39 protein-coding genes and 1 pseudogene (1 of these 40 running past the window's edge) are annotated in these 44,526 nt (G+C 66.3%); 9 read left to right on the top strand and 31 right to left on the bottom strand.

Annotation, left to right across the window (positions count from 1 at the left end; translation table 11 throughout):
* Positions 1-329: 329 nt before the first annotated feature.
* The 4 genes from ACQ5SA_RS15960 to rodA (ACQ5SA_RS15945) form a co-directional block, all read right to left on the bottom strand.
* The gene (locus ACQ5SA_RS15960; RefSeq protein WP_499314914.1) at positions 330-1,547 is read right to left on the bottom strand and encodes a D-alanyl-D-alanine carboxypeptidase family protein; all 1,218 of its coding nucleotides are present in this window, start codon (positions 1,545-1,547) and stop codon (positions 330-332) included.
* A 102-nt stretch (positions 1,548-1,649) separates the two neighbouring features.
* The gene (locus tag ACQ5SA_RS15955; RefSeq protein WP_499314913.1) at positions 1,650-2,894 is read right to left on the bottom strand and encodes a septal ring lytic transglycosylase RlpA family protein; all 1,245 of its coding nucleotides are present in this window, start codon (positions 2,892-2,894) and stop codon (positions 1,650-1,652) included.
* A complete protein-coding gene (gene mltB, locus ACQ5SA_RS15950) occupies positions 2,891-4,036 on the bottom strand; it encodes a lytic murein transglycosylase B (RefSeq protein WP_230113386.1) in 1,146 nt (381 codons plus the stop codon). The genes ACQ5SA_RS15955 and mltB overlap by 4 nt, the downstream gene beginning before the upstream one ends.
* A gap of 969 nt (positions 4,037-5,005) precedes the next feature.
* The gene (rodA, locus tag ACQ5SA_RS15945) at positions 5,006-6,082 is read right to left on the bottom strand and encodes a rod shape-determining protein RodA (RefSeq protein WP_230113391.1); all 1,077 of its coding nucleotides are present in this window, start codon (positions 6,080-6,082) and stop codon (positions 5,006-5,008) included.
* Positions 6,083-6,500: 418 nt separating this feature from the next.
* On the opposite strand from rodA (ACQ5SA_RS15945), the gene ACQ5SA_RS15940 reads away from it, so the two are divergent.
* Entirely contained in the window at positions 6,501-6,911 is a 411-nt protein-coding gene (locus ACQ5SA_RS15940) for a hypothetical protein (RefSeq protein WP_499314912.1), read from the top strand.
* A 250-nt stretch (positions 6,912-7,161) separates the two neighbouring features.
* Here ACQ5SA_RS15940 and rodA (ACQ5SA_RS15935) read toward each other — a convergent pair whose 3' ends face one another.
* The 5 genes from rodA (ACQ5SA_RS15935) to ACQ5SA_RS15915 all read right to left on the bottom strand — a co-directional run bounded on the left by rodA (ACQ5SA_RS15935) (position 7,162) and on the right by ACQ5SA_RS15915 (position 13,094).
* Positions 7,162-8,274, bottom strand: a complete 1,113-nt coding sequence (gene rodA, locus ACQ5SA_RS15935) for a rod shape-determining protein RodA (protein WP_230112572.1) — start codon at positions 8,272-8,274, stop codon at positions 7,162-7,164.
* A complete protein-coding gene (gene mrdA / locus ACQ5SA_RS15930; protein ID WP_499314911.1) occupies positions 8,271-10,349 on the bottom strand; it encodes a penicillin-binding protein 2 in 2,079 nt (692 codons plus the stop codon). The genes rodA (ACQ5SA_RS15935) and mrdA overlap by 4 nt, the downstream gene beginning before the upstream one ends.
* Positions 10,350-10,352: 3 nt before the next feature.
* Positions 10,353-10,838: a rod shape-determining protein MreD gene (mreD, locus tag ACQ5SA_RS15925; RefSeq protein WP_089236951.1), complete on the bottom strand. Its 486-nt coding sequence runs from the start codon at positions 10,836-10,838 to the stop codon at positions 10,353-10,355.
* A complete protein-coding gene (gene mreC, locus ACQ5SA_RS15920) occupies positions 10,835-11,926 on the bottom strand; it encodes a rod shape-determining protein MreC (protein WP_230112570.1) in 1,092 nt (363 codons plus the stop codon). Before mreC ends, mreD begins: the two co-directional genes overlap by 4 nt.
* A gap of 121 nt (positions 11,927-12,047) precedes the next feature.
* Positions 12,048-13,094 carry a rod shape-determining protein gene (locus tag ACQ5SA_RS15915; protein WP_025877255.1) on the bottom strand — a complete coding sequence of 349 codons (1,047 nt, stop codon included), beginning with the start codon at positions 13,092-13,094 and terminating at the stop codon, positions 12,048-12,050.
* A 282-nt stretch (positions 13,095-13,376) separates the two neighbouring features.
* Between ACQ5SA_RS15915 and ACQ5SA_RS15910 the strand changes: the two genes are divergently transcribed.
* A complete protein-coding gene (locus ACQ5SA_RS15910; RefSeq protein ID WP_499314909.1) occupies positions 13,377-14,315 on the top strand; it encodes a carbohydrate kinase family protein in 939 nt (312 codons plus the stop codon).
* Positions 14,316-14,442: 127 nt separating this feature from the next.
* Here the strand turns inward: ACQ5SA_RS15910 and ACQ5SA_RS15905 are convergent, their stop codons facing one another.
* From ACQ5SA_RS15905 to ubiE, 5 genes are all read right to left on the bottom strand, one after another.
* Positions 14,443-16,416, bottom strand: a complete 1,974-nt coding sequence (locus ACQ5SA_RS15905; protein ID WP_499314907.1) for an LTA synthase family protein — start codon at positions 16,414-16,416, stop codon at positions 14,443-14,445.
* Between the two features lie 306 nt (positions 16,417-16,722).
* Positions 16,723-17,337, bottom strand: a complete 615-nt coding sequence (locus ACQ5SA_RS15900) for an HAD family hydrolase (protein WP_353099473.1) — start codon at positions 17,335-17,337, stop codon at positions 16,723-16,725.
* 2 nt (positions 17,338-17,339) lie between these two features.
* Positions 17,340-18,071: a hypothetical protein gene (locus ACQ5SA_RS15895; RefSeq protein WP_499314905.1), complete on the bottom strand. Its 732-nt coding sequence runs from the start codon at positions 18,069-18,071 to the stop codon at positions 17,340-17,342.
* A 127-nt stretch (positions 18,072-18,198) separates the two neighbouring features.
* A complete protein-coding gene (locus tag ACQ5SA_RS15890; protein ID WP_353099470.1) occupies positions 18,199-20,127 on the bottom strand; it encodes a M1 family metallopeptidase in 1,929 nt (642 codons plus the stop codon).
* 184 nt (positions 20,128-20,311) lie between these two features.
* On the bottom strand, positions 20,312-21,073 hold the full coding sequence (ubiE, locus tag ACQ5SA_RS15885; protein ID WP_025877269.1) for a bifunctional demethylmenaquinone methyltransferase/2-methoxy-6-polyprenyl-1,4-benzoquinol methylase UbiE: 762 nt from the start codon (positions 21,071-21,073) through the stop codon (positions 20,312-20,314).
* Between the two features lie 80 nt (positions 21,074-21,153).
* Here ubiE and ACQ5SA_RS15880 point away from each other — a divergent pair, with 80 nt between their 5' ends.
* The 4 genes from ACQ5SA_RS15880 to ACQ5SA_RS15865 all read left to right on the top strand — a co-directional run bounded on the left by ACQ5SA_RS15880 (position 21,154) and on the right by ACQ5SA_RS15865 (position 22,962).
* Positions 21,154-21,606, top strand: a complete 453-nt coding sequence (locus ACQ5SA_RS15880; RefSeq protein ID WP_005411083.1) for a nucleoside deaminase — start codon at positions 21,154-21,156, stop codon at positions 21,604-21,606.
* A gap of 198 nt (positions 21,607-21,804) precedes the next feature.
* Positions 21,805-22,065: a hypothetical protein gene (locus ACQ5SA_RS15875; RefSeq protein ID WP_499314903.1), complete on the top strand. Its 261-nt coding sequence runs from the start codon at positions 21,805-21,807 to the stop codon at positions 22,063-22,065.
* Between the two features lie 75 nt (positions 22,066-22,140).
* Positions 22,141-22,467 carry a hypothetical protein gene (locus ACQ5SA_RS15870; RefSeq protein WP_089236961.1) on the top strand — a complete coding sequence of 109 codons (327 nt, stop codon included), beginning with the start codon at positions 22,141-22,143 and terminating at the stop codon, positions 22,465-22,467.
* A gap of 72 nt (positions 22,468-22,539) precedes the next feature.
* Entirely contained in the window at positions 22,540-22,962 is a 423-nt protein-coding gene (locus tag ACQ5SA_RS15865; protein ID WP_230112566.1) for a low affinity iron permease family protein, read from the top strand.
* Positions 22,963-22,971: 9 nt separating this feature from the next.
* Here the strand turns inward: ACQ5SA_RS15865 and smeF are convergent.
* From smeF to smeD, 3 genes and pseudogenes are all read right to left on the bottom strand, one after another.
* A pseudogene (gene smeF, locus ACQ5SA_RS15860) lies at positions 22,972-24,366 on the bottom strand (multidrug efflux RND transporter outer membrane subunit SmeF); the annotation flags it as partial.
* Between the two features lie 110 nt (positions 24,367-24,476).
* Positions 24,477-27,602, bottom strand: coding sequence for a multidrug efflux RND transporter permease subunit SmeE (smeE, locus tag ACQ5SA_RS15855; protein WP_499314901.1), 3,126 nt, complete (start codon positions 27,600-27,602; stop codon positions 24,477-24,479).
* Positions 27,603-27,614: 12 nt separating this feature from the next.
* Complete coding sequence (gene smeD, locus ACQ5SA_RS15850) at positions 27,615-28,796, bottom strand: multidrug efflux RND transporter periplasmic adaptor subunit SmeD (protein ID WP_099820612.1); 1,182 nt, start codon at positions 28,794-28,796, stop codon at positions 27,615-27,617.
* Between the two features lie 227 nt (positions 28,797-29,023).
* Here smeD and smeT point away from each other — a divergent pair, with 227 nt between their 5' ends.
* Positions 29,024-29,683 (top strand): efflux transporter SmeDEF transcriptional repressor SmeT, encoded by a 660-nt coding sequence (gene smeT, locus ACQ5SA_RS15845; protein WP_499314899.1) that lies wholly within the window; start codon positions 29,024-29,026, stop codon positions 29,681-29,683.
* Positions 29,684-29,793: 110 nt separating this feature from the next.
* Here the strand turns inward: smeT and hslU are convergent, their stop codons facing one another.
* The 9 genes from hslU to ACQ5SA_RS15800 form a co-directional block, all read right to left on the bottom strand.
* The gene (gene hslU / locus ACQ5SA_RS15840; RefSeq protein ID WP_100553593.1) at positions 29,794-31,173 is read right to left on the bottom strand and encodes an ATP-dependent protease ATPase subunit HslU; all 1,380 of its coding nucleotides are present in this window, start codon (positions 31,171-31,173) and stop codon (positions 29,794-29,796) included.
* A 76-nt stretch (positions 31,174-31,249) separates the two neighbouring features.
* The gene (gene hslV / locus ACQ5SA_RS15835; RefSeq protein ID WP_025877284.1) at positions 31,250-31,801 is read right to left on the bottom strand and encodes an ATP-dependent protease subunit HslV; all 552 of its coding nucleotides are present in this window, start codon (positions 31,799-31,801) and stop codon (positions 31,250-31,252) included.
* A gap of 74 nt (positions 31,802-31,875) precedes the next feature.
* The gene (locus ACQ5SA_RS15830; protein ID WP_032976581.1) at positions 31,876-32,076 is read right to left on the bottom strand and encodes a DUF3079 domain-containing protein; all 201 of its coding nucleotides are present in this window, start codon (positions 32,074-32,076) and stop codon (positions 31,876-31,878) included.
* Between the two features lie 77 nt (positions 32,077-32,153).
* Positions 32,154-33,047: a tyrosine recombinase XerC gene (gene xerC / locus ACQ5SA_RS15825; protein WP_353100876.1), complete on the bottom strand. Its 894-nt coding sequence runs from the start codon at positions 33,045-33,047 to the stop codon at positions 32,154-32,156.
* Between the two features lie 16 nt (positions 33,048-33,063).
* Complete coding sequence (locus ACQ5SA_RS15820; protein ID WP_100462415.1) at positions 33,064-33,738, bottom strand: DUF484 family protein; 675 nt, start codon at positions 33,736-33,738, stop codon at positions 33,064-33,066.
* Positions 33,735-34,586: a diaminopimelate epimerase gene (gene dapF, locus ACQ5SA_RS15815; protein ID WP_499314896.1), complete on the bottom strand. Its 852-nt coding sequence runs from the start codon at positions 34,584-34,586 to the stop codon at positions 33,735-33,737. Before dapF ends, ACQ5SA_RS15820 begins: the two co-directional genes overlap by 4 nt.
* Complete coding sequence (gene lptM, locus ACQ5SA_RS15810) at positions 34,579-34,818, bottom strand: LPS translocon maturation chaperone LptM (protein ID WP_499314895.1); 240 nt, start codon at positions 34,816-34,818, stop codon at positions 34,579-34,581. Before lptM ends, dapF begins: the two co-directional genes overlap by 8 nt.
* Before the next feature lie 68 nt (positions 34,819-34,886).
* Positions 34,887-35,309 (bottom strand): YbaN family protein, encoded by a 423-nt coding sequence (locus ACQ5SA_RS15805; RefSeq protein ID WP_499314893.1) that lies wholly within the window; start codon positions 35,307-35,309, stop codon positions 34,887-34,889.
* 56 nt (positions 35,310-35,365) lie between these two features.
* Positions 35,366-37,498, bottom strand: coding sequence for a S9 family peptidase (locus tag ACQ5SA_RS15800; RefSeq protein ID WP_499314891.1), 2,133 nt, complete (start codon positions 37,496-37,498; stop codon positions 35,366-35,368).
* Between the two features lie 223 nt (positions 37,499-37,721).
* On the opposite strand from ACQ5SA_RS15800, the gene ACQ5SA_RS15795 reads away from it, so the two are divergent.
* The gene (locus ACQ5SA_RS15795; RefSeq protein WP_499314890.1) at positions 37,722-38,915 is read left to right on the top strand and encodes a pyridoxal phosphate-dependent aminotransferase; all 1,194 of its coding nucleotides are present in this window, start codon (positions 37,722-37,724) and stop codon (positions 38,913-38,915) included.
* 72 nt (positions 38,916-38,987) lie between these two features.
* Here ACQ5SA_RS15795 and ACQ5SA_RS15790 read toward each other — a convergent pair whose 3' ends face one another.
* On the bottom strand, positions 38,988-41,084 hold the full coding sequence (locus ACQ5SA_RS15790) for a prolyl oligopeptidase family serine peptidase (RefSeq protein WP_499314888.1): 2,097 nt from the start codon (positions 41,082-41,084) through the stop codon (positions 38,988-38,990).
* Between the two features lie 69 nt (positions 41,085-41,153).
* Positions 41,154-41,471: a hypothetical protein gene (locus tag ACQ5SA_RS15785; RefSeq protein ID WP_230112554.1), complete on the bottom strand. Its 318-nt coding sequence runs from the start codon at positions 41,469-41,471 to the stop codon at positions 41,154-41,156.
* Positions 41,472-41,597: 126 nt separating this feature from the next.
* On the opposite strand from ACQ5SA_RS15785, the gene ACQ5SA_RS15780 reads away from it, so the two are divergent.
* Positions 41,598-42,197, top strand: a complete 600-nt coding sequence (locus tag ACQ5SA_RS15780; RefSeq protein WP_499314887.1) for a lipocalin family protein — start codon at positions 41,598-41,600, stop codon at positions 42,195-42,197.
* A 148-nt stretch (positions 42,198-42,345) separates the two neighbouring features.
* Here the strand turns inward: ACQ5SA_RS15780 and ACQ5SA_RS15775 are convergent, their stop codons facing one another.
* The 3 genes from ACQ5SA_RS15775 to ACQ5SA_RS15765 form a co-directional block, all read right to left on the bottom strand.
* Positions 42,346-43,035 (bottom strand): methionine ABC transporter permease, encoded by a 690-nt coding sequence (locus ACQ5SA_RS15775; RefSeq protein WP_230112553.1) that lies wholly within the window; start codon positions 43,033-43,035, stop codon positions 42,346-42,348.
* On the bottom strand, positions 43,032-44,039 hold the full coding sequence (locus ACQ5SA_RS15770; protein WP_230112552.1) for a methionine ABC transporter ATP-binding protein: 1,008 nt from the start codon (positions 44,037-44,039) through the stop codon (positions 43,032-43,034). Before ACQ5SA_RS15770 ends, ACQ5SA_RS15775 begins: the two co-directional genes overlap by 4 nt.
* Positions 44,040-44,237: 198 nt before the next feature.
* A protein-coding gene (locus ACQ5SA_RS15765; protein ID WP_499314884.1) for a DMT family transporter crosses the window boundary here: on the bottom strand, positions 44,238-44,526 show its 3' end. Its footprint extends 608 nt past the window's final position; the window shows 289 of its 897 coding nt (coding positions 609-897); its start codon lies beyond the right edge, outside the window; its stop codon occupies positions 44,238-44,240.

The raw sequence follows: 44,526 nt of genomic DNA, 5'->3' as shown, positions 1-44,526 counted from the left end.
GTTCATGAGGAGCCGGCCAGCGGCCGGCACTACCCACATCGGATGGGTTCATGAGGAGCCGGCCAGCGGCCGGCACTACCCACATCGGATGGGTTCATGAGGAGCCGGCCAGCGGCCGGCACTACCCACATCGGATGGGTTCATGAGGAGCCGGCCAGCGGCCGGCACTACCCGCATCGGGCGGAGTCGTGAGGAGCCGGCCAGCGGCCAGCACTACCCGCATCCGGTCGGGGTCATGAGGAGCCGGCAGGATTCATGCGGAGTCGGCTCCCGAAACAGAAAAGGCCGGCATTCGCCGGCCTTTTCCGTTCACCGCAGCACGCTGCGGATCATTCCGATTCCCACCACATCCAGAAGCTGTCCCACAGGCGCTTGAAGAAGCCGGCCTGCTCGACGGCAGCCACCGCCACCAGCGGCGCTTCGGCCACCAGCTTGCCATCCAGGGTGACCTTGACGGTGCCGATCTGCTGGCCGGCGGTGAACGGTGCTTCCAGGGTCTTGGGCACGTCGATGCTCGGCTTCAGGTCGTTGTAGCGACCGCGCGGCACGCTGACCAGCATCGGCTGGGCCACGCCCAGCTGCACCTTGTCGGTGGTGCCCTTCCAGACCTTGTGCTCGGCCACGGCCTTGCCCGGCTCGTACAGGCGGTGGGTTTCGAAGAAGCGGAAGCCCCAGTTCAACAGGGCCAGGCTGTCATCGGCGCGCTGCTTTTCCGACTCGCCGCCCAGCACCACCGCGACCAGACGCTGGTCACCGCGCTGGGCCGAGCTCATCAGGCAGTAGCCGGCCTCGGACGTGTGGCCGGTCTTGATGCCGTCCACGCTGCCATCGCGCCACAGCAGCAGGTTGCGGTTCGGCTGCTTGATGGTGCCGACCTGGAATTCCTTGATCTTGTTGTACGCGTAGGTTTCCGGGTAATCGCGCACCATCGCGCGGCCCAGCAGGGCCAGGTCGTAGGCGCTGCTGTGATGGCCCGGGGCGGTCAGGCCGTGGGCGTTCACGAAGTGCGAGTTCTTCATGCCGATCTTGGCGGCGTAGCTGTTCATCAGCGAAGCGAAGGCTTCTTCGCTGCCGGCCACGTGCTCGGCCAGGGCGATCGCGGCGTCATTGCCGGACTGGATCGCCATGCCCTTTTCCATGTCTTCCAGGCGTGCAGTCTGGTTGACCGGGAAGCCGCTGTAGCTGCCGTCGGTGCCGGCGCCACCTTCGCGCCAGGCGCGCTCGCTCATCATCACCTGGTCGTCGGGACGGACCTTGCCGTTCTTGACCTCGGCGGCGATCACGTAGGACGTCATCACCTTGGTGATGCTGGCCGGGGCCAGCTGTTCATTGACGTTCTCACCTGCCAGTACCTGGCCGGTGGCGTAGTCCATCAGCACCCAGGCCTTGGACACGCGGGGTGCGGGCGCCGGCGGCGTGGCCACGGTGGCGGGGGCAGCAGCAGCGGCAGGCGTCGGGGTGGCCGGGGTCGGCAGCGGCGTCTGGGCGGAGGCCAGGCCCACCACCAGGGTGGCGGCCAGGGCAGTGGCGGCGGAACGGAAATTCATGGGACAGCAGGCTCCAGGGGACGGCCGGAAAATGAAGGATGGGACAAGGTGGCCATTGTAAGGCCGGGGTGGCAAGGGCCGGCAGCACCGGCCCGGGCGGAATCAGTCCTTGACGATCTGTGGCGAGCCAAAGCCCAGACCCGAGATGCGCCCGGCAAGTTCCGCAGCGCTGGCATGGTCGCTGGCGGGTACACGCAGGCGCCACAGGGTACGACCACCGGCAGCGATGTCGCTGATGGTGGCACCGACGATGCCGGCGGCGTTGAGCTGGCCCATCGCCCGGTTGGCGTTGTCGCGGTTGGAGAAGCTGGCGACCTGCAGCATCACCGCGCCCACCACCTTCTGCGACAGGCTGGGGCTGCTGGTCGGGGCTGGGCTGCGTGGCACGGCGGCGGCCACGACCGGCGCGGCGGGACGCGGCGCGGGCGCACTGGGCGGCAGGCTGCTGACCGCCACCTCCGGCATCGTGCTGACGGCGGCCTGGGTGGTGGCAGGTTGGCCTCGCGTCGGCGCTCCATCGGCAGGCAAGCGGTTGACCAGGCGATCGATGTCACTGTCGGCGACCGCACGTGCGGCGGGTACCGGGCGCGCGCTGGCGACGGCAGCGGTGGCCGCAGCCGCTTCAGCAGCACGGCGCTCGCGGCGCGACGGCTTCTGCGCCATCAGGTTGGTTTCACCCGGTTGCACCGCGCGCACTTCCACGTTGCCGGTGCCGCGCTGGGTGATGCCCAGGCGCACAGCGGCGGCATAGCTGAGATCGACCACGCGACCATCGTGGAACGGACCACGATCATTGACGCGCACGATCACCGATTCGCCGTTGTCCAGGTTGGTCACGCGGGCGAAGCTGGGCAGCGGCAAGGTCTTGTGTGCAGCGGTGAACTGATACATGTCGTAGACCTCGCGGTTCGAGGTCAGGCGGCCATGGAACTTGGCGCCGTAGTACGAAGCAGTGCCACGCTCGACGTAGTTGCGGGTGTCGTCGAGCACCTTGTACTGCTTGCCCAGCACCACATAGGGCGATTTGTTGCCGATCGCCGAGCGGTCTTCATTGGTGACCAGCGGCTCGGGAATGCAGGCTACGTTGGGCACGTAACTGGGCGTGGTGTCTTTCACGCCGGGCTTGTACAGGCCGCCGGCGGTGTAGTTGCCACGGGTCGACATGTCCTCGGTGGCGGCCGCGTACGGCGAGCCCTCCGGACAATGCGCCGGACGCCCGCCCTTGCCCTGCACCACCGTGCCGGACGGCTTGCCGCCATGGCCGGCAGTCGCCGGCTTCTTCGGCGCGCTGCTGCAGGCGGCCAGCGCGAGGATGATCAATCCAGGGACCAGCCATCTGATGTTCATGCCGGGGGCAGCTCCTGTCCGGCAATGGCCTGCGACAACTGGAACACGGCCATCGCGTACATCTTCGAGAGGTTGTAACGGGTGATCGCGTAATAGTTCTGGAAGCCCAGCCAGTACTGCTTGCCGGCGCTGCCTTCAAGGGTGATGGGGGTGGCGGTGGCACCCGGCTGCACCGGTGCGCTCGGCTGGTAGCCGCGCTGGGCCAGATCGGCCAGCGACCAGGTGGGCATCCACTCGGTCGGATTGAATTCTTCGCGGCCAGCGGCCAGCGTGGCAGGCACGGCGACCTGACCGCCACGTACCCAACCGCCCTTCTTTACGAAGTAATTGGCGATGGAGGAGAACACGTCGTCGTAGCTGGTGAAGAGGTCACGGCGACCATCGCCATTGCCATCCACCGCGTAATCCAGATAGCTGGACGGCATGAACTGGCCCATGCCCATCGCGCCGGCATAGCTGCCTTTGAGCGTGGTGATGTCCAGCTTTTCCTCGCGGCCGAGCTCGAACAGCTTGGCCAGTTCATCGCGGAAGAACAGCTCGCGGCGCACTTCGCGTTCCAGCTTGGCCGGGTCGCCACTGCGCGGGTAATAGAAGGCCAGCGTATACAGCGCGTCGAGCACGCGATGGCTGCCGGCATTCTTTCCGTAGCTGGTTTCCACGCCGATGATCGCCACGATCACTTCAGCCGGTACACCGGTGCGCTGCTGCACACGGTCCAGTTCAGCGCGATGCTGGGCAAGAAACGCCTTGCCGCCATCGATACGCGCCTTGCTGATGAACATCGGCCGGTATTCGTTCCACGGCTTGACCCGCTCGGCCGGCCGCGACATGGCGGCGATGATCGGCTGGCGCACCTGCGCCTGGTCGAGCACGTTGCGGATCTCGTCAGGCTTCAGGCCGTAACGCTTGGCGGTGTCGGCAATGAATCTGGCGCGCGCGGTTTCGAACGGCACCGGGGTGAGATCGACCGGCGCAGCCGTAGCGGCTGCCGCTTCCGGCGCGGCTTCGGCCGGGCCCTGAGGCTTGGCCGCCGGGTGGCGCGGCGTACTGCTGGCCTGGGGCGAAGTCGGTGGGGACGTCGGCTGGGTCGCGCAGGCGACCAGGCCGAGGGTGAGCATGCAGGCCAGAGAACGTCGAATCATCACCGCAGGTTAGCAGGTCATGGATGAATTAAAACCCCTAACACCATGAATCACAACGATTTGCTCGCGTTCAGCGCGAAATGTGAAGGCGTTGTGATTGACCTGCCCCATTCAGGCAGAGGTTGCCGGTTGCGTCCCCATCCCCGCAGACGCAACCGGCCGCCGGACCCGGTCGGTACCTGCGCGGCTGCCGCTCCCCAGTGGCAGTGCTCCGCGCTCCTTGTACCTGTTGGATCAGTACTGCTTTCCCATCCGACGCCCCTCGCGCTGCATCAAAGACGGCGCGCCATGCCGAACGGGCCGCCATTGTGCAGGCCGATTGCGACAAGTCCATTGATCAGGATCAACGCGGCGTCAAAATGTGAATTGGCGCCCACTTTTTATGGAACTTCGTCGGCGGCCATGCTGCTATGCGGGGGTGTGGGAACGATTACAGAAACGTGCTTGCGCAGATTCATGCGCGCATCGGTGGCGAAGGTCGGCGAACGGCGCAGCCCCTCGTGGGTTTGGGTTGGTCGCGTAAAGCGCTGGCTTCCGGAGGGCTGGCCGGGCGGGGTAGGACGGGCGGGGACGCCGTGAACCCATCCCTGGGGGCTTAGCCACGCCATCCATGGCGCGGATACCCCGCCCGCCCCACCCCGCCCGGCCGCTGACAGATTTCCGCGCGGCCCACCCACGGAAAAGAAAAAAGAAGAGCAACAGCGGGTCGCTTCGCTCTGAGCCGAGCGCGGGCAACCGGCCATGCGGCTTTTGCTTTTGATCTTCTCTTTCTTCTTGCGTGGGTGGACGTACTCGGGAACTGTCAGGGGCCGGGCGGGTGGGCTGCGCAGGGGTGTCTGCGGCATGGATGCCGCGGACAAGCCCCCATGGATGGGTTCACGGCGCCCCCTGCACAGCCCACCCGCCCGGCCCAATCGATGAATCGCATTGAGCGGCCACCCACGAGGGGCTGCGCCGTTGGCTGGAAACCTACGCGTGTACCGGCCGATGCCCGCGCACCGCCATCACCAGGCCGATGCCAGCCAGCAACGACACCGCCGAGGTGCCGCCGTAGCTGATCAGCGGCATCGGAATGCCCACCACCGGCAGCAGGCCGGAAATCATCCCGCCGTTGACCAGCACGTACACGAAGAACGCCAGGCCCAGACTGCCGGCCAACAACCGCGCGTGCGTATCGCGTGCCTGCACCGCGATCGACAGGCAGCGCCCGACCACGAACAGATACAAGGCAAACACCGTCACCACGCCAATCCAACCGAATTCCTCGGCCAATACCGAGAACGCGAAATCGGTGGTGTACTCGGGCAGGAAATCCAACGTGGCCTGTGTGCCGTGGCCCCAGCCACGCCCCTGCATGCCACCGGAGCCGATGGCGATGCGCGATTGCAGGATGTTCCAACCGGTGCCCAAGGGATCGGCGGCCGGATCCAGGAAGGTCAGCACACGATTCTTCTGGTACTGCCGCAGCAGCCCGAACCACGCCAGCGGCGCAGCCACCGATACCGCAGTCAAGCCGGCCACCACCCAGCGCCACTGTAGCCCAGCCAGCAGCAACGCAAACACGCCGCTGGCCGTCACCAGAGTGGCAGTACCGAGGTTGGGCTGCATCAGGATCAGCACCGCTGGCACCCCGATCAGCACCGCTGCCGTCAGCACCGTGCGCGGCGATGGCGGCAGCGGCTGACGGTGCAGATACCAGGCCATCATCAACGGCAGGCTGAGTTTGAGCAGCTCCGAAGGTTGCAGATAGAACACGCCCAGGTTGAGCCAGCGTTGCCCGTATTTGCCGGTGCCGATCACATACACCGCCATCAGCGGCAGCATCGACAACGCATAGATGGCAGGCGTCCACGCGCGCAGGCGCAGCAGCGAGACCCGCGACAACAGCCACATCGCTACCAGGCCCATCGCAAAGCGCATCGCCTGCCCCGCCACCGGGCCGTTCACGCTGTGCAGCACCGCCAGGCCCACGCCCATCAGGATCAACAACGCGACCAGCAACGGCAGATCGATCGTGCGCACCGCCTCGCGGCAGCCGCCAAGCATTCGTTTCCATTTCACCCGTGGCACGGTAGCAACCGCCGCTTTCGCGAAGCTGTCAGCGCTGTTTGTCGCTATCGACACCTAGCGTGATGAGTGCCTTTGGCATCTGCATTTTCCGGGTTTCAAACAATTCTGATTGGAACGGCGAGGGTTCCCGTGCACATCATGTAGCGCCACCGACAACAGGTGGCACGGGACTCCAATCCCGAAGGACAGACAGTTGTTTACGCTTGCCGGCCGGCGTCGCCCTTTCCTTGTTGGGTGGCGTCGGCTGGCAATCCGTCCGTGCGTCTTTGGCGGGCGGTGCGTGGAGGGCCATGTGCCCGCCGGAACTGTCTGTCCCCGGTATTGGAGCCACGCATCGTCCGCCACCCTCGCATCCACGCGGGGTGGCCCTTGCCTACCGCACAAGGATGCCGCCATGTCTGCTTCCACCTACCCATACCTGTTCGCCACGCTGGGCGAAGCCGCCCACCAGCTGCCGGACGACATCGCCCGCGCGCTGGAAACCACGCTCACCGCAACGCAGGCCGCCAACGCGCCCGACGGCCCTACCCTGCTGGACTGCCTGCAGCGCATCCGCCAAGTGGAAGCAGCAGATGGTCAGCCGTGGCCACACAAGGGACGAACGCAGGCGCAGTGCATGGCGATGGCACGCATCGACCGCGCCAATTCCGGGCTGACCTTTCTGCTGGAACTGCTGCACGCCAGCGAACGCGTACGCGTGGACGGCGACGACGCGCAGCAACTGGGTGACGACGCCCGCGAAGGTCTGCTGCTGGCCTGCCGAGGCCTGTCGGAATACGTGGACGTGCAGCTACAGGCCGCGTAATGCGCACGCGCCTGTCAAAGAGCGAAGCGACCCGCTTCTGCTCTGTTTTTCTCTTTGCGTGGGTGGCCACCGCAGGAAACTGTCAGAGGCCGGGCGGGGTGGACTGCGCAGGGGCGTGAGCCGCATGGATGCGGCGACCGAGCTTACATGGACGTACTTGCAGCGCCCCCTGCGCAGTCCACCCCGCCCGGCCAACCACGGCTGCTGCTTTCAGCGCCCACCCACGAGGGGCTGCGCCGATGGCTGGAAACTACCCGTAACCGCCATGCACCGGATTGTGCCGCCGCACCGCCATCACCAACCCGAACCCCGCCAGCAACGACACCGCCGACGTACCGCCGTAACTGATCAGCGGCATCGGCACACCCACCACCGGCAGCAGGCCCGAGATCATCCCGCCGTTCACCAGCACATAGACGAAGAACGCCAGACCCGTGGCACCGGCCAGCAGGCGCGAGTACGAATCGCGCGACTGGCTGGCGATCCACAGGCAGCGCCCGATCACCACCAGATACAGCGTCAGCACCAGCGCCACGCCGATCCAGCCGAACTCCTCGCTCAGCACCGAGAACGCGAAGTCCGTGGTCTGCTCGGGAATGAAATTCAGGTGCGACTGCGAGCCTTCGCCCCAGCCCTTGCCATCGAAACCGCCTGAACCAATGGCGATCTTCGACTGGATGATGTTCCAGCCCGCGCCCAGCGCGTCCATCTCCGGGTCCAGGAACATCATGATGCGGTCCTTCTGGTACGGCCGCAGCAACCAGAACCAGGCGACGGGTGCCACCGCGGCCACACCGCCCACGCCCAGCCCCACCCACCACCACGGCAGGCCGGCCAGCAGCAGCACGAACACACCACTGGCGGCGATCAGCACCCCGGTGCCGAAGTCCGGCTGCAGCATCACCAGCCCGGTCGGCACGCCGATGATCACCATCGCCACCAGCACCGTGTTGAAGCGCGGTGGCAACGGCATTTTGTGCAGGTACCAGGCCACCATCATCGGCAGGCTGACCTTGAGCAGTTCGGCCGGCTGCAGGTAGAAGAACTTCAGGTCCAGCCACTGCCGGCCGTACTTGCCCGTGCCCAGCGCGAACACTGCCAGCAGCGGAATCATCGAGATGGCGTAGATCAGTGGCGTGGCCGAGCGGATGCGCAGGATCGGCACCCGCGAAATGCCCCACATCGCCGCCAGGCCCACGGCAAAACGCACGCCCTGCGCCATCACCAGGCCATCGCCGCCAGCACTCTTCAACGTCGCCAGGCCGATCACCATCAGCGCGCCCAGCGCCAGGCACAACACCCAGTCCAGGCTGCTGAAGAACCGCTGCAGCATTTCGGCGGCCCAGCGCAGGAACTCCTTCATCGCGCAGCCTCCGCACCGGGGGTCGGGCGCGTGCCGGCCGGCAGGGTTGCCGCAGAAGGCGCACCGGGTGCAGGTGCCGGCAGAGGCTCCGGCGCAGGAACACCGATCAGCACCGGATGCTCGGCCAACTGTGCGGCAGCGATATCGCCGGCCTGGCGTGCGCCCACGTCTTCGTTGTCGAAGGCAGTGGCGCCGATGGCGGTGGTACCGCGCTCGCTGTCCAGCGGCTGCATGCCTTCAGGCATCTTGCCCAACAACCAGGCATCGAAGATCTTGCGCGCGATCGGTGCGGCCGCCGCGCCGCCGTAACCGCCACCTTCCACGGCGATGGCCAGCGCGATCACCGGCTGCTCGGCCGGCGCGAAGCCGACGAACAGCGCACGGTGGCGCAGGTGCATCGGCAGGCTTCTTGGATTGACCGCGGCCGTGCCCTTGCGGCTGACGACCTGCGCGGTACCGGTCTTGCCGGCCATCGTGTACGGCGCACCGGCGGCCATGCGTGCTGCGCTGCCGCCGGGAAGCATGGTGGCCATCATGCCTTCGCGCACCGCCTGCAGGTTGTTCGGGTTGGGGCTGACCGGCTTGCTCTGGCCGGGCTCCGTCTGCACCCAGTCACTGTCGAAACCTGCACGCTGCTGCATCACCAGATGCGGCGTGCGCAGCTGGCCATTGGCCAGGCCGCTGACACCACGGGCCAGCTGCAGGGGCGTGACCTTCCAATCGCCCTGGCCGATACTGATGTTCACCGTGTCGCCGGGATACCAGGCTTCCTTGCGGCTTTTCCGCTTGTAGGCCGGCGACGGCAGGATGCCGGAAATCTCGCCGGTCAGATCGATGCCGGTCGGCTGGCCGAAGCCGTAGTACTCCATGTAATGGTCGAACCGCTCGATGCCCAGGTCCAATGCCAGCCGGTAGTAGTACGTATTGACCGACTGCGCGATGGACTTGCGCAGATCGGTCCAGCCGTGACCACCGCGGTGCGAGTCACCCCAGCCACGCGAGGTGCCCGGCAGATAGAACATGCCGGTCGACAGCACCTTGTCTTCCGGGCGGCGAACGCCCGAATCGAGACCGGCCAGGCCGATCAACGGCTTCAGGGTCGAACCGGGAGCGACGCCACCGAGCACCAGGCGATTGAACTGCGGGCGCGACGGGTTGTCGTTCAGCGCCTTGAAATCCGCATGCGAGATGCCGTTGACGAACAGGTTCGGGTCGTAGGACGGCAGGCTGACCATCGCCAGCACTTCACCGGTACGCGGATCCATCGCCACCGCCGAGCCTTCCTGCTCACCGAAGGCAGCCACCATCGCCCGCTGCAGGTCGGCGTCGATCGACAGCCTCAGGTCGGCGCCGGATTGTGCGGCGACACGGCCGATGGTGCGGATCGCGCGGCCCTGCACGTTGGTCTCGACCTGCTCGTAGCCGACCTTGCCGCGCAGCTCCTGCTCGTAATAACGCTCCAGGCCGGACTTGCCGATATGGGTCAGCGCGGCATTGCCTTCGCCGAGGATCTCCAGATCCTTGTCGTCGACCCGGCCGACGTAGCCGATGATGTGCGCGAACAGGTCGCCATAGGGATAGCGACGGGTCAGGTACGGTTCCAGCTCGACGCCGGGAAAGCGCCAGCGGTCCACGGCGAAGCGCGCCATTTCCTCATCGCTCATGCGCAGCTTCAGCGTGACCGGCAGGAACTTGCGGCGCGCCTTGCGCGACTTGTTGAACGCCTCCAGCTCTTCCGGGCTGATCTGGATGATCTTCGCCAGCCCTTCCAGGGTGGCATCCATGTCCTTGACCTTGTCCGGGGTGACATCCAGGCGGAACGCCGGCACGTTCTCGGCCAGCAACCGACCGTTGCGGTCATAGATCATGCCGCGCCCGGGCACTACCGGCCGCGGCTTGATGCGGTTGGCTTCGGATCGGGTGGCGTAGATGTCGTGGTCCAACACCTGCAGCTTGAAGTACCAGCCGCCCAGGCCCAGCAGGCAGACCAGCACGCCGAAGAAGCCCAACGCCGCGCGGCGCCGGAACTGTTCGGCTTCGGCGTGCGGATTCTTGACCTGGCGGCGCGGCAGCATGGCTCAGCGCCCGCGCTTGCCGAAGCGCACGGCGTCCAGCAGCACGAACACCAGCGGCCACAGGCCCATGCCGAGCAGCGGTGCCCACCAGTACGACCATGGCAGGGTCGGCTCGCCTACCAGGATGTGTACCAGCGCGCTGACGATGCGGTCGTTGAACAGCAGGCCGCCGATGGCCAGCATCTGCTGCGACATCGGGAAGAAGCGGATGCGCGCGCGGAAGCGCTGCAGGATGAAGGCCAGCATCACCAGCCGCAGCGCCTGCTCGCCCAGCACACCGCCATACAGGAGGTCGGCGACGACGCCACTGGCGAAGGCGATACCGAGACCGACGCGCTCGGGCGCTTCGATCACCCAGTACGCCAGCACCAGTGCCAGCCAATACGGACGCAGCGGCTGCAGCAGCGCCGGCAACGGCAGCAGGCCCAGCAGCAGGGCCACCACCACGCTTGCCGGCAGCACCCAGCGGTTGTCGCGAAGGCGGCTCATGGTTGCGCCTCCGGTGTGGCCGGCTGAGGTTGCCGGCCAGCGGCCGGCACTACCGGAGAGGTTTGCGTCGCCGAAGGTGTGGGGGCAGCCGGCCTCGTCGCAGACGCGGACGGCTGCCGGCCAGCGGCCGGCACTACCGGGGTGGGCTGCGTCGCTGCAGGCGCGGTGCCGGTCGGCAGCGCGGTGGCATCGGCCGGTCCACCGGGAGCGCCCTGCTCCATCTGCAGGCGCAGGTTCGGCGGGATGCGGATCGCTGCGCCGGGGCGCAGCAGAAGCACGTCGCGGCCGCGATCAAGCTGCGCGGCCGGTTTCAATTCGCCCACCAGGAAGGCATGGGTGTCGTCCGGGCGCAGCCCGGTGATGGTGCCGACCGGGAATCCCGCCGGGAAGCGACCGCCAAGACCGGAGGTGACGATCTCATCGCCCACCTCCACGCCGGCACTGAGCGGGATGTCGCGCAGTTCCAGCTTGTCGCCGCGGCCGTAGACGATCAGGCGCACGCCGTTGCGGGCCACGGTCACCGGCACCGCGTGGTCGGGGTCGGTCAGCAACAGCACGGTGGAGCTGCCCGCGGTCACGTTGATCACCTGGCCCATCAGGCCGCCGGAATCGATCACCGCCTGGCCGACGTGCACGCCTTCGCGGCTGCCGGCGTCCAGCACCAGGCGCTGTTTGACCGGGTCGAGGTCGATGTCCAGGATCGGCGCCAGCTGTACGTCCAGGCCACTGCGCTCGGCCACATTCAACAGTTCGCGCAGCTGGGCGTTGTCCAGCGCGGCGGTCTGCAGACGGGTCAGGCGCGCGTTGGCCAGCAGCAGCTGGTTGCGCAGCTCGCGATTCTCGGTCACCAGCTGGCCGTGGCTGGCGGCGGTGTCGCGCACCTGACCACCGAGTTTGCCGGGCAGACCAGCCAGAGCCCACACCGGCTGCACCAGGCTGTTGGCCTGCTCGCGCAGACGCGCCAGCCAGCCGGCCTGGTCGTCGAGGACGATCAAGGTGATTGCCAGTGCGAGATAGGCCAGCAGCCGCAGCGGGCTGGCGGCATCACCGGATCGGGAAGCGACGGGAGGTCCGGCGTAGGGCGGCACGGCAGCGATTCAACTGGCAGAAGGCGGAAGGGAAACACGCGGGCGCCCCGCCGGTGCCGACCCGCCGATGTGGCGGGCCGCACCCCGGAGGGGCGCTGCGGGCGCAGGCAGCCGGGACGGCTTATTCCGGCGCAAAGAACTCGTTGCCGTGCATGTCGACCAGTTCCAGCGCACGACCGCCACCGCGGGCCACGCAGGTCAGCGGGTCGTCAGCTACCTGCACGTGCAGACCGGTCTCCTCGGAAATCAGGCGGTCCATGTCGCGCAGCAGGGCACCACCACCGGTCAGCACGATGCCGCGCTCGGCGACGTCGGCGCACAGTTCCGGCGGGGTCTGTTCCAGTGCCAGCTTGACCGCACTGACAATGCCCGACAGCGGCTCGTGCAGCGCTTCAAGCACTTCGTTGGAGCTGATCTTGATCATCTTCGGCACGCCCTCGGCGAGGTTGCGGCCGGAGATTTCCATCTCGATCGCTTCCGCCTGCGGGTAGGCACAGCCCAGTTCGACCTTGATGCGCTCAGCGGTGGCTTCACCGATCAGCATGCCGTGGTTGCGGCGCACGTAGTTGGTGATCGATTCGTCGAAGCGGTCGCCGCCGATGCGTACCGAGGCGGAATAGACGATGCCGTTGAGCGAGATCACCGCCACTTCCGTGGTGCCGCCGCCGATGTCGATGACCATCGAGCCACGGGCCTCGGTGACCGGCATGCCGGCGCCGATCGCGGCGGCCATCGGCTCTTCGATCAGGAACACGTCACGGGCGCCGGCTTCCTCGGCCGATTCCTTGATGGCGCGGCGCTCGACCTGGGTCGAGCCGGCCGGAACGCAGACCAGCACGCGCGGGCTCGGGCGCAGGAAGCGCGACTTGTGCACCTTCTTGATGAAGTGCTTGAGCATCGCTTCGGTGTAGGTGAAATCGGCGATGACGCCGTCTTTCATCGGGCGGATGGTGGTGATGTGGCCCGGGGTACGGCCGAGCATCTGCTTGGCCTCGGCGCCAACGGCTGCCACCGACCGGGTACCACCAATGGCGCGATCCTGGCGCACAGCGACCACGGACGGCTCGTTCAGCACGATTCCCTGCCCACGCACATAGATGAGGGTGTTGGCCGTGCCCAGGTCGATGGACAGGTCATTGGAGAACATGCCGCGCAGTTTCTTGAACATCTGGGAGTTGATCCTGAGGGGTGTCGCGCCCAACGCGGGATGGCGAAAAAATGGGCAGAAATCGAGGTCGACAAGCCTAGCAACCTGCCTGCCGCCGAGCAAGGAGAAAACTAGCTGAACCCGCGCCTTCACAGGCTTTCGGCCTGATCGGGCATCACCCGGTTCTGGCCCTGAGCGGCACCAGCGGGTAACCTTTGCGCCGTCGGGCGCCCAAGGGCGCCGTTTGCTTGCCTGCCGAAGTGGGCCGGCCCATCCCAAAATTCACCGCATAGGCTTACATCGATGTCCGCTCTGATCTGTGGTTCTCTTGCCTTCGACACCATCATGGTGTTCCCGGACCAGTTCAAGAATCACATCCTGCCGGACAAGGTGCACATCCTGAACGTGTCGTTCCTGGTGCCGCGCATGCGCCGCGAGTTCGGCGGCTGCGCCGGCAACATCGCCTACAACCTGCACCTGCTGGGTGGCGACCCGATCCCGATGGGCACGGTGGGTTCGGACTTCGGCCCGTACCGCGAGCACTTCGATGCCCTGGGCATCGACCTCACCCGCGTGCGCGTGATCGATGAGCTGTTCACCCCGCAGGCGTTCATCACCACCGACCACGACAACAACCAGATCACCGCCTTCCACCCGGGCGCGATGATGCGTTCCTATGAGAACCACGTGCGCGACGTGCCGGACGTCAGCCTGGGCCTGGTCGGCCCGGACGGCCGCGAAGGCATGATCCAGAACGCACTGGAATTCCACGAAGACGGCGTGCCGTTCATCTTCGATCCGGGCCAGGCGATGCCGCTGTTCAACGGCCCGGAACTGCGCGAGTTCATCGAGCAGGCCGATTACGTGGTGGTCAACGACTATGAGTCGAACCTGCTGCAGGAACGCACCGGCTGGAACGAAAAAGAGATCGTCAGCCGGGTCAAGGCCTACATCACCACCCGCGGCCCGAAGGGCGCGGTGATCCACACCCCGGAAAAGACCTACGACATCCCGCCGGCGCACGAGCGCCGCGTGGTCGACCCGACCGGCTGTGGCGACGCCTTCCGCGCCGGCCTGATCTACGGCATCCAGAAGGGCTTCGACTGGCTGACCATCGGCCGCATGGGCAACCTGATGGGCGCACTGAAGGTCGAGCACCCGGGCACCCAGAACCAGCGCTTCACCTTCGATGAGTTCAACGAGCAGTTCAAGCAGCAGTTTGGTTACGCGCTGAGCGTGTAACCAAACTGCCCGCGCAACTGACGGGAGCTTTTCGCCCGATGCGTTGTGGGGAACGCCTCTGGTAGGTGTCGACCTTGGTCGACACTGCCGGCCAGCGGCCGGCACCGCACCGCCCTGCCCTTCCAGCTCAGGGCTTGGCCTTCTCCGGCAAGCGGTACAGCTCTTTTTCATAGGCCAGCGTGCCCCACATCGCGTAGGCATGTGCGCGCCGTGCCAGTTCCGGCCGCAGCGGCTGCGGCTGCAACTGGTCGCTGGCCGGGTCGTAGCGGAAGCCCTGCGCGGGCTTGTCCGGCTGCAGGATGGCCACATCGTTGCCCTCCATCCACGCCAGATTGCGGTCGTACTGCATCAGCGCGCGTCCCGGCTGCAGCCGCTGCAGGTCGGTCAGGTCCTGTCCCACCGTCGGGGTCGGATCGGCAATGCCCAGCAGCGACAGCAGGGTCGGCGGCAGATCGATCTGACTGACGATGCGGGTATCGCGGCGCGCCTCGATGCCGCCGCCGAGGATCAACCCGGGAATATGGAAGTTGCCGATCGGCACCATGTTCTTGCCGAACACCCGCGAATCATGGTCAGCCACCACCAGGAACACGGTGTCCTCCCAGTACGGTGAGGCCATCACCTTGCGGAAGAACTCGCCCAGCGCGTAGTCGGCGTACTTGGCAGCGTTGTCGCGGGTCTGTTTCGGCTGCTCGTACAGGTCGATGCGGCCGTCCGGGAACTCGAACGGATCGTGGTTGCTGGAGGTGAACACCAGGCCGAAGAACGGCTTGCCCTGCGCTTTCAGCTGCCGGAACTGCTGGTCGGCCTGGCCGAACAGGTCTTCATCCGACGCACCCCAGGAGCCGACAAATGCCGGCTTGCGGTAATCCTTGCGGTCCACGATGCGGTTGAAGCCGTTGGCGAGGAAGAACTCGCGCATGTTGTCGAAGTGGCTTTCGCCGCCGTAATAGAAGCCGGTGTCGTAGCCATGCCGCCCCAGCACATCGGCCAGGGTGAAAAAGCGCTGGCGGCTGGCGGGCAGCTTGACCACCGATTCGGCCGGCGTCGGCGGGAACCCGGTCAGTACCGCCTCGATGCCGCGTACCGAACGCGTGCCGGTCGCATACAGACGCTCGAACGCCCAGCCCTGTCTGCTCAGCCGGTCGTAGTTGGGCGACAACGGCCGCCCGCCGAGACTGCCGATGAACTGCGCGCCCAGGCTTTCTTCCAGCACGATCACCAGATTGCGCGGCTTGCCCTGGTACTGCGGCGGACGCAGCGCCAGGCTCGGCAACGCGTCGGAGACATACGCCGATGCCGGCAGGCCGCTGCTGGCGCGCAGCTCGCTGACCACCTCGGCCAGCGGCAGGTCACCATAGACGCGCGAGGTTTCGCTGCGGGTCGCCAGCTGCCGCGCGGCATAGCCGACGGTGTACAGCGAGTTCAGCGGCAAGGCGTTGATGGTCGGGTCGGTGGAGAACGCCACCAGTGCCGGGTTCAAGGGCCGATGACCCAGGCTGGAACGCACGCCCAGCGCCGCCAGCAGCAGCACCAGGAACGCCAACGGCAGCCGCCACAGCCATCCGGCTTCGACTGCGACCGTTGGGCTGCTCCCGACCCAGCGCCGCGACCCACGCAGCAGCGCCCAGAACAGCACGATCACCGCGGTGACTTCAATCACCACGGCCAACAGATGGCCGCGCAGCAGCGTCATCCCGACTTCTTCGGGATAGATCAGATATTCCAGGAACAGGCGATTGGGGCGCAGGCCGTACTCGGCCATGAAGCTTGGTGTGGCCAGCTCCATGAACACCAGCAGCACGCTGGCCAGGATCAGCCACCACCGCAGCACCTGCCGCCAGGCACGGCCCAGGCGTCCGTCGACCGGCAACAGCAGCGCCAGCACCGCCGGGATGCCGTACAGCAGGCACAGGGTCGACACATCCACCCGCAGCCCCTGCAGGAACACCGTGGCCCAGCCCTCAGCGGCACTGACGCGCGCGGCATGCCACAGCGCCAACCCCAGTCGCGACAACGACAGGGCGACCAGGCCAAACAGGAAGAAGGCGGCAATCGGACACAGACGCCGGTACAGCGACACCCACACAGCTCGGAGCATGAAAGGAATCCAGAAATGGAGCCAAGGACACCCATGCCCCATCCTTGGCAGCGGGCCACACCGGACAACGTGTTACCCGACACAACCACCAGCGCAGCGAAACCACCCGCCGGCACCTTCAACGCCCACCGCGGCTTCGATCAGGCCGCGGCCTTGAGCGGCGACGGTTCCCCAACCGCCCCCGCTTCACCCCCGGCCGGACAGTCGAAGAACGTCCAGCCGGCCTCGCACAATACACTGTGATGACAGTCGGCAGTTGGCCGTGGGCGCCCCCCTGGCCCCTGCCACAGCGCAGAGGGCGCCACGCTAGCCTCGCCAGCGCTCCAGCACCGCCCCGCAATCGGCCAGGTGCCAACAGGCCATGCCTGGCCACGGGTTGTCCGGCGCATTGACCAGCAGCGTGCGGCTGCCTGCCGCGCGGCCGCATTCCAGATCGAAGCGGTAGTCGCCCACCATCACTACCTGCGAAGGCTCCACCTGCCAACGCCGCAGGAAGTACTGCAACCCGGCGGGGGACGGCTTCGGTTCGGCCTCGTCGCGGCCGATGATGTCGTCTTCGGCAAATACGTCGCCCAGCCCGATCGCCTGCAGGGTGACCTGCGCCAGGCTGCGCACGTTGCGGGTCAGGATGCCCAGCCGGCAGCCGGTGCCTTGCAGCGCGCGCACCAGCGCCACCGCCCCCGTCGCTGGCTGGGACGCAGCGGCCAAATCACGCTCGTGCGCCAGCAGCCAGGCATGCTTGGCGCTGGCCTCGGCGGCCGGCAACCCGGCCAGGTGGGTGAGGATGTCATCCTCCTGCGGAATCGCCAGTTCGCGCTTGATCCGCGCGAAATCATGCACCGCCACGGTCAGCGTGCCATCCATGTCGAACACCCAGTGGCGGATCGTCGACAGTGCCGGCGCAGCCACCCGTGCATCCATGGTCAATGCCACCACGCCGGCATGCGGCTGGCATCCACGCCACCGGTCTCGAACACGGCCGTGCGCGTGCCACCGGCCTTGACCGGGAATTCGATGCTGATCGACTTGCCTTTGGCCGCCAGCTTCCACAGCGCCTTCTGGTCGGTGATGAACATGGCGATCGCCTCGTCGGTCTTCGGCCGCCATGCCGCCATGGAGATCGGCTTGCCATCGTCCACCGTGACCTTCACTGTGCACTGCGGGCAGCGGAAATCGCCGGCCTGCAGCACCAGGTAGGCATGACGCTTCCATTCGGGATGGTCGCGGAACACCAGCTGCACCGGCTTGGCGCCGCTGCCATCCACATCCACCCGCTCCTTGCTGAAGATCTGTGCCGACACCTGGTTGCCCTTGCTGCCGACCGGAATCTGGTTGTACTGCCACAGCCCCTGCATGCGGCGCAGGTCGCGCGCGGCGTCGCCCTTGGCCTTGACCTCATCGAAGCCGGCAGCGATGCGCTCGGCGGCGGCGGTGTCCTTGTACTGGTCCAGCAGCGAGGCGCCATGCAGGCGCGCGCGTTCCCAGTCCTGCGCGGCCACGGCCATGTCGTACTGTTTGGCAACGTCTTCGGCCTTGGCTTCCTTCTGCGCCTGCACGGCGGCAGCGGCGGCCTCCTGCGCCTTGCGTTCTTCCTCGGGGTTGCTGCAGGCGGCCAGGGCCAGGGTGCAGGCGGTGAGCAGGATCAGTCGTTTCATGGCGGAGTCCTTTACGGGTGCATCCCGATTCTATCGGCAGCGAAAAGCGGATACAGCAACGGCGGGTTTCCCCGCCGTTGCTGGTGAAGCAGTGTCTGGGTTGCCGGCCAGCGGTCGGCACTCCCGTTTACTTGGCTTCAGCCTTGGCCAGCATGTCCTGCACCGAGGCGGTGGTGATCGGGTGGTAGCCCGGCTTGGCCTTCTCGAACGCCTGCTTGGCCAGCTCCAGCCCCTTCGGGGTCTTCACCAGTTCGGCGTAGATCGGCAGGATCAGCTTGCGACGACCGACACGCTCGATGAACGCAGCCGCCGCTTCATTGGCCTGCTCGTAACCGCTGCGGATGGTCAGCGGATACCAGCGCATGGCGATTTCGCCATTCGGGGTACCGGTGAAGTGGAAGGCCTTGTCCAGCGTGGCCAGCTTGTCCAGCGGCTGGGTGGCGCCCAGGCCGTCGATGAAGCGGACCCACTCCTGGGTGCTCCACTCGGCAATCACCTGGCTGCTCGGCACGGTGCCGGCGCTGGCGAAGGCGATGCGCGCGGTGTCCACGCTGCTGAAGTTGCGCGACTGCGCCTTGGCCGCGAACGTCGGAATGCCCGGCTCGTCCAGCCACGCCTTCAGTTCGGCCTCGGTGACCGCCGACGGATTCTTCGGCAGCAGGTTCTTCTTCAGGTATTCGACAAACTGGTCCGTATTCGCGCTCTGGAAGGCATGGTCATCGAACCAGCCGCGCAGGAACGGATCGAAGGTTTCACGGCCGAAGCGCTGTTCCAGGAATTCCAGGAACCACGAACCCTTGACGTAGGCCACCTGGCTCAGGGCTTCGTCCGGGTCACGCTCGTTCAGCGGCGGCAGCGCCAGTGCCTGGTCGGCCGGGCTCATGTCCTTCACTTCCGCCAGCAGATCGGTCTGGTCGATCTGCTTTTCCATCTCGGCCATCTCCTTGCCGTACAGGGCTTCGGTGATGCGGCCCTGGACGTAGGTGGTGAAGCCTTCGTTGAGCCAGATGTCCTTCCAGCTGGCGTTGGTCACCAGGTTGCCCGACCAGCTGTGCGCCAGTTCATGGGCGACCAGCGAGACCAGCGACTTGTCGCCGACGATCACGGTCGGAGTGGCGAAGGTCAGGCGCGGGTTTTCCATGCCGCCGAACGGGAACGACGGCGGCAGCACCAGCATGTCGTAGCGGCCCCAGCGGTATTCGCCGTACAGCTTTTCGGCAGCACCGATCATCTTCTCGGTGTCTTCGAATTCCTTGGCGGCCTTATTGACCATGGTCGGCTCGGCCCAGACGCCGGAGCGGCCGGAGATCGGCTCGAACACCAGGTCGCCGGCTGCGATGGCCAGCAGGTAGGACGGAATCGGCTGCGGCATCTTGAAGGTGTAATCACCGTCACGCGCGGCCTTGGGATCGTTGTCGGCGCTCATCAGCACCATCACGTCCGGGCGCGAGACCACGTGCGCGCTGTAGGTGAAGCGCACGCTCGGGGTGTCCTGCAGCGGCACCCAGGAACGGGCGTGGATCGCCTGCGACTGGCTGAACATGAAGGGCAGCTTCTTGCCCTCGGTCATCGACGGCGCCAGCCACTGCAGGCCCGACGCGGTCGGTGCGGTGTGGTAGGTCACCTCGACCTTGGCCGGCTGCTCCGGGGTTTCGATGGTCAGCTTGCTGCCGAACACCTTGTCCACCGGGGCCAGCACGAACTGCAGCGGGCTGCGCGCGCCGTCGGCGGCGATTGCTTCAACCTTGGCGATGCTCAGCTCGCGGGTGTCCAGCACCAGCTGCTTGGCATCCTTCTGCTTCCATTCCAGGGTGTAGGTGGCGGTACCGCCGATCTGCTTCTGGTCGAAGTCCAGCTTCAGATCCAGTGCGATGTCCTTGACGACGACCTTGTCCGGCTCGGCGTACGAGCTTTCATCGTGGCTGCGGTTTTCGGCGTTCACGGGGGCGGCGGGAGCCTTCTGGGCAGTCGGAGCGGCGGCGGGTGCGGCCGCCTCCTGGGAGCAGCCGGCGGCCAGGGCCACGGCCAGCGGAAGGAGCATCAGCGGATTGCGCATGAATCGGGACCGTTACGGGGATCAAACCCCAATGGTACCTCTCCCCCGCCCGGGAAGCGTTGCGCGGTGCGGGGTAATGGCCGGCCACAGCACTGGTAGTGCCGGCCGCTGGCCGGCAACCCCGTCGCCCGGTGATGGTCCGTGCGGATGCCGGCCAGCGGCCGGCACTACCGGAGACCCGGACTTACAGCTTGTAGCCGGAGTGGATCGAGACGATGCCGCCGGTCAGGTTCTTGTAGTGGCAGCGCTCGAAGCCCGCCTGCCCCATCATCGCCTTCAGCTCTTCCTGCGGCGGATGCTTGCGGATGCTCTCGGCCAGATACTGGTAGCTGTCCGAATCGTTGGCGAACAGCTTGCCCAGCTTCGGCAGGATCTTGAACGAGTGGAAGTCGTAGATCGGCTTGAACCAGTCCGCAGTGACTTCGGAGAACTCCAGCACACGGGCCTGGCCGCCCACCTTCAGCACGCGGAACATCTCGCGCAGGCCGGCATCCTTGTCGGTCACGTTGCGCAGACCGAAGGCGATGGTCACCAGATCGAAGCTGTTGTCCGGGAACGGCAGGGCTTCGGCGTTGCACTGCACGTAGTCCAGGCCGAGCACCAGGCCGCGGTTGGTCAGGCGGTCACGGCCGACCGACAGCATGCCGGCGTTGATGTCGCCCAGCACCACTGAACCTTCGGCGCCAACCCGCTCCTTCAGCAGCGCGGCGATATCGCCGGTGCCACCGGCCAGGTCGAGCACGCGGTCACCCGGCTTCACCTGCGCGGTGGCTACGTAGTAGCGCTTCCATGCCCGGTGCACGCCCATGCTCATCAGGTCGTTCATCAGGTCGTAGTTGCGCGCGACCGACGTGAACACCTGACCGACCAGCTTCTGCTTGTCCTTGGCGTCAACGTCGCGGAACCCGAAATGGGTGGTACCGGATTTGTAGGGGGATTCGCTCATGCCCCTGATTATCGCACCGCCGGGCCCCTGCGGGGAACGCTGGCCGTATCATGGCGCCCCACGACCTACCGGAGCCCCGCATGATCACCACGCCCGACTACCAGGCCCTGCTGCAGACCGCTATTGCCGAAGCCCGCCAGGGGCTGGCCGAAGGCGGCGTACCGATCGGCGCGGCGCTGTACCACAACGACGGCCGCCTGCTCGGCTGCGGCCACAACCGCCGCGTGCAGGAAGGCGACCCGTCCGTGCATGGCGAGACCGACGCCTTCCGCAAGGCCGGCCGCCAGCGCCGCTATCAGGACACCATCATGGTCACCACTCTGGCCCCGTGCTGGTACTGCTCGGGCCTGGTGCGGCAGTTCAACATCGGCACGGTGGTGGTCGGCGAGTCGCGCACCTTCCAGGGCGGCATCGACTGGCTGCGCGAAAACGGCGTCAACGTGATCGACCTGGACAGCCAGGAATGCGTGGACCTGTTGGGCGGTTTCATTGCGCAACATCCGGAAATCTGGAACGAAGACATCGGCGAATGAGCATCCGCCACGCCTGATGAGTTCGCCTTGATGAACGCTTCAGTGCCGGCACAGCCTTGTGCCGGCAGCATCTGCCTGCTTCAACGTGAACTGCTGCGCAGTCAGCTGCATGCAGTCAACACGCGCCACTAACATCCTGCTGCGCAGCCACGTCTAGGGTGGAATGCAACCGGGCCCCCGCCCGGGTTGGAGCCGACCATGCAAGCGCATGCCGTACGTCCTCCCAGCGACCCGGCCCTGGCCGCGATCTGGAACCGACTGCAGCAGCAATACGCACTGCACAAGCGCAGTGCCTCGTTCTGGAGCGCCTACCAGGACATGCAGCAGGATCTGCTGCACGACCATCCCCGCGATCTGGTTCGCCTGTGCAATGCCATGGCCGGTATGGCCGAACGCCTGGGCGCGGTTGAACAGGCACAACTGCTGCGCCATCGCCACGCTGGCTGCACATCGCGCTGACGCGGCATGCACCACCGTTCGGGCCAGACTGTAACGGGCCCCCACTCCCTTTCACCTTCAACCGATTGGATCGTCATGCACGCTGAAGTTCCCGCCATTCCCCCTGTCATCAATGTCGATGCGGAGCTGGATTACTGGCGCCGCCAGCACGCCGATGGCGCACTCGCGCACACATCGTTCGGCACCTATGTGCCGTGGATCAAGTTCGCCTGTGATTCGCTGATCACCCAACCGCGCGCCAGCAATGCCCAGCGCGATGAGCTGTTCCAGACCCAGTACGCCCTGCAGATCATGCCGCGCCTGACCGAAGCGCAGGCCCGCGAATTCGTCGAACGCTGCTGGCAGCATGTGTACCTGGCCAGCCCAGTGCGCAGCCAGGAAGCACCGCGCCTGCGCGCCTGAGTCCACGCCTGCTGCACGGCACCTGCACGGCCATGTGCCGATGATCATCGCCATTCCCGTGGAACGATGACGATGAGCGCAAGGAACCTGTTCAATACGATCGCCAAGAAGGCCGCGGCCGCCACCGGCTCGCCGTGGACCTTCCTGGCCGCGGTGGCGATCGTCGTGCTGTGGGGCATCAGTGGCCCGATATTCAAGTTCAACGACACCTGGCAGCTGGTGATCAACACCGGCACTACCATCATCACCTTCCTGATGGTGTTCCTGATCCAGCACACGCAGAACTCGGACACCGCGGCGATGCAGATCAAGCTGGATGAACTGATCCGCGCCACCGCCGAGGCCAACAACGAGCTGCTGGACCTGGAAGAGCTGGACGAAGAGCGTCTGGAAGAGATCCGCGCTGAGTACGAGAAGATGGCGCGCGAAGCTGGCGACGCGCTCTCGCGTGTACGCGCCTGCCGCACCGAGCGGCGGGATGACGAAGCGGTGTGACCGCACTGACCGGTAGTGCCGGCCGCCGCCCAGCACCTTGTACAGTGTGATGCGGTTGGACTGCTGCGCCAGCTGCGTCTGCAGCTGTGTCTGCTGCGCGTTGTAGGCGGTACGACGTGCATCCAGCAGGGTGACGAAACTGTCCAGGCCGGCGTCATAGCGCGCCTGCGACAGGCGATTGGCCTGCTCGGCCGCTTCCACCAGACGCTGCTGCGAGGCGGCCTGCTCATCCAGGCTGACATTCAATGCCAGCGCATCGGCGGTTTCACGGAAACCGCTCTGGATCGATTTTTCGTACTGCGCCAGCGCGATATCGCGATCGGCGTTGGCCACTGCCAGGTTCGCGCGCAGCTTGCCGCCCTGGAAGATCGGCAAAGTGATCTTCGGCAGGAAGCTCCACACCCGCGTACCGCTGTCGAACAGGCCCGACAGCTCACCCGAGCCACTGCCGATGCTGCCGGTCAGCGAGATGCTGGGAAAGAAGGCGGCGCGTGCGGCACCGATATTGGCATTGGCGGCCAGCAGCTGGTGTTCCGCCGCCATGATGTCCGGGCGCTGCAGCAGCACGTCGCTGGGCAGACCGGCCGGCGGGGGTGCCAGCGCAAGCACCTGCGGCGCGATGCTGTCCGGCAGCAGCACCGGATCCAACTGGCCACCGGCCAGCAGCGCCAGCGCGTTGCGGTCCTGGGCCAGCTGCCCACGCAAGCGCGCGGCATCGGTGCGCGCGGTCTCGACCAGGGTGCGGGTCTGGGTCAGTTCCAGCGCCGAACTGCCGCCACGCTCATGGCGTGCTTCGGCCAGACGCAGCGAATCCTCATAGGTTTTCACCGTTGCTTCGGCGATCGCCAGGCGCTGCTGGTCGGCGCCGTAGGTCAACCAGGCGGTGGCCGTCTCGGCCACCAGGCTCAGCTGCGCGTTGCGGCGGTTGGCGGCTACAGCGAAGTACTGCTGCAGCGCGGCTTCGCTCAGGTTGCGCACGCGGCCGAACAGGTCCAGTTCGAACTCGGCCACGCCGATGCCCGCGCTGAACTGCTCGGTCACCGGTACGTCGCCACCGCGGCGGTCCATCTGCCCGGTCACGGCGACGCCCGGTACGCGGTCAGCGCGCTGCACGCGGTACTGGCCGCGCGCCTTCTCGACGTTGAGCACGGCCACGCGCAGGTCACGGTTGTTGTCCAGCGCCTGGCCGATCACCTGCTGCAGACGCTCATCGGTGAAGAAGTCGCGCCAGCCGACCGCGGCCGCGTCGGCCACTTCGCCCTGTGCGGCTTCCGCCGGCCACTGCGACGGAATGGCCGGGGCCACTGCGGTGTTCTTCGGTGCCAGAGTGCCGCAGCCGGCAAGCGCCAGTGCCGCAGCGATGGAGAGGAACAGAGATGCACTTTTCATGGGGATGACTTCCATCGGTACTGCCGGATGGCAGGAGGTAGTGCCGGCCGCTGGCCGGCAACCTCGTTGGATTCACATCAAGCGATCAGCAGTTGCCGGCCAGCGGCCGGCACTACCGTTTCGAATCAGCCGGTGGTGTTGCGCTTCTTGAACACGCGCTGCACCACCACGAAGAACAGCGGTACGAAGAACACGCCGAGCACGGTGCCGACCACCATGCCGCCGAGCACGCCGGTGCCGATCGCCCGCTTGGCGCCGGAGCCGGCACCGCTGGAGATCGCCAGCGGCAGCACGCCCATGCCGAAGGCCAGCGAGGTCATGATGATCGGGCGCAGACGGTCGCGGACCGCGTGCATCGTCGCTTCGATCAGCCCCGCGCCCTTCTCCAGATGCTCCTTGGCGAACTCGACGATCAGGATCGCGTTCTTGCTGGTCAGTCCCACCGTGGTCAGCATCGCCACCTGGAAATAGATGTCGCGCTCCATGCCACGGAAGGTATTGGCCAGCACCGCACCGAGGATGCCCAGCGGCGCCACCAGCAGCACCGAGGTCGGCACGCTCCAGCTTTCGTACAACGCGGCAAGGCACAGGAACACGATCATCAGCGACAGCGTGTACAGCAGCGGCGTCTGCGAGCCCGCCTGGCGCTCCTGGTAGGACATCGCCGTCCACTCGACGCCGAAGCCCGCCGGCAACTGCTTGGCCAGCTGTTCGATCTCGGCCATGGCATCACCGGACGCCACGCCCGGGGCCGGTTCGCCCTGGATTTCGGTGGCCGACACGCCGTTGTAGCGTTCCAGGCGCGGCGAACCGTAGTCCCACTGCTTGCTGGCGAAGGCGCTGAACGGAACCATCTCACCCTTGTCGTTCTTCACCGACCAGAGATCGAAGTCCTCCGGCACCATGCGGAACGGCTGGTCAGCCTGCACGAACACGCGCTTGACGCGGCCGCGATCGATGAAGTCATCGATGTACGAACTGCCCCACGCGGTGGCCAGGGTGGTGTTGATCTGGTCGATCGACAGGCCCAGCGAGCTGGCCTTGGCCACATCGATATCGATGCGGAACTGCGGAGTGTCTTCCTGGCCGTTCGGACGCACGTTGGCCAGCTTCTTGCTGCCGGCCGCCAGGCCGAGCAGCTGGTTGCGGGCCGCCAGCAATGCCTCATGGCCCTGGCCGCTGTTGTCCTTCAGGAAGAAGGTGTAGCCCGAAGCCGTACCCAGCTCCGGAATGGCCGGCGGCGGGAAGGCAAAGATGAAGGCATCCTTGATCTGCCCCAGTGCAGCCATCGCACGTCCGGTGATCGGCATCACGCCATTGTCGGCGTCACGATCCTTCCAGTCCTTCAGCTTGACGAAGGCCATGCCCGCGTTCTGGCCCATGCCGGCGAAGCTGAAGCCCTGCACCGAGAACACCGATTCGACGGCACCCTTCTCGTTTTCCATGAAGTGCTTTTCGAGCGCGGCGATCGATTCCAGCGTGCGCTCCTGGGTAGCACCCACCGGCGCCTGCACCAGCGCCATCAGCACGCCCTGGTCTTCATTGGGCAGGAACGAGCTGGGCAGGCGCACGAACAGCACGCCCATCAGCAGGAACAGCGCGGCCACGATGCCCATGAACCGCCACGGGCGATGCAGGATGCCGCGCACGCCACGCTGGTAGCTTTCGCTGGTGCGGTCGAAGCCACGGTTGAAGCCGTTGAAGAAGCGACCCGACCAGCCCTTATGGGCGACGTGGTGCTCGCCCTTCTTCAGCGGCTTGAGCATGGTCGCGCACAGCGCCGGGGTCAGCACGATGGCCACCAGCACCGACAACGCCATCGCCGACACGATCGTCGCCGAGAACTGCCGGTAGATCACGCCGGTGGAGCCGCTCATGAAGGCCATCGGCACGAACACCGCCGACAGCACCAGGCCGATGCCCACCAGCGCGCCGGTGATCTGGCTCATCGACTTGCGGGTGGCTTCCAGCGGCGACAGGCCCTCTTCGGACATGATGCGCTCGACGTTCTCCACCACCACGATGGCATCGTCCACCAGCAGGCCAATGGCCAGCACCATCGCGAACATGGTCAGCATGTTCACCGAGAAGCCCAGCACCGACAGCACGCCGAAGGTACCCAGCAGCACCACCGGCACGGCGATGGTCGGGATCAGGGTGGCGCGGAAGTTCTGCAGGAACAGGTACATCACCACGAACACCAGCACGATCGCTTCGAGCAGGGTCTGCACCACGCCCTTGATCGACACACGCACGAACGGGGTGGTGTCGTACGGGATCTCGGCCTTCAGACCGGCCGGGAAGAAGCCTTCCAGTTCCTTCAGGGTTTCATCGACACCGGCAGCGGTATCCAGCGCGTTGGCGCCGGTGGCCAGGGTGACCGCAAGGCCGCTGGCCGGCTGACCGTTGTAGCGGGTGACGAAGTCGTACGACTCGGCGCCGAGCTCGACGCGGGCAACGTCGCCCAAGCGCAGTTCGGCACCGTCCTGCGCGCCGCGCACGATGATGTTGCGGAACTGTTCCGGGGTCTGCAGGCGCGACTGCGCGTTGATGGTGGCATTGAGCTGCTGACCCTTCACCGACGGTGCACCACCCAGCTGGCCGATGGCCACCTGCGCGTTCTGTGCCTTCACCGCGGCAACCACTTCCGGCACCGACATGCCGTAGGTGTGCAGCTTGTTCGGGTCCAGCCAGATGCGCATGGCGTACTTGCCACCGAACACCTGGATATTGCCCACGCCCGGCACGCGGCTGAGACGGTCCACGACATTGGAACCGACGTAGTCGGCGATATCGTTGGCGTCCATGCTGCCGTCTTCGGACACGAACGCGATGACGTTCAGGAAGCCCGAGCTGGACTTGGCCACGTTGATGCCCTGCCGCTGCACTTCCTGCGGCAGCAGTGGCATCGCCAGCTGCAGCTTGTTCTGCACCTGCACCTGGGCGATGTCGGGGTTGGTACCGCTCTCGAAGGTCAGGGTGATGGTGGCCTGGCCGTTGGACGAGCTGTTGGAGGAGAAGTAGATCAGGCCATCAAGGCCCTTCATGTTCTGCTCGATGATCTGCGTCACCGAATCTTCGACCACCTTGGCCGAAGCACCCGGGTAGCTCGCGCTGATTTCCACCGCCGGCGGTGCGACGTTGGGGTACATCGAGATCGGCAGCTTGAACAGGGCCAGGCCGCCGGCGAGCATGATGATGATCGCAATGACCCACGCGAAGATGGGTCGATCAATGAAGAAACGTGCCATGGGGTTCTCCGCTTACTTCGCGCCTGCGGCCGCAGCTGCAGGTTGGGCGGCGGCCGGCTTGGCCGGGGCGGCGCCCTGTTCGGTGGCGTTCACGGGCATGCCCGGGCCGATCTTCTGCAGGCCTTCGACGATGACCTTGTCGCCGGCCTTCAGTCCGTCCTCGACCAGCCACTTGTCGCCGACGGTGCGGCTGACCTTGACCGGGCGCACTTCGACCTTGTTGTCCTTGCCGACCACCATCGCGCTGGTATCGCCCTTCGGATCGCGGGCGATGCCCTGCATCGGCACCAGTACGGCGTCGCTGCGCACACCGCCACCGATCACCGCGCGCACGTACATGCCCGGCATCAGCAGTCCGTCGGGGTTGTCGACCTTGACCCGCAGCGCGAAGCTGCCGGTGGCCGGATCGACGCTGACTTCGGAGAACTCCAGCGTGCCCTTGTGTTCGAAGGTGCTGCCGTCTTCCATCAGGATGCTGACCGGCGTCTGCTGGTTGTCCTGCAGGCGGCCGGCGGCCAGTTCGCGGCGCAGCTGCAGCAGCTCGGCCGAGGACTGGGTCAGGTCGACGTAGATCGGGTCCAGCTGCTGCACGGTCGCCAGCGCAGTTGCCTGGCCGGCGCTGACCAGCGCGCCCTGGGTGACGCTGGACTTGCCGATGCGGCCGCTGATCGGCGCGGTGATGCGCGCATAACCGAGGGTCACGTTGGCGGCATCCAGTGATGCCTTGGCGGCGCCGACATCGGCCTCGGCCTGCTTCTGCGCGGCCACTGCGTTTTCCAGATCCTGCTGGCTGACCGCGTCGACCTTGGCCAGCTCGGTGATGCGCTTGGCACTCAGCCGCGCCGCATTGGCGGTGGCTTCGGCGCGGGCCAGCTGTGCACGCGCACTGTTGGCCTGGGCGCGATAGCTGGCGTCCTCGATCTGGTACAGCGGCTCGCCGGCCTTGACCATCCCACCCTCGGTGAACAGCCGCTTGGCGACGATGCCGTTGACCTGCGGGCGCACTTCGGCCACCAGGAAGGCATTGGTGCGGCCCGGCAGCTCACGGGTCAGGCCGACGGTTTCGGACTTCAGCGTGACCACGCTGACCTGGCCCGGCCCCTGTTCGGGCGCCTGGGGTTGGCCGCCACAGGCAGCGACGGTGGCAGCGATCGCCAGCGACAACGCGAAGGGTCGGATTCGGCTCAGCAACATGATGGGAATGGCTCTTGGAGGGAGGGATCTCAGCAGGTGCTGATACGACGGACCCTCCCCTTGCAGGAGTGAAGACCGCGCGAACAGCGCCCACCCGGGTGGAGTGGGAGCCAGGACAGGCCTGCCACGCACACGACGGGAATGATGGGAAGGAAATATACATACATGCGTGTTTGTTTGTAAAGAAGTACAATTCAGCCACGTTTCACCTGCACCCGTACCCGCTCATGGCCCGCAAAACCAAAGAGGACACCCAGGCAACCCGCGAAGGCATCCTGGATGCCGCCGAAGCCTGTTTCCACGAACACGGCGTGGCCCGGACCACGCTGGAGATGATCGGTGCCCGCGCCGGCTACACCCGCGGCGCCGTGTACTGGCATTTCAAGAACAAGGGCGAGGTGCTGACCGCGATCGTCGAGCGGGTGCACCTGCCCTTCATGCAGGAGCTGGAGCGCACCTCCAGCGACCAGCGCGACACGCCGGTGCATGACCTGCGCGCAGTGATGATCCACTCGTTCATCGAGCTGTCCGAGGACGAGCGCCTGCGCAAGACCATGGAGATCATGCTGCGCAGCGATGCCTCCGCCGACACCAGGGTGCTGACCGAACTGCAGCAGAGCGGTTTCCGCGACGCCCTGGACCGGATGGAACGTGCCCTGCGCCGTGCACAGGACCTGGGCCAGCTGCGCGACGGTGCCGACCCGAAAATTGCCGCGCGCATGCTGCACGCCACCGTGCTCGGCGTGCTGCATGGGGCGATGGTCGAGCCGGACCTGATGGACCTCAAGCGCGATGGCATGCTGGCGCTGGACATGACCCTGGCCGCCTACGTGAAGGAAGGCGTGTTCGTACCGGGTTCGGTGCCGGAGCCGCTGCCGGAGCGGTAGATGCCGACCTTGGTCGGCATGCCATTTGTATGCCGACCAAGGTCGGCGACTACCAGAGCAACGCACCTCAAAGAAAAGGCCGCCTTTCGGCGGCCTTTTCGCATTCCCGGTTACAGGATGTAACGGCTCAGGTCCGGATCCTGCACCAGCTCACCCAGGTGCGCATCGACATAGGCACTGTCGATGACCAGGGTTTCACCATCGCGATCCGGCGCTTCGTAGCTGAGCGAATCCAGCAGTCGCTCCAGCACGGTGTGCAGGCGACGCGCACCGATGTTCTCCTGGCGCTCGTTCACCTGGAACGCGATCTCGGCCAGGCGGTCGATGGCATCGGTGGTGAAGCTGACCTTGACGCCTTCGGTGGCCAACAGCGCTTCGTACTGTTTGGTCAGCGCAGCCTTCGGTTCGGTCAGGATGCGCACGAAATCCGCCTTGCTCAGCGCACCCAGCTCCACGCGGATCGGGAAGCGGCCCTGCAGCTCGGGGATCAGGTCGCTGGGCTTGGCCAGGTGGAACGCGCCCGATGCGATGAACAGGATGTGGTCGGTCTTGATCGTGCCGTACTTGGTGGACACGTTGGAACCTTCCACCAGCGGCAGCAGATCGCGCTGCACGCCTTCGCGGGAGACATCACCGCCAGACGAGCCTGCATCACCCCGCTTGGCGACCTTGTCGATCTCGTCGATGAACACGATGCCGTGCTGCTCGCAGGCTTCGATCGCGGCGGTGCGGATATCGTCCTCGTTGACCAGCTTGCCGGCTTCTTCTTCCTGCAGCAGCGGGCGCGCGGCCTTGATGGTCAGCGTACGCTTGTGCGCCTTGGCGCCACCGCCGAGGTTGGCGAACATCGACTTCAGCTGCTGGCCCATTTCCTCCATGCCCGGCGGGGTCATGATGTCCATGCTGACGTTGGCGGTCAGGTCGAGCTCGATCTCGCGATCATCCAGCTCACCATTGCGCAGCATCTTGCGGAACTTGATGCGGGTCTCGTTGTCCTGGGCCGACGGTTCGTTGCGCGCCGCCTCCGGGTCGAAACCGATGCCACCGCTGCGGCGCGGCAGCAGCGCATCGAGGATGCGGTCTTCGGCGCGCTCTTCGGCCTGCGTGCGCACGCGCACCTTGGCCTGCTCGCGGTAGAGCTTGACGGCGGTATCGGCCAGGTCGCGGATGATCTGCTCGACGTCCTTGCCGACGTAGCCGACTTCGGTGAAGCGGGTCGCTTCGACCTTGACGAACGGCGCGTTGGCCAGCGTGGCCAAGCGACGCGCGATCTCGGTCTTGCCGACGCCGGTCGGGCCGATCATCAGGATGTTCTTGGGCATGACTTCGTTGCGCAGCTCGGGCTGCAGCTGCATGCGGCGCCAACGGTTGCGCAGGGCGATGGCGACCGCGCGCTTGGCGTCATGCTGGCCGACGATGTGCCGGTCCAGTTCCTGCACGATCTCGCGCGGGGTCATGGTGGCGGAGGAAACTTCGATCTTGTGCGGCATGGGTGTGCTCACGGATTCGTTGTCGGTAGCGCCGGGCCATGCCCGGCGGATCGGGAATGCCTGTGACGGTTCCCCGTCACAGCTCCTCGACCACCACGTTGCGGTTGGTGTAGATGCAGATGTCGCCGGCGATGTTGATCGCTTCGCTGGCGATGGTGCGTGCGTCCAGTTCGGTGTGCGCCATCAGCGCGCGTGCAGCGGACAGTGCATACGAACCACCGGAACCGATGGCGATGATGCCGTCCTCCGGCTCGATCACATCGCCGGTGCCGCTGATGATCAGCGAGGTTTCCTTGTCGGCCACGGCCAACAGGGCTTCAAGCTTGCCGAGGCGACGCTCGGTGCGCCAATCCTTGGCCAGCTCCACCGCAGCGCGCTGCAGCTGGCCGTGTTTTTCCAGCTTGGCCTCGAACAGCTCGAACAGGGTGAAGGCATCGGCGGCGGCACCGGCGAAGCCGGCCAGCACCTGGCCATCGCGGCCGAGGCGGCGGACCTTGCGTGCGTTGCCCTTCATCACCGTGTGGCCGAGGGTGACCTGGCCGTCGCCGGCAATGGCCACGTGCTCGCCGCGACGAACGCAGACGATGGTGGTGGCGTGGAAAACGGTGGGATTCTGACTGGGGTCCATGCGGCCTCCGATAGCTGTTCACGGGACATGGGGACAGCCGCCGGAGCGATCAAGCCCGTGCCGATAGCTGCCGTTCAGCGCTTGGCCTGCGAAGGCCGGTCCGGATTCGGCTCAATGCCCCATGCCACGTACCAGTCTTCGCCCTGGGTTTCGATGGGGTGCTGGGTGCGGCCTGAGCCATTGCCACAGGCCAGTGCATCGGCGGCGCAGTAACGGTCGCAGCCCCAGCAGATGCGCTCGGGGTGCTTGGGACGCAGCGGAATGGGCTTTGCCATGGTCGGCATCTCTTCGTGGCCTGCGGCCACGATGCGCCGGTCGCCCCTACGCTGCCCTGACTGAAATCAAGACCACGCTATTCAGGCTTTCCGCTCTTGTCACTGCGGCGCTTCGCGCGCGGGTGCGCGGCATCGTAGACCTTGGCCAGGTGCTGGAAATCCAGGTGCGTGTAGATCTGCGTGGTGGCGATGTCGGCATGGCCGAGCAGTTCCTGCACACCGCGCAGGTCGCCGGAGGATTCCAGGATGTGGCTGGCAAAACTGTGCCGCAGCATGTGCGGGTGCACGTGCTTGAACAGGCCTTGGCGCTGCGCCAGCTGGCGGATGCGGATCTGCACCGCGCGCTGGCTGATCGGCCCGTTGCGGCCAGGGAAAACCGGTGTGGCAGGGCCACCGCCGCTTTCGCTGCGCCAGGTCAGCAGCGCCTCGCGTGCCGGCTTTCCGAAGGGAACGCGACGTTGCCGGTTGCCCTTGCCCATCACGTTGACCAGGCCACTGGCGAAATCCAGATCGCGCCAGGTCAGCGCGCAGACTTCGCTCAAGCGCAGGCCGGACGAATAGAACAGCTCCAGCAGCGCGCGGTCACGACGACCCAGCTCGCCTTCCGGTTCCAGTTCAACCAGCTGCACGGCTTCGTCGGCGTCGAGCACCTGCGGCAGCCGTCGTGGCGCACGCGGCGCCTTCAGCGTCGCTGCCGGGCTGGCCTCGATACGGCCATGCTTGAGCAGCCAGGCATAGAAGCTGCGGCAGGCCGACAGCCTGCGCTGCAGGCTCTTGGCAGATAGACCACGGCGATGTTCGTCGGCAACGAACTGGCGCACCGCGTCGGTATCCAGCGCCTCCACGGCCACGCCGCGGGGTTCGGCCCACACCGACAATGCGTCCAGGTCGCGGCGGTAGGCATCCAGCGTATGCGCCGACATCCGCCGCTCCACCTGCAGGTGCTGCAGGAACGCCTGCACCGCGCTCATCGTCGTCGTTTCCCGCTCAATCCGCGAAGCGCTTGAGCCCGGTCACCAGGGCCTCGCCCATCATCCGCAGGAACAGCGTGCCCATGCCGGGATAGAAGCGGTTCGGATCATGGCTGCCTACCGCGATCAAGCCAACGCCCGGCAACGGCAGCAGCGCGGTGGTCTGCACTTCCTCGCTGCGCGCGCCGTACAGCACCGCGTTCTTGTCGCTCTGCAGGCGGCCACAGATCGGCTCGCCATCCTTCAGGCAGTCGCGGAACGGGCCCAGCTGCGCATCATCGGCAGCCAGCACCTGCAGCCACTCGGCCTGCTCCAGCCCGGCTACCGGCGCATGCACGACCAGCCGCACCAGATCGCCGGCGAAGTCTTCCTGCAGTGATGCCGCCATCGCACGCAGCGTATCGGCGGCGTTGTCCTGCTTCATCAGGGCCAGGGTGAGCTGATGCGTGCGCACCGCCAGCCGCTCGTTGACCTGCGCGGTCGCGCCCAGGTCGGCCAACCGTCGCGCCAGCTCGCGGTTCTTCTCGCGCAGCACTTCCAGCTGGTAGCTGGCCAGCGATGCGGTCGGGCCGTCATCGCGTGGCACCACCAGGGTCAGCGCCAGGTCCGGGAACTGCTTGAGGAAGCCCGGATGACGCCGCAACCAGGCGGCGACTTCATGGGCACCGAGCTTGTCGACGGTCTCAGTCATGCGATCCACTCCCCTTCGAAGACGAATGCGGTCGGGCCCGCCATCACCACCGGCTGGCCATCGCCCGGCCACTGGATGCGCAGGTCGCCACCGGGCAGGCTGATGCGCGCATCGCGCTGCAGGCGGCCGCGATGCATCAGGGTCACCGCAGCCGCGCAGGCGCCACTGCCGCAGGCCAGGGTTTCACCCACGCCGCGCTCGAACACGCGCAGGCGCACATGTTCCGGGCCCATCACCTGCGCGAAGCCCACGTTCACCGACTTCGGGAACGAGGCATGCTGCTGCAGCAATCCACCCACGCGCTCAACCGGTGCGGCGTCGACCAGGCCCACTTCGATCACCGCGTGTGGATTGCCCATCGACACCGCCGCGAAGCGCACGGTCTCACCCTGCAGTGGCAGCAGGTATTCCTCGCGCGGGTGGGCGAAGCCGATCAGCGGCACCTGCGCCGGTTCGAACAGCGGCACGCCCATCGCCACCGCGTACTGGCCATCGCCGAGGACATCCACGGCGTGGCTGGCCAGCGGGCTGTCGATCACGAAGCGATCACCCTGCGCACTACCTTCGCGTACCAGCCAGGCAGCGATGCAGCGCGCGCCGTTGCCGCACTGCTCGGAATTGGAACCATCGGCGTTCCAGATGCGGTATGAGGCGACCGAGCCTTCGGCGCGCGGCGGCTCGATGGTCAGGATCTGGTCGCAGCCGACGCCGGTATGGCGGTCGGCCAGGCGTGCGGCCAGTTCCGGGGTGGGCGGCGGGGTGCCGTCGCGCAGGTCGATCACTACGAAATCGTTGCCCGCGCCGTGCATCTTGCTGAAGCGCAGGCCGTTGGTACCGGCCTTACTCATTCCCGTCGTCCACCTTCTTGGCCGGATCCGGGGTTACCGACGGACTGCCGTCACCGATGTTCTGGGTGGCTGCGGGCGTGGTGTCGGCATCAGCGGCCGGTTCGACGGTTTCTTCCACCGGCACCGGCTTCTGCGGCAGCACCAGCGGGCCCTTGTTGCCGCAAGCGGCGAGGAACAGCAGCGAGGCCGCTGCCAGCGGAATCAGGATGACATTGCGATGGGGGATGTTCATGCCCCGAGTATAGCCATTGGCGGCTGAGCGGTTGGTGCAGGGTGCCGCGCCATGCCCGGGGGGAGAGATCAATCGGCCGGTGGCAGCGGACGGGTCCACAGCCAGATCGCCACCACGGTCATGCTGCCGATGGAGAGCCACTTCACCCAGGCCACCGGCACGCACCACAGCATGATGCCGGCACACACCGCCATGGTGATCGTAGCCATCCATTTGCCGTAGCGGCTGACCGCACCATGTGCCTGCCAGTTGGCGATGGCCGTGCCGAAGCGCGGGTGCTGCAGCAGCCAGCGGTGCAGGCGCTCGGAGCCGCGCGAGGCGGCCCAGGCCGAGATCAGGATGAATACGGTGGTGGGCAGCCCCGGCACGAAGATGCCGACGATGCCGGTACCCAGGCTGGCATAGGCCAGCAGCCACCACGCCCAACGGAACCGCACCGGCCGGGTGGGCGCTGGCAGGTTCTTGGTGGCGGGCGGTTCGGGCAGGCTCATCGCGCAAGGATACCCAGCGCAGGTGGCGGCGGCGATATCACCGCCGCCACGATGCGTCATTCCGTCGCAGCGCCGGCAACCGGCGTTTCGATGCCCAGCTGCTGCAGCACGAACGCATACGACTCGGACAGTTCGCGGTAACGCTGGAAGCGCCCGGACTTGCCGCCGTGGCCGGCTTCCATGTTGGTGCGGAACAGGATCGGGAAGTGGCCGGTGTTGTCATCACGCAGCTTGGCCACCCACTTGGCCGGCTCCCAGTACTGCACCTGCGAATCCCACAGGCCGGTACCCACGAACAGCGACGGATAGGCCTGCTTTTTCACGTTGTCGTAGGGCGAGTAGGACAGCATGTACTCGTAATACGGCTTCCGCTCGGGGTTGCCCCACTCGTCGTACTCGTTGGTGGTCAGCGGGATGGTCGGGTCGAGCATGGTGGTGACCACGTCCACGAACGGCACCTGCGCCACCAGCACGCGGTAATCCTGTGGCGCCTGGTTGGCGATGGCGCCCATCAGCAGGCCACCGGCACTGCCACCAGACGCGGCGACACGATCCTTCGCCGCCCAGCCCTGTGCGACCAGGCCACGGGTGACGTCGATGAAGTCGTTGAAGGTGTTCTGCTTGTGCAGCAGCTTGCCGTTCTCGTACCAGTCGCGCCCCATTTCCTGGCCACCGCGGATGTGGGCGATGGCGTACACCACGCCACGGTCGAGCAGGCTCACCGCAGTCTGGTTGAAGTATGGGTCCATCGACATGCCGTAGCTGCCGTAGGCGTACTGGAACAGCGCGCCGGTGCCATCCTTCTTGTAGCCCTTGCGATAGACCAGCGACACCGGCACCTTCACCCCGTCGCGCGCGGTGATCCAGACCCGGTCGGTCTCGTACTTCGAGGCGTCATAGCCGATCACCGGCTGCTGCTTCAGCTGGCGACGCTCGCCGTTGGCGGTGTTCAGTTCGTACACCGTGGTCGGCGTGGTCATCGAGGTGTAGACGTAGCGCAGCCACGTGGTGTCAGCCTCGGTGTTGTCGCCCAGGCCCATCGAATAGGCCGGTTCGTCAGCCTTCACGTAGTCGTTGCGACCGTCCTTGAACAGCAGGCGGATGCGCTCCAGGCCTTCGGAACGTTCGGCGATGGCGGTGTAGGTATCGAACAGTTCGAAGCCTTCGATGAACACTGCATCGTCATGGGCGATCCAGTCCTTCCACTGCGCGCGCGAGGTGGCGTCGGTCGGTGCGGTCACCAGCTTGAAGTTCTTCGCACCATCGTTGGTGCGGATCACCCAGCGGCCATCGTAGTGGTCGGCGTCGTACTCCACGTCGCGCTGGCGCGGGGCGAGCACGGTGAACGTGGTCGGGTCGCCGGCCGGCGCGTAGCGCTCTTCGGAGGACACGGTGCTGTGCACGCCGATGGTGATGAAGCGATCGTCGCGGGTGCGGCCGATGCCCATGTAGAAGCTGTCGTCCTTTTCTTCGTAGACGACGGTGTCGGCGCTGGCCGGGGTGCCCAGCACGTGCTTCTTCACCCGCACGGTCAGCAGGGTTTCCGGATCGTTCTCGACGTACAGCACGGTGCGGTTGTCGTCGGCCCAGACCAGGTCGCCGGAGGTGCCGGTGATCGTGTCCGGCAGCACCGCGCCGGTGCGCAGGTCCTTGAAGCGGATGATGTACTGGCGACGACCCACGTCATCGTCGGCCCAGGCCAGCAGCTGGTTGTCCTGGCTGACCTCCATCGAGCCGACGCTGAAATAGCCCTTGCCGGCAGCCATCGTGTTGACGTTGAGCAGGACTTCCTCCGGCGCGTCCATGCTGGCGTTGCGGCGCGCATGGATGGGATAGTCCTGGCCGGTTTCGTAGCGGCTGTAATACCAGTAGCCGCGCTCGCGCGCCGGCACACTGGCATCGTCCTGCTTGATGCGGCCGACGATCTCGCCGTACAGCGCATCCTCCAGCGGCTTCAGCGGTGCCAGCAGCTGGTCGGCGTAGGCGTTCTCGGCCTGCAGGTAGGCCAGCATCGCCTTGTCCTCGCGCTTGTCGTCGCGCAGCCAGTAATAGTCATCGTTGCGGGTCGCGCCGAACGGCGCCTTGACCACGTGCGGACGCTTCTCAACATCCGGCGGAACGGGCGGGGTGGCGGCGGTAGCGGTGCTGGTCATCAGGCTCGCAAGCAACAGGCAGAGAGTGGATTTCATGAAGTAAGGCTCCAGGTGCTTCAATGCAATGGTCTTCGACGGGGTCAGATCCCTTTTCCCGAAAAGGGATCTGACCCCAATCGCGGCGAAGCGGCAACCCTGCGGATCGTCACGGTGCGCGCCGGTAGTGCCGGCCGCTGGCCGGCAGCCTCGGGATAAACAGCCCCATGCGGTTGCCGGCCAGCGGCCGGCACTACCTGGACCGGCGGCGTACCATGTGGCCATGAGTACCCTGCCCCACACGCCGGGCTACAGCCGGCGCAGCCATGAAATCGCTCCCTTCCATGTGATGTCCCTGCTGGCCCGCGCTCAGGCGCTGGAACAGGCCGGTCACGATGTGATCCATCTGGAGATCGGCGAACCGGACTTCACCACCGCCGAGCCGGTGGTGCGGGCCGGCCAGGCGGCGCTGGCCGCCGGCCACACCCGCTACACCGCCGCACGCGGCCTTCCCGCCCTGCGCCAGGCAATCAGCGGCTTCTACCGCAGCCACTACGGCCTGGATATCGACCCCGAACGCATCCTGGTCACGCCGGGCGGCTCCGGCGCGCTGCTGCTGGCCAGCAGCCTGCTGGTCGACCCGGGCCGCCACTGGCTGCTGGCCGATCCCGGCTATCCCTGCAACCGCCACTTCCTGCGACTGGTGGAAGGTGGCGCGCAGCTGGTGCCGGTGGGCCCCGAAACGGCCTATCAGCTCACCCCTTCGCTGGTGCAGCAGCACTGGAATGCCGACAGCGTCGGCGCGCTGGTGGCGTCGCCGGCCAATCCCACCGGCACCGTGCTGTCAGCCGATGAACTGGCGTCACTGTCGGCGTCGCTGCATGCGCGCGGCGGCCACCTGGTGGTCGACGAGATCTATCACGGTCTGACCTACGGCCTGGATGCCGCGAGCGTGCTGCAGGTGGATGACAGCGCGTTCGTGCTGAACAGCTTCTCCAAATACTTCGGCATGACCGGCTGGCGACTGGGTTGGCTGGTGGCGCCACCGGCGGCGGTACCCGACCTGGAGAAGCTGGCGCAGAACCTGTACATCAGCGCCTCGAGCATCGCCCAGCATGCAGCCCTTGCCTGTTTCAGCGAAGAGGCGATGGCGATCTTCGAGCAGCGTCGGCAGGCCTTCCAGCAGCGCCGCGACTTCCTGCTGCCGGCCCTGCGCGAACTGGGCTTCCGTATCGAAGTGGAGCCGCAGGGTGCGTTCTACCTGTACGCCGACGTCAGCGCGTTCACCGATGACGCGCAGGCGTTCTGTGCGCACTTCCTGGAAACCGAGCATGTGGCGTTCACGCCGGGCCTGGATTTCGGCTTCCATCGATCAAACCAGCACGTGCGCCTGGCCTATACCCAGGAAGTACCGCGGTTGCAGGAGGCCGTGGAGCGGATTGCGCGCGGGTTGAAAAGCTGGGGCGGGTCGCGCTGACGGCATTGCCGGCCAGCGGCCGGCACTACCCATGAAGAAAAACGCCGCCCGAGGGCGGCGTTTTTCATTTCATCATTTACCGCCCAACCGCTCCCACAGGAAGCTGTAGGCCAGTGCGGACATGTGCGCAGCCTGCGCGTTGTTGGCCGCACCGCCGTGACCGCCTTCGATGTTCTCGTAGTAGGTCACGTCCTTGCCGGCATCGATCATCTTCGCAGCCATCTTGCGGGCGTGGCCCGGATGTACGCGGTCATCGCGGGTGGAGGTGGTGAACAGCACCGGCGGGTAGCTCTTCTTCGCGTCGAACAGGTGGTACGGCGAGAAGGTCTTGATGAACTCCCAGTCACTGGTGTCCGGGTTGCCGTACTCGGCCATCCACGATGCGCCGGCCAGCAGGTGGCTGTAGCGCTTCATGTCCAGCAGCGGAACCTGCACCACCACCGCACCGAACAGCTCCGGGTACTGGGTCAGCATGTTGCCGGTGAGCAGGCCACCGTTGCTGCCGCCCTGCACACCCAGGTGCTTGGCCGAGGTGATCTTGCGGGTGACCAGATCCTGGGCAACCGCGGCCATGTCTTCATAGGCCTTGTGACGATTCTGCTTCAGCGCCGCCTGGTGCCAGCGCGGACCGTACTCGCCACCGCCACGGATGTTGGCGACCACGTACACGCCGCCCTTCTCCAGCCAAGCGCGACCCATGCCACCGGAATACGCCGGGGTCAGCGAGATCTCGAAGCCACCGTAGCCGTACAGCAGGGTCGGGTTGGAACCATCGAGCTTCATCGCCTTGTCGTGCACCACGAAGTACGGCACGCGGGTGCCGTCCTTGCTGGTGGCGAAGTGCTGTTCGATGACCTTGCCGTCGGCATCGAAGAACGCCGGCATGGTCTTCAGCACTTCCGGCGCCTTGCCGATGTCGGCGATGGCCAGGGTGGTCGGGGTCAGGTAGTCGGTGGCGGTCAGCCACACTGCATCGCTGTCGTTGCTGTCGACCGCACTGACGCCCAGGGTGCCGAAGGCCGGCGCACCGACGAAATCGCTCTTCTGCCAGCCCTTGGCGGTCGGGGTCAGCACCGACAGGCGGTTCTTGACGTCGTCCAGCACGTTCAGCACCAGGTGGTTCTTTGTCCACGAGGCACTGGCCAGCGAGGTGGTGGCGGTCGGGGTGAACAGCACCTCGAAATCACGCTTGCCGGCCAGGAAATCATCCAGCTTGGTCACCAGCAGTGCGCCGGAGGCGTAGGTCTTGCCACCCACGGTCCACGGATCGCGAAGTTCCAGGGTCAGCCACTGCTTGTGCAGGCCCTTCTCGGCCGAGTTCGGCGCATCGATCCTGGTCAGCTTGCCATCGTCGCCGCGCAGGTAGATCTCGTTGTTGTAGAAGGCCAGCGTGCGGCTGACCAGGTTGCGCTCGAAGCCCGGGGTGTCATCGTGCATCGCCGCGATGTACATGTCTTCCGGCTTGCCTTCATAGACCAGGCTGGCCGCGGACATCGGCGTGCCACGCTTCCACAGCTTGGCCACGCGCGGGTAACCGGAGGTGGTCATCGAACCGGTACCGAAGTCGGTGTAGACGAACACGGTGTCGCGGTCGATCCAGCTCAGGCCGCCCTTCGATTCGGGACGGAAGAAGCCGTCCTTGATCCAGCTCTTGCTGGCCAGGTCGAACTCGCGGGTGACATCGGCGTCGGCGCCGCCGCGCGACAGCGCGATCAGACAGCGGCTGTAATCCGGACGCAGGCAGTCGGCGCCGTGCCAGACCCAGTTCTCGTTCTCGGCCTTGTTCAGCGCATCGAGGTCGAGCACGGTCTCCCAGGTCGGCGAGGTCTTGCGGTACTCGGCCAGGGTGGTGCGACGCCACAGGCCGCGCTCGTGCTGCTTGTCCTTCCAGAAGTTGTAGTAGTAGTCGCCGATCTTCTGCACGCCGGGAATCTTGGCGTCCGAGTCGAGCACCTCGCGGATGCTGGTCTCCATCTGCTTGAAGGCCGGGGTCTGCGCCAGGCGCGCCTCGGACTTGGCGTTCTGTTCCTTGACCCAGGACAGCGGCTTGTCGCCGGTGACGTCCTCCAGCCAGGCGTAACGGTCGGTGTCTTCAGCGGCCACGGCGGTACCCACCGAGGCAGCGGTCATCATGCCGGCCAGCAGGCAGGCGGAAGCGAATCGTGACATTGCAGCTCCAGGCAGTCATTAGCCGTGGAACGCTAGCATGGATGACCGGGGCCGCCCCCGTGTCGAAGGTCAGGCCGTGGCGGTGTGCGCCTTGCGCGCACGTGGCTGGGAGCGGCGCCGGGCCTGCCCAGTGTCGCGTCGCAGCCAGCGCAGCACGGCCCGCGTGGGCAACGGGCAGCGCAGCAGCGCCCACCAGGCCGCCAGCGGCATCCCCACCAGCCACAGCGGCAGCCAGCCCAGCCAGACACTGCTGCCGCGCGCGGCGGGCCACACCAGCACCACGGCCAGCCCTGCCAAGGCGAGCTGCGGAACCACCCGCAGCAGGCGTGGATCGCTGCGTTCGCTGACGCGTTCAGCTGGAAGGCGGCGGCTGGGACGTGTGCGCATGCGGATTCTCCGGTGGTCGATGGGGGCCAGCTTGGCTGCGGGGCTTCTCACCGGCTGCGACACCATTGACGGATTGCGTGCACACAGTGACCATGCGCGGGCAAGCCCACTGGAGCCCGCTCCCGCATGACCTCGATCCGCCCGCTCTGCGCTGTGTTGCTGGCCCTGTCCCTGGGCGGTCCGGCAGTGGCTGCCAATTCCCCACCGTCGTCCCGCAACAGCGCCGCGGAAGCCTCTGCAGATGGTGCGATCGACCTGCAGCGCTTCATGGGGACCTGGTACGTGATCGGCCGCGTGCCGAACTTCATCGAACGCGGCCACGTCGCCAGCGTCAACCAGTACGAGCTGCGCGAGGACCACAAGGTCGCCATCACCTATCGCTACCGCGATGGCTTCGGCGAGCCCCTGCAGGAAATCCGCGCGCGCGCCAGTGTCGATCCCGACAGTGGCAACCACGGCTGGCGCACTTGGTTCTACCGGGTCGTGCCGACCCATTCGCGGGTGCTGGAAGTGGCGCCGGACTATTCCTGGGCGCTGATCGGCTACCCGGGCCGCGAGATGGCCTGGATCTTCGCCCGCACGCCTGACATGGACAAGGTCCTGTACAAGGACCTGGCCGAACGCCTGCGCGACGAGTACGGGGTGAACACCGACAAGCTCAAGCGCGTGCCGCAGCACGCCGAGCAGGTCGGCAAGCTGGGCTACGAAGTGCCGAACGTGCGTTGATCGAATGCGGTAGTGCCGGCCGCTGGCCGGCAACTGCACGGTATTTCCCGCGTTAATGAGGTTGCCGGCCAGCGGCCGGCACTACCGGGAACAATGCCGGCTAGCGGCCGGCATTACTGAACGATGCCGGGCACCACCCGGCATTCTGTTATCTGCGGCTGTAGTGCGCGACCAGGCGGTCGCCCAGCATCTGCAGCAGCTGCACCAGGATCAGCAGCACCACTACGGTGACCAAGGCCACGTCGGTGCGGTTGCGCTGGTAGCCTTCGCGCAGTGCCAGGTCGCCCAAGCCACCCGAACCGATCGCACCGCCCATGGCGGTGAAGCCGACCAGGGCAACGGTGGTGACCGTGGCTGCGGCGATCAGGCCCGGCCGAGCCTCAGGCAGCAGCACCCGGGTAACCAGCTGCCAGGTGGTGGCGCCCATCGACTGCGCGGCCTCGACCACGCCACGGTCCACTTCGCGCAACGCAGTCTCGACCAGCCGCGCGTAGAACGGCGCCGCGCCGATCACCAACGCCGGCAGCGTGCCGAGCACACCGATCGACTGGCCCATCAACCACAGCGACACTGGAATCAGCACCACCATCAGGATGATGAAGGGCACCGAACGCAGCAGGTTCACCACTACTGCCAGCAAGCCATAGGCCAGCGGCCGGCGCTTCATCTGCGGCGCGCCGAACACATACAGCAGCACGCCCATTGGCAGGCCGATGGCCAGGGTCAGCGGCAGCGAGCCGGCCATCATCAACAGCGTCTCGATGGTGGCCTTGCCGATATCCACCCACTTGTTGGCATCCAGGTTGCGGAAGAAGCCTTCAGCAGTGGCGATGATCATCGACGCAGTTCCTCAACGTGCACGCCGGCAGCCACGAACGCGGCCTGCGCGGCGGACTGGTCACCGCCCACCAGGGCGACGATCAGCTGGCCATACGGGGTGTCCTTGATCCGGTCGATACGGCCGGACAGGATGTTGTAGTCGACCCCGGTCTGCCGCGCGACGCTGCCGAGCAGGGGTTCGTAGGTGTCGGCGCCGAGGAAGGTCAGGCGTACGACACGGCCACCGACAGCGTCGAAATCGCGGTGCAGCGTGCCCTCGTCCACCTGCTCTGATTCGCTGACGAAACGGCGGGTGGTCGGGTGCTGCGGGTGCAGGAACACCTTCGTCACCGGGCCGGTCTCGACCAGCTGCCCGGCATCGAGCACGGCCACGCGGTCGCAGACGCGACGGATCACGTCCATCTCATGCGTGATCAGCACGATGGTCAGGCCCAGCTCGCGGTTGATCTTCGACAGCAGTGCCAGCACCGAGGCGGTGGTCTGCGGGTCCAGCGCGCTGGTGGCCTCATCGCACAGCAGGATCTGCGGTCGGGTGGCCAGTGCCCGGGCGATGCCCACACGCTGCTTCTGCCCGCCGGACAGCTGCGCCGGATACTTGTCCGCATGCGCCTGCAGGCCCACGGTCTGCAGCAGTTCGGCCACGCGCGCATCGATCTCGGCCTTCGGCGTGCCAGCCAGCTCCAGCGGGAAGGCGACGTTGCCCGTCACCGTGCGCGAGGACAGCAGGTTGAAGTGCTGGAAGATCATGCCGATCCGGCGGCGCAGCGCGCGCAGGCCCTCCGGATCGAGAGCGGTGACATCTTCGCCGGCGATCAGCAGGCGGCCCCCGCTGGGTTCCTCCAGGCGGTTGATCATGCGGATCAGCGTCGATTTGCCCGCACCGGAATGGCCGATGATGCCGAACACCTCTCCGGCCTCGATGGTCAGGTCCAGCGGCTGCAGCGCGCTGACTGCGCGGCCGGCAACGGCATAGGATTTGTGCAGGCGCTGGAACTCGATCACGGGATCAGCTCACCGGGAGGGCGATGGAAGGGGGCGTGCAGCCTACCAGCGCCGGCGCTCGCACGCCCGCGCTATGGGCCAGAATGTTATTCCTTTTGGTTCTAAGATTGCCGTTAACCCGCGCAACCGGTAGTGCCGGCCGCTGGCCGGCAATCTCATGGACCGTCGTTGCCGGCCAGCGGCCGGCACTACCCCGGTTCAGGGATGGTCCAACGGTTTCGGCGGTTCCTGCCGGTTCACCCGCTCGCGGTGCAGCAGGTACAGGCCCGAGGCGACGATGATCGCCGCACCCGCCCAGGTATAGCCATCCGGCAGCTGCCCCCAGAACGCCAGGTCCCAGCCGATCACCCAGACCAGGCCGCTATACTCCAGCGGCGCGATCATCGAGGCCTCACCCAGCTGGAAGGCTTTGGTCAGCGCGATCTGGCCCAGCGCTCCGGCCAGGCCCATGCCGGCGATCAACGGCGCATGCGCCATCTGCAGCGGC

Origin of the sequence: Stenotrophomonas indicatrix (genome assembly GCF_050573115.1) — a bacterium.
GTDB lineage: Bacteria > Pseudomonadota > Gammaproteobacteria > Xanthomonadales > Xanthomonadaceae > Stenotrophomonas > Stenotrophomonas lactitubi_A.
This window is presented reverse-complemented; position numbering and strand designations above follow the sequence as displayed.

Coding starts and splice junctions, on each gene's coding strand:
- ACQ5SA_RS15960 (WP_499314914.1), bottom strand. CDS start 1,547: ATGAATTTCCGTTCCGCCGCCACTGCCCTGGCCGCCACCCTGGTGGTG.
- ACQ5SA_RS15955 (WP_499314913.1), bottom strand. CDS start 2,894: ATGAACATCAGATGGCTGGTCCCTGGATTGATCATCCTCGCGCTGGCC.
- mltB (WP_230113386.1), bottom strand. CDS start 4,036: ATGATTCGACGTTCTCTGGCCTGCATGCTCACCCTCGGCCTGGTCGCC.
- rodA (WP_230113391.1), bottom strand. CDS start 6,082: ATGCTTGGCGGCTGCCGCGAGGCGGTGCGCACGATCGATCTGCCGTTG.
- ACQ5SA_RS15940 (WP_499314912.1), top strand. CDS start 6,501: ATGTCTGCTTCCACCTACCCATACCTGTTCGCCACGCTGGGCGAAGCC.
- rodA (WP_230112572.1), bottom strand. CDS start 8,274: ATGAAGGAGTTCCTGCGCTGGGCCGCCGAAATGCTGCAGCGGTTCTTC.
- mrdA (WP_499314911.1), bottom strand. CDS start 10,349: ATGCTGCCGCGCCGCCAGGTCAAGAATCCGCACGCCGAAGCCGAACAG.
- mreD (WP_089236951.1), bottom strand. CDS start 10,838: ATGAGCCGCCTTCGCGACAACCGCTGGGTGCTGCCGGCAAGCGTGGTG.
- ACQ5SA_RS15915 (WP_025877255.1), bottom strand. CDS start 13,094: ATGTTCAAGAAACTGCGCGGCATGTTCTCCAATGACCTGTCCATCGAC.
- ACQ5SA_RS15910 (WP_499314909.1), top strand. CDS start 13,377: ATGTCCGCTCTGATCTGTGGTTCTCTTGCCTTCGACACCATCATGGTG.
- ACQ5SA_RS15905 (WP_499314907.1), bottom strand. CDS start 16,416: ATGCTCCGAGCTGTGTGGGTGTCGCTGTACCGGCGTCTGTGTCCGATT.
- ACQ5SA_RS15900 (WP_353099473.1), bottom strand. CDS start 17,337: ATGGATGCACGGGTGGCTGCGCCGGCACTGTCGACGATCCGCCACTGG.
- ACQ5SA_RS15895 (WP_499314905.1), bottom strand. CDS start 18,071: ATGAAACGACTGATCCTGCTCACCGCCTGCACCCTGGCCCTGGCCGCC.
- ACQ5SA_RS15890 (WP_353099470.1), bottom strand. CDS start 20,127: ATGCGCAATCCGCTGATGCTCCTTCCGCTGGCCGTGGCCCTGGCCGCC.
- ubiE (WP_025877269.1), bottom strand. CDS start 21,073: ATGAGCGAATCCCCCTACAAATCCGGTACCACCCATTTCGGGTTCCGC.
- ACQ5SA_RS15880 (WP_005411083.1), top strand. CDS start 21,154: ATGATCACCACGCCCGACTACCAGGCCCTGCTGCAGACCGCTATTGCC.
- ACQ5SA_RS15875 (WP_499314903.1), top strand. CDS start 21,805: ATGCAAGCGCATGCCGTACGTCCTCCCAGCGACCCGGCCCTGGCCGCG.
- ACQ5SA_RS15870 (WP_089236961.1), top strand. CDS start 22,141: ATGCACGCTGAAGTTCCCGCCATTCCCCCTGTCATCAATGTCGATGCG.
- ACQ5SA_RS15865 (WP_230112566.1), top strand. CDS start 22,540: ATGAGCGCAAGGAACCTGTTCAATACGATCGCCAAGAAGGCCGCGGCC.
- smeE (WP_499314901.1), bottom strand. CDS start 27,602: ATGGCACGTTTCTTCATTGATCGACCCATCTTCGCGTGGGTCATTGCG.
- smeD (WP_099820612.1), bottom strand. CDS start 28,796: ATGTTGCTGAGCCGAATCCGACCCTTCGCGTTGTCGCTGGCGATCGCT.
- smeT (WP_499314899.1), top strand. CDS start 29,024: ATGGCCCGCAAAACCAAAGAGGACACCCAGGCAACCCGCGAAGGCATC.
- hslU (WP_100553593.1), bottom strand. CDS start 31,173: ATGCCGCACAAGATCGAAGTTTCCTCCGCCACCATGACCCCGCGCGAG.
- hslV (WP_025877284.1), bottom strand. CDS start 31,801: ATGGACCCCAGTCAGAATCCCACCGTTTTCCACGCCACCACCATCGTC.
- ACQ5SA_RS15830 (WP_032976581.1), bottom strand. CDS start 32,076: ATGGCAAAGCCCATTCCGCTGCGTCCCAAGCACCCCGAGCGCATCTGC.
- xerC (WP_353100876.1), bottom strand. CDS start 33,047: ATGAGCGCGGTGCAGGCGTTCCTGCAGCACCTGCAGGTGGAGCGGCGG.
- ACQ5SA_RS15820 (WP_100462415.1), bottom strand. CDS start 33,738: ATGACTGAGACCGTCGACAAGCTCGGTGCCCATGAAGTCGCCGCCTGG.
- dapF (WP_499314896.1), bottom strand. CDS start 34,586: ATGAGTAAGGCCGGTACCAACGGCCTGCGCTTCAGCAAGATGCACGGC.
- lptM (WP_499314895.1), bottom strand. CDS start 34,818: ATGAACATCCCCCATCGCAATGTCATCCTGATTCCGCTGGCAGCGGCC.
- ACQ5SA_RS15805 (WP_499314893.1), bottom strand. CDS start 35,309: ATGAGCCTGCCCGAACCGCCCGCCACCAAGAACCTGCCAGCGCCCACC.
- ACQ5SA_RS15800 (WP_499314891.1), bottom strand. CDS start 37,498: ATGAAATCCACTCTCTGCCTGTTGCTTGCGAGCCTGATGACCAGCACC.
- ACQ5SA_RS15795 (WP_499314890.1), top strand. CDS start 37,722: ATGAGTACCCTGCCCCACACGCCGGGCTACAGCCGGCGCAGCCATGAA.
- ACQ5SA_RS15790 (WP_499314888.1), bottom strand. CDS start 41,084: ATGTCACGATTCGCTTCCGCCTGCCTGCTGGCCGGCATGATGACCGCT.
- ACQ5SA_RS15785 (WP_230112554.1), bottom strand. CDS start 41,471: ATGCGCACACGTCCCAGCCGCCGCCTTCCAGCTGAACGCGTCAGCGAA.
- ACQ5SA_RS15780 (WP_499314887.1), top strand. CDS start 41,598: ATGACCTCGATCCGCCCGCTCTGCGCTGTGTTGCTGGCCCTGTCCCTG.
- ACQ5SA_RS15775 (WP_230112553.1), bottom strand. CDS start 43,035: ATGATCATCGCCACTGCTGAAGGCTTCTTCCGCAACCTGGATGCCAAC.